This is a genomic window from Pseudomonas cichorii, assembly GCF_019719005.1.
Lineage (GTDB): Bacteria > Pseudomonadota > Gammaproteobacteria > Pseudomonadales > Pseudomonadaceae > Aquipseudomonas > Aquipseudomonas cichorii_E.
Genome location: NZ_JAIGPJ010000001.1, coordinates 1 through 55,759 on the forward strand (window position 1 = coordinate 1; position 55,759 = coordinate 55,759).

General features: G+C 58.2%; 58 protein-coding genes and 1 other RNA gene (1 of these 59 cut by a window edge). 16 read left to right on the forward strand and 43 right to left on the reverse strand.

The features are described 5' to 3' along the window. A partial coding sequence (locus K5D32_RS00005) for a contractile injection system protein, VgrG/Pvc8 family (protein ID WP_260407058.1) occupies positions 1 to 323 on the reverse strand: 323 nt, incomplete at its 3' end. A gap of 234 nt (positions 324 to 557) precedes the next feature. On the opposite strand from K5D32_RS00005, the gene K5D32_RS00010 reads away from it, so the two are divergent. Continuing rightward, entirely contained in the window at positions 558 to 2,657 is a 2,100-nt protein-coding gene (locus K5D32_RS00010) for a multicopper oxidase family protein (protein WP_260407060.1), read from the forward strand. A gap of 121 nt (positions 2,658 to 2,778) precedes the next feature. Here the strand turns inward: K5D32_RS00010 and lpxC are convergent, their stop codons facing one another. The 18 genes from lpxC to rsmI all read right to left on the reverse strand — a co-directional run bounded on the left by lpxC (position 2,779) and on the right by rsmI (position 22,190). Continuing rightward, positions 2,779 to 3,690 carry a UDP-3-O-acyl-N-acetylglucosamine deacetylase gene (lpxC, locus tag K5D32_RS00015; protein WP_025261727.1) on the reverse strand — a complete coding sequence of 304 codons (912 nt, stop codon included), beginning with the start codon at positions 3,688 to 3,690 and terminating at the stop codon, positions 2,779 to 2,781. Positions 3,691 to 3,801: 111 nt separating this feature from the next. Then, complete coding sequence (gene ftsZ, locus K5D32_RS00020; RefSeq protein WP_025261728.1) at positions 3,802 to 4,992, reverse strand: cell division protein FtsZ; 1,191 nt, start codon at positions 4,990 to 4,992, stop codon at positions 3,802 to 3,804. A gap of 73 nt (positions 4,993 to 5,065) precedes the next feature. Beyond that, a complete protein-coding gene (ftsA, locus tag K5D32_RS00025) occupies positions 5,066 to 6,322 on the reverse strand; it encodes a cell division protein FtsA (RefSeq protein ID WP_117165832.1) in 1,257 nt (418 codons plus the stop codon). Between the two features lie 14 nt (positions 6,323 to 6,336). Next, entirely contained in the window at positions 6,337 to 7,203 is an 867-nt protein-coding gene (locus K5D32_RS00030; protein ID WP_025261730.1) for a cell division protein FtsQ/DivIB, read from the reverse strand. Between the two features lie 2 nt (positions 7,204 to 7,205). Then, positions 7,206 to 8,165 carry a D-alanine--D-alanine ligase gene (locus K5D32_RS00035; protein ID WP_221578648.1) on the reverse strand — a complete coding sequence of 320 codons (960 nt, stop codon included), beginning with the start codon at positions 8,163 to 8,165 and terminating at the stop codon, positions 7,206 to 7,208. Beyond that, entirely contained in the window at positions 8,162 to 9,622 is a 1,461-nt protein-coding gene (murC, locus tag K5D32_RS00040) for a UDP-N-acetylmuramate--L-alanine ligase (RefSeq protein ID WP_221593988.1), read from the reverse strand. The genes K5D32_RS00035 and murC overlap by 4 nt, the downstream gene beginning before the upstream one ends. Beyond that, positions 9,615 to 10,685: an undecaprenyldiphospho-muramoylpentapeptide beta-N-acetylglucosaminyltransferase gene (gene murG / locus K5D32_RS00045; protein WP_221593989.1), complete on the reverse strand. Its 1,071-nt coding sequence runs from the start codon at positions 10,683 to 10,685 to the stop codon at positions 9,615 to 9,617. Before murG ends, murC begins: the two co-directional genes overlap by 8 nt. After that, positions 10,675 to 11,889, reverse strand: coding sequence for a putative lipid II flippase FtsW (ftsW, locus tag K5D32_RS00050; RefSeq protein WP_025261734.1), 1,215 nt, complete (start codon positions 11,887 to 11,889; stop codon positions 10,675 to 10,677). Before ftsW ends, murG begins: the two co-directional genes overlap by 11 nt. Beyond that, entirely contained in the window at positions 11,886 to 13,232 is a 1,347-nt protein-coding gene (gene murD, locus K5D32_RS00055; RefSeq protein ID WP_221598967.1) for a UDP-N-acetylmuramoyl-L-alanine--D-glutamate ligase, read from the reverse strand. Before murD ends, ftsW begins: the two co-directional genes overlap by 4 nt. A 5-nt stretch (positions 13,233 to 13,237) precedes the next feature. After that, on the reverse strand, positions 13,238 to 14,323 hold the full coding sequence (gene mraY, locus K5D32_RS00060; protein WP_025261736.1) for a phospho-N-acetylmuramoyl-pentapeptide-transferase: 1,086 nt from the start codon (positions 14,321 to 14,323) through the stop codon (positions 13,238 to 13,240). After that, on the reverse strand, positions 14,323 to 15,690 hold the full coding sequence (gene murF, locus K5D32_RS00065; RefSeq protein ID WP_221598968.1) for a UDP-N-acetylmuramoyl-tripeptide--D-alanyl-D-alanine ligase: 1,368 nt from the start codon (positions 15,688 to 15,690) through the stop codon (positions 14,323 to 14,325). The genes mraY and murF overlap by 1 nt, the downstream gene beginning before the upstream one ends. Next, the gene (locus K5D32_RS00070; protein WP_221578651.1) at positions 15,683 to 17,146 is read right to left on the reverse strand and encodes a UDP-N-acetylmuramoyl-L-alanyl-D-glutamate--2,6-diaminopimelate ligase; all 1,464 of its coding nucleotides are present in this window, start codon (positions 17,144 to 17,146) and stop codon (positions 15,683 to 15,685) included. The genes murF and K5D32_RS00070 overlap by 8 nt, the downstream gene beginning before the upstream one ends. Continuing rightward, entirely contained in the window at positions 17,146 to 18,876 is a 1,731-nt protein-coding gene (locus tag K5D32_RS00075) for a penicillin-binding protein 2 (protein ID WP_177434645.1), read from the reverse strand. The genes K5D32_RS00070 and K5D32_RS00075 overlap by 1 nt, the downstream gene beginning before the upstream one ends. Then, positions 18,876 to 19,169: a cell division protein FtsL gene (gene ftsL / locus K5D32_RS00080; RefSeq protein WP_025261740.1), complete on the reverse strand. Its 294-nt coding sequence runs from the start codon at positions 19,167 to 19,169 to the stop codon at positions 18,876 to 18,878. Before ftsL ends, K5D32_RS00075 begins: the two co-directional genes overlap by 1 nt. Continuing rightward, on the reverse strand, positions 19,166 to 20,107 hold the full coding sequence (gene rsmH / locus K5D32_RS00085) for a 16S rRNA (cytosine(1402)-N(4))-methyltransferase RsmH (protein ID WP_221598969.1): 942 nt from the start codon (positions 20,105 to 20,107) through the stop codon (positions 19,166 to 19,168). Before rsmH ends, ftsL begins: the two co-directional genes overlap by 4 nt. A 2-nt stretch (positions 20,108 to 20,109) precedes the next feature. Continuing rightward, positions 20,110 to 20,565, reverse strand: a complete 456-nt coding sequence (gene mraZ, locus K5D32_RS00090) for a division/cell wall cluster transcriptional repressor MraZ (protein WP_221578653.1) — start codon at positions 20,563 to 20,565, stop codon at positions 20,110 to 20,112. 310 nt (positions 20,566 to 20,875) lie between these two features. Next, an RNA gene (gene rnpB, locus K5D32_RS00095) (RNase P RNA component class A) lies at positions 20,876 to 21,234 on the reverse strand. An 83-nt stretch (positions 21,235 to 21,317) separates the two neighbouring features. Then, complete coding sequence (rsmI, locus tag K5D32_RS00100; RefSeq protein ID WP_221578654.1) at positions 21,318 to 22,190, reverse strand: 16S rRNA (cytidine(1402)-2'-O)-methyltransferase; 873 nt, start codon at positions 22,188 to 22,190, stop codon at positions 21,318 to 21,320. A 277-nt stretch (positions 22,191 to 22,467) separates the two neighbouring features. Here rsmI and K5D32_RS00105 point away from each other — a divergent pair, with 277 nt between their 5' ends. The 4 genes from K5D32_RS00105 to K5D32_RS00120 all read left to right on the forward strand — a co-directional run bounded on the left by K5D32_RS00105 (position 22,468) and on the right by K5D32_RS00120 (position 25,982). Beyond that, a complete protein-coding gene (locus tag K5D32_RS00105) occupies positions 22,468 to 24,282 on the forward strand; it encodes a penicillin-binding protein activator (protein ID WP_221593993.1) in 1,815 nt (604 codons plus the stop codon). Further along, positions 24,282 to 24,653, forward strand: coding sequence for a YraN family protein (locus tag K5D32_RS00110; RefSeq protein WP_221578656.1), 372 nt, complete (start codon positions 24,282 to 24,284; stop codon positions 24,651 to 24,653). The genes K5D32_RS00105 and K5D32_RS00110 overlap by 1 nt, the downstream gene beginning before the upstream one ends. Before the next feature lie 160 nt (positions 24,654 to 24,813). Further along, a complete protein-coding gene (locus K5D32_RS00115; RefSeq protein ID WP_025261746.1) occupies positions 24,814 to 25,407 on the forward strand; it encodes a phosphoheptose isomerase in 594 nt (197 codons plus the stop codon). Continuing rightward, positions 25,404 to 25,982, forward strand: coding sequence for a BON domain-containing protein (locus K5D32_RS00120; protein WP_198724664.1), 579 nt, complete (start codon positions 25,404 to 25,406; stop codon positions 25,980 to 25,982). The genes K5D32_RS00115 and K5D32_RS00120 overlap by 4 nt, the downstream gene beginning before the upstream one ends. A gap of 46 nt (positions 25,983 to 26,028) precedes the next feature. Here the strand turns inward: K5D32_RS00120 and K5D32_RS00125 are convergent, their stop codons facing one another. From K5D32_RS00125 to rplM, 7 genes are all read right to left on the reverse strand, one after another. Beyond that, entirely contained in the window at positions 26,029 to 26,445 is a 417-nt protein-coding gene (locus K5D32_RS00125) for a ClpXP protease specificity-enhancing factor (protein WP_221598970.1), read from the reverse strand. Between the two features lie 17 nt (positions 26,446 to 26,462). Then, complete coding sequence (locus K5D32_RS00130; RefSeq protein WP_025261749.1) at positions 26,463 to 27,080, reverse strand: glutathione S-transferase N-terminal domain-containing protein; 618 nt, start codon at positions 27,078 to 27,080, stop codon at positions 26,463 to 26,465. 230 nt (positions 27,081 to 27,310) lie between these two features. Then, the gene (locus tag K5D32_RS00135; protein ID WP_221598971.1) at positions 27,311 to 28,093 is read right to left on the reverse strand and encodes a cytochrome c1; all 783 of its coding nucleotides are present in this window, start codon (positions 28,091 to 28,093) and stop codon (positions 27,311 to 27,313) included. Then, entirely contained in the window at positions 28,093 to 29,304 is a 1,212-nt protein-coding gene (locus K5D32_RS00140; protein ID WP_221598972.1) for a cytochrome bc complex cytochrome b subunit, read from the reverse strand. Before K5D32_RS00140 ends, K5D32_RS00135 begins: the two co-directional genes overlap by 1 nt. Continuing rightward, on the reverse strand, positions 29,304 to 29,897 hold the full coding sequence (petA, locus tag K5D32_RS00145; RefSeq protein ID WP_025261752.1) for a ubiquinol-cytochrome c reductase iron-sulfur subunit: 594 nt from the start codon (positions 29,895 to 29,897) through the stop codon (positions 29,304 to 29,306). Before petA ends, K5D32_RS00140 begins: the two co-directional genes overlap by 1 nt. Before the next feature lie 252 nt (positions 29,898 to 30,149). Beyond that, positions 30,150 to 30,542 (reverse strand): 30S ribosomal protein S9, encoded by a 393-nt coding sequence (gene rpsI / locus K5D32_RS00150; protein ID WP_025261753.1) that lies wholly within the window; start codon positions 30,540 to 30,542, stop codon positions 30,150 to 30,152. 14 nt (positions 30,543 to 30,556) lie between these two features. Beyond that, positions 30,557 to 30,985: a 50S ribosomal protein L13 gene (gene rplM, locus K5D32_RS00155; protein ID WP_025261754.1), complete on the reverse strand. Its 429-nt coding sequence runs from the start codon at positions 30,983 to 30,985 to the stop codon at positions 30,557 to 30,559. Positions 30,986 to 31,447: 462 nt separating this feature from the next. On the opposite strand from rplM, the gene K5D32_RS00160 reads away from it, so the two are divergent. Beyond that, positions 31,448 to 32,344, forward strand: a complete 897-nt coding sequence (locus K5D32_RS00160) for a GlxA family transcriptional regulator (RefSeq protein ID WP_221578660.1) — start codon at positions 31,448 to 31,450, stop codon at positions 32,342 to 32,344. A gap of 100 nt (positions 32,345 to 32,444) precedes the next feature. Here K5D32_RS00160 and zapE read toward each other — a convergent pair whose 3' ends face one another. From zapE to K5D32_RS00175, 3 genes are all read right to left on the reverse strand, one after another. Then, positions 32,445 to 33,539 (reverse strand): cell division protein ZapE, encoded by a 1,095-nt coding sequence (gene zapE / locus K5D32_RS00165; protein ID WP_221598973.1) that lies wholly within the window; start codon positions 33,537 to 33,539, stop codon positions 32,445 to 32,447. 63 nt (positions 33,540 to 33,602) lie between these two features. Continuing rightward, a complete protein-coding gene (locus tag K5D32_RS00170) occupies positions 33,603 to 34,949 on the reverse strand; it encodes a tryptophan--tRNA ligase (protein ID WP_221598974.1) in 1,347 nt (448 codons plus the stop codon). A gap of 27 nt (positions 34,950 to 34,976) precedes the next feature. Beyond that, positions 34,977 to 35,606, reverse strand: a complete 630-nt coding sequence (locus K5D32_RS00175) for an alpha/beta hydrolase (protein ID WP_200995447.1) — start codon at positions 35,604 to 35,606, stop codon at positions 34,977 to 34,979. Between the two features lie 144 nt (positions 35,607 to 35,750). On the opposite strand from K5D32_RS00175, the gene K5D32_RS00180 reads away from it, so the two are divergent. Continuing rightward, positions 35,751 to 36,188: a YhcB family protein gene (locus tag K5D32_RS00180; RefSeq protein ID WP_117165805.1), complete on the forward strand. Its 438-nt coding sequence runs from the start codon at positions 35,751 to 35,753 to the stop codon at positions 36,186 to 36,188. 107 nt (positions 36,189 to 36,295) lie between these two features. Here K5D32_RS00180 and cysN read toward each other — a convergent pair whose 3' ends face one another. From cysN to K5D32_RS00200, 4 genes are all read right to left on the reverse strand, one after another. Next, on the reverse strand, positions 36,296 to 38,194 hold the full coding sequence (gene cysN, locus K5D32_RS00185) for a sulfate adenylyltransferase subunit CysN (protein ID WP_221593995.1): 1,899 nt from the start codon (positions 38,192 to 38,194) through the stop codon (positions 36,296 to 36,298). A gap of 53 nt (positions 38,195 to 38,247) precedes the next feature. Next, the gene (locus tag K5D32_RS00190; RefSeq protein WP_221578368.1) at positions 38,248 to 38,589 is read right to left on the reverse strand and encodes a four helix bundle protein; all 342 of its coding nucleotides are present in this window, start codon (positions 38,587 to 38,589) and stop codon (positions 38,248 to 38,250) included. A 100-nt stretch (positions 38,590 to 38,689) separates the two neighbouring features. Then, positions 38,690 to 39,607 carry a sulfate adenylyltransferase subunit CysD gene (cysD, locus tag K5D32_RS00195; protein WP_025261761.1) on the reverse strand — a complete coding sequence of 306 codons (918 nt, stop codon included), beginning with the start codon at positions 39,605 to 39,607 and terminating at the stop codon, positions 38,690 to 38,692. A gap of 159 nt (positions 39,608 to 39,766) precedes the next feature. Beyond that, positions 39,767 to 40,525 carry a Nif3-like dinuclear metal center hexameric protein gene (locus K5D32_RS00200; RefSeq protein ID WP_025261762.1) on the reverse strand — a complete coding sequence of 253 codons (759 nt, stop codon included), beginning with the start codon at positions 40,523 to 40,525 and terminating at the stop codon, positions 39,767 to 39,769. Positions 40,526 to 40,635: 110 nt separating this feature from the next. Here K5D32_RS00200 and algW point away from each other — a divergent pair, with 110 nt between their 5' ends. Next, the gene (algW, locus tag K5D32_RS00205; RefSeq protein ID WP_221578367.1) at positions 40,636 to 41,799 is read left to right on the forward strand and encodes a Do family serine endopeptidase AlgW; all 1,164 of its coding nucleotides are present in this window, start codon (positions 40,636 to 40,638) and stop codon (positions 41,797 to 41,799) included. Between the two features lie 70 nt (positions 41,800 to 41,869). On the opposite strand, the gene hisC is transcribed toward algW, so the two are convergent. The 10 genes from hisC to K5D32_RS00255 all read right to left on the reverse strand — a co-directional run bounded on the left by hisC (position 41,870) and on the right by K5D32_RS00255 (position 49,858). After that, positions 41,870 to 42,922: a histidinol-phosphate transaminase gene (gene hisC / locus K5D32_RS00210; RefSeq protein ID WP_221598975.1), complete on the reverse strand. Its 1,053-nt coding sequence runs from the start codon at positions 42,920 to 42,922 to the stop codon at positions 41,870 to 41,872. After that, the gene (gene hisD, locus K5D32_RS00215; RefSeq protein ID WP_221598976.1) at positions 42,922 to 44,268 is read right to left on the reverse strand and encodes a histidinol dehydrogenase; all 1,347 of its coding nucleotides are present in this window, start codon (positions 44,266 to 44,268) and stop codon (positions 42,922 to 42,924) included. The genes hisC and hisD overlap by 1 nt, the downstream gene beginning before the upstream one ends. A 123-nt stretch (positions 44,269 to 44,391) precedes the next feature. Next, a complete protein-coding gene (gene hisG / locus K5D32_RS00220; RefSeq protein WP_025261766.1) occupies positions 44,392 to 45,027 on the reverse strand; it encodes an ATP phosphoribosyltransferase in 636 nt (211 codons plus the stop codon). Between the two features lie 149 nt (positions 45,028 to 45,176). Next, positions 45,177 to 46,442 carry a UDP-N-acetylglucosamine 1-carboxyvinyltransferase gene (gene murA, locus K5D32_RS00225; protein ID WP_198723694.1) on the reverse strand — a complete coding sequence of 422 codons (1,266 nt, stop codon included), beginning with the start codon at positions 46,440 to 46,442 and terminating at the stop codon, positions 45,177 to 45,179. Positions 46,443 to 46,464: 22 nt separating this feature from the next. After that, positions 46,465 to 46,704 carry a BolA family protein gene (locus K5D32_RS00230; RefSeq protein WP_025261768.1) on the reverse strand — a complete coding sequence of 80 codons (240 nt, stop codon included), beginning with the start codon at positions 46,702 to 46,704 and terminating at the stop codon, positions 46,465 to 46,467. A gap of 114 nt (positions 46,705 to 46,818) precedes the next feature. After that, the gene (locus tag K5D32_RS00235) at positions 46,819 to 47,124 is read right to left on the reverse strand and encodes a lipid asymmetry maintenance protein MlaB (protein WP_221598977.1); all 306 of its coding nucleotides are present in this window, start codon (positions 47,122 to 47,124) and stop codon (positions 46,819 to 46,821) included. Beyond that, positions 47,121 to 47,774, reverse strand: coding sequence for a phospholipid-binding protein MlaC (locus tag K5D32_RS00240; protein WP_221578363.1), 654 nt, complete (start codon positions 47,772 to 47,774; stop codon positions 47,121 to 47,123). Before K5D32_RS00240 ends, K5D32_RS00235 begins: the two co-directional genes overlap by 4 nt. A 10-nt stretch (positions 47,775 to 47,784) precedes the next feature. After that, the gene (mlaD, locus tag K5D32_RS00245; RefSeq protein WP_025261771.1) at positions 47,785 to 48,252 is read right to left on the reverse strand and encodes an outer membrane lipid asymmetry maintenance protein MlaD; all 468 of its coding nucleotides are present in this window, start codon (positions 48,250 to 48,252) and stop codon (positions 47,785 to 47,787) included. Continuing rightward, a complete protein-coding gene (gene mlaE / locus K5D32_RS00250; protein ID WP_025261772.1) occupies positions 48,252 to 49,049 on the reverse strand; it encodes a lipid asymmetry maintenance ABC transporter permease subunit MlaE in 798 nt (265 codons plus the stop codon). The genes mlaD and mlaE overlap by 1 nt, the downstream gene beginning before the upstream one ends. Beyond that, on the reverse strand, positions 49,049 to 49,858 hold the full coding sequence (locus tag K5D32_RS00255) for an ATP-binding cassette domain-containing protein (RefSeq protein ID WP_025261773.1): 810 nt from the start codon (positions 49,856 to 49,858) through the stop codon (positions 49,049 to 49,051). The genes mlaE and K5D32_RS00255 overlap by 1 nt, the downstream gene beginning before the upstream one ends. A 317-nt stretch (positions 49,859 to 50,175) precedes the next feature. Here K5D32_RS00255 and K5D32_RS00260 point away from each other — a divergent pair, with 317 nt between their 5' ends. From K5D32_RS00260 to rapZ, 8 genes are all read left to right on the forward strand, one after another. Continuing rightward, entirely contained in the window at positions 50,176 to 51,150 is a 975-nt protein-coding gene (locus K5D32_RS00260; RefSeq protein ID WP_221578362.1) for a KpsF/GutQ family sugar-phosphate isomerase, read from the forward strand. A 129-nt stretch (positions 51,151 to 51,279) separates the two neighbouring features. Then, positions 51,280 to 51,852 carry an LPS export ABC transporter periplasmic protein LptC gene (gene lptC / locus K5D32_RS00265; protein ID WP_025261775.1) on the forward strand — a complete coding sequence of 191 codons (573 nt, stop codon included), beginning with the start codon at positions 51,280 to 51,282 and terminating at the stop codon, positions 51,850 to 51,852. Further along, the gene (lptA, locus tag K5D32_RS00270) at positions 51,839 to 52,384 is read left to right on the forward strand and encodes a lipopolysaccharide transport periplasmic protein LptA (protein WP_025261776.1); all 546 of its coding nucleotides are present in this window, start codon (positions 51,839 to 51,841) and stop codon (positions 52,382 to 52,384) included. The genes lptC and lptA overlap by 14 nt, the downstream gene beginning before the upstream one ends. Next, positions 52,385 to 53,110 carry an LPS export ABC transporter ATP-binding protein gene (gene lptB / locus K5D32_RS00275; protein WP_025261777.1) on the forward strand — a complete coding sequence of 242 codons (726 nt, stop codon included), beginning with the start codon at positions 52,385 to 52,387 and terminating at the stop codon, positions 53,108 to 53,110. Positions 53,111 to 53,294: 184 nt separating this feature from the next. Continuing rightward, positions 53,295 to 54,788: an RNA polymerase factor sigma-54 gene (locus K5D32_RS00280; protein ID WP_025261778.1), complete on the forward strand. Its 1,494-nt coding sequence runs from the start codon at positions 53,295 to 53,297 to the stop codon at positions 54,786 to 54,788. 76 nt (positions 54,789 to 54,864) lie between these two features. Then, positions 54,865 to 55,173, forward strand: a complete 309-nt coding sequence (gene hpf, locus K5D32_RS00285; protein ID WP_025261779.1) for a ribosome hibernation-promoting factor, HPF/YfiA family — start codon at positions 54,865 to 54,867, stop codon at positions 55,171 to 55,173. A gap of 11 nt (positions 55,174 to 55,184) precedes the next feature. Beyond that, complete coding sequence (gene ptsN / locus K5D32_RS00290; protein WP_025261780.1) at positions 55,185 to 55,649, forward strand: PTS IIA-like nitrogen regulatory protein PtsN; 465 nt, start codon at positions 55,185 to 55,187, stop codon at positions 55,647 to 55,649. A gap of 2 nt (positions 55,650 to 55,651) precedes the next feature. Further along, on the forward strand, positions 55,652 to 55,759 hold the 5' end (the start) of the coding sequence (rapZ, locus tag K5D32_RS00295) for an RNase adapter RapZ (RefSeq protein WP_221578360.1). The gene runs 750 nt beyond the window's last position; the window shows 108 of its 858 coding nt (coding positions 1-108); the start codon lies at positions 55,652 to 55,654; its stop codon lies off the right edge, out of view.

A 55,759-nucleotide genomic window follows, 5' to 3' on the forward strand; every position in this document is an offset into this window, starting at 1 on the left:
ATCTGCTGGTCATGGTTATGCCGAAGGTAGGCGAGTTGCGGCACCAGTTTGATGCTGTAGCGGGTCAGCTTCTTGCCGGAGTCGCCTTGTTCGATGCGGTAGACCAGACCATGGACAATGCCTTTCCCCGTGGCACCGAAGGTCAGGTGGGCGCGCTTGTGCAGTAGCTCTTCGAGTTTCAGGTCGGGGCGGGAGCTGACCAGTTCGATGTCGAAGGAATACGGCTGGTTAAGGGCTTCGCGACCGATGAAGCTGAGGACTTGCAGGTCCGTGGAAACGCCTTCGAGCGTGAGGGTTATATGGGTAGCATTTGCGTCCAGCATGCCTTGAATTCCATCCATAGAAACGGTCGAAGGGAGGGATGTTGATCGAATAGATGCATTATCTCAATGCGGAAATTGCCATCACAAAAAATCAAAAATCCTTAGAGCGCTTCCAGGCTCGAAAAATTCCCTTTCAACCACTCAAATGCCATTAATTGGCTACCATTACCCCGCCATCACGGCACACCGACTTTTGTTGTCCCTTTGGGATCATTTGTAATCAGGGAGATTTATATGGCCAGACTGGAAGAGTCTTGTATCAAAGGCACGGCCCCGGCAATGAAACGTTGCCATCTGCACGCCGCGATTGCCGCATGGGTAGTGGGATGCACAGCATTGCCCGCAATGGCCGAAGAGTCATCACGGCAGTTCATTAATCCGCCCGATCTGCAACAGCAAGCTCCGAGTCAGGCGGTTAGTGGCCAGACTACTTTGCTAATGCGTTCGGGGGTCGAGAAAGCTGCGACCAAGCCGCTTCCCGCGCCGACACCTCGCGCAGGCAAGGAACGGCAATTGGTGCTGAATATCGGCTATACCGTCAGTAGCATCTATAACCCGACCACCAAGAACGACGATGTGGTCAGACTGCGCAGCTACAGCGGCAGGGACGTCGATCCGCGCAGGCCTTTTGTTGCCCCTACGATCAATGCCACGCCGGGCGATACCATTCGGGTCACGCTGAACAACAATCTGCCGAAAGACCCAAGCTGCACCGATCCCCATGCGACAACAGACAAACCTCACTGCTTCAATGGCACCAACCTGCACTCCCACGGCTTGTGGGTCAGCCCGACGGGTAACAGCGATAACGTGTTGTTGTCGATCAACCCCGGTGTCAGCTTCCAGTACGAATACAACATCCCCGAAGACCATCCGGCCGGGACGTTCTGGTATCACCCGCATCGTCACGGCTCTACTGCCCTGCAAGTGGGTAGCGGCATGGCGGGCGCTCTGGTGATCCATGGCGATCGCAAACCGACGCATGAAAGCAATGGCGATATCGATACCTTGCTCAAAGGCGCCGATGGCAAGCCGTTCACCGAACGCTTGCTGGTCCTGCAACAGATTCCCTATGCCTGCACGGACGACGGCGGCAAAACCTACAACTGGAATTGCGCGAAAGGCCAGATAGGGGTCGTGGAAAGTTATGAGGGTCAGTTTGGCCCAACCGACTGGCAGAACTCGGGGCGTTACACCACGATCAACGGCCAGGTCCAACCGATTTTTTTCGCAAACAGCGGCACTGTCGAGCGCTGGAGGCTGGTACATGCGGGCATTCGCGACACCATCGTGCCGCAATTTCGCAAAATGGCCGAAACAGGACGCCAGCGTAGCCAGGACGGGATCAGCGCCGCCGACTCTGAAAGCTTCATCGCCAACCAGTGCGTAGGAGAGCCGGTGCCGTTCCAGGTCATCGCTTCAGACGGCCTGACCATGGACAAGGCTCAGCAACTCAGACAGGTCACCTTGCAGCCAGGTTATCGCAATGACCTGCTGGTGATGTTCCCGGAACCTGGTCGCTATTGCGTAGTAGACAAGCCTGAAACCGAATCGGGGAGCGTCAACCAGACCACTGGCAGCACGCAACTGCTCGGTTTCGTTGAAGTCGGCGCTGGCCCTAAAATCAAAGACATCAAGGCCGCAGTCACCACCGAACTGGTCGCAGCTGCCAAGCGCAACATGCCAGCAGAGGTTCAGAGACTGGTGGTCAGCGACCTTCAGAAGGACCTGAAACTGACCAAGTTCATTCCTCATGCAAGCATCTCCGACGAGGAACTGAAGAAGAGCGGCAATCTTGAGCAGAACCTGGTGTTCATGCTCAACGCTACCGACCACAACAACGTCAAGTTTGCTGTCGGCACCACCGCAGCGAACGCTGAGCCCTACAAGCCCGATGTCATCAATCGTCAGCTGACACTGGGGACGGCGGAAACCTGGACTCTGCAATCGGCTTACGTCAGCCATCCGTTCCATATCCACGTCAACCCGTTCCAGATCGAGAAGATCATTGGCCCGGACGGTACGGACCTCAGTGAGCCGGGAGCTGTGGATAAAACCGACAACAACGATGCTCAGTATGCAGGTCTGAAAGGCGTCTGGAAGGACACGCTGTTTGTCAAAGGCCCTACCGGAAAGACTCCGGGTTTTGATCCGGTGACGAACACCAAAGGCCTCTACAAGATCTACGTCCGCACCCGCTACCAACGCTACATCGGTGAGTTCGTGTTGCACTGCCACATCCTCGATCATGAAGATCAGGGCATGATGCAGAACGTCAACATCAGCATTCCAGATGGCAATGGCGGCAACGTTGGCAGCAGCAGTCATCATTGATCGCTGCTGACGGAAAAAAGCGGCTCACACTGAGCCGCTTTTTTTTGCCTGCGAAAAGCCATAAAAAAAGGCCGCCCGAAGGCAGCCTTTAAAGAACAAAAGGAAAGAGAGTAAAGCTTGCTTACACGGCCGCGACAGGACGCATGTAAGAAATAGGTGCCGTACTGGCATCCTCGAAGGTCACGACTTCCCAGGCGTCCGGCTGCTCGATCAACGTGCGCAGCAGACGATTGTTCAGTGCATGCCCCGACTTGAAGCCGCGGAACTCACCGATCAGGCTATTGCCCAGCAGGTAGAGGTCGCCGATGGCATCCAGGATTTTATGTTTGACGAATTCGTCCTCGTAACGCAGGCCGTCTTCGTTCAATACGCCTTCCTTGTCGACCACGATGGCGTTTTCCACGCTGCCGCCGAGTGCGAGGTTGTGCTTGCGCAGGTACTCGATATCACTCATGAACCCGAAGGTCCGTGCACGGCTGACTTCCTTCACGAAGGAAGTACTGGAAAAGTCCACGCTTGCACTCTGGGTGCGGTCACGGAAGACAGGGTGATCGAAATCGATCTCGAAACTGACCTTGAACCCTTCGAAAGGCACGAAAGTAGCGCGTTTACCGCCCTCTTCCACTGTCACCTCACGCAGGATACGGATGAACTGCTTCGGCTCGTCCTGTTCCTCTAGACCAGCCGATTGAATCAGGAATACGAAAGGGCCTGCGCTGCCGTCCATGATTGGAACTTCGGAGGCAGAGAGCTCGACGTAGGCGTTATCGATGCCAAGGCCAGCCATGGCCGAAAGCAAATGTTCTACCGTGTCGACCTTTACGTCACCGCTGACCAGAGTGGTCGACAGTGTGGTGTCTCCGACATTTTCCGCTCGTGCAGGGATATGCACGACAGGGTCCAGGTCGGCTCGGCAAAACACGATGCCGGTATTCACAGGCGCAGGCTTGAGGGTCAGGTAAACCTTTTCCCCGGAATGCAAGCCAACACCTGTGGCACGGATAATATTTTTCAGGGTGCGTTGTTTAATCATGGCATGGCCGCTTCAGCGCAAGTTGCGAACTGGTATCAACAAAGGCTGGCGATGATAGCAGACCATGCCTTTGCTGAACACCAATCACCCTAATACCCCTGATACATTTCATCAATCGGCCTGACGACGCAGGAAAGCCGGGATGTCCAGGTAGTCAAGGTCATCGTTAGGGTTCATCTTGGCCGCTGCAGTGGCGCTTGCATGAGCCTGGTTACGCATTACCGTCGGACGGTCCAGATCACGGTAGTTCACCGATGGAGCTTCCTGACGAGCTGCTGCCGGTTGAGCAGCGGCCTGCTGGACGGTTTGCAGGGTGTTGTCGATAACCTTCACAGGCTTCTCGATTTTCGCGCCCAGACCCGTGGCAACCACAGTCACGTGCAACTCGTCACGCATGTCCGGATCGATAACAGTACCGACCTTGACCATCGCGTGCTCGGAAGCGAACGCTTCAATGATGCTACCCACGTCGGAGTACTCACCCAGGGACAGGTCAGGACCGGCGGTGATGTTGACCAGGATGCCACGTGCGCCCTGCAGGTTGACGTCTTCGAGCAACGGGTTGCGAATGGCCGCTTCGGTCGCTTCACGCGCACGATTCGGACCGCTGGCGCAGCCGGTACCCATCATCGCCATGCCCATTTCGCTCATCACGGTACGGACGTCGGCGAAGTCGACGTTGATCATGCCCGGACGTTTGATGATGTCGGAGATACCGCGAACGGCACCGGCCAGAACATCGTCAGCCTTGGCGAAAGCCGACAGCAGGCTGGCGTCTTTACCCAGGATGGTCAGCAGCTTCTCGTTGGGGATGGTGATCAACGAGTCGACGCTTTCAGAGAGCATACGGATGCCTTCATCGGCGATCTGCATGCGCTTTCGGCCTTCGAACGGGAACGGACGAGTCACGACCGCAACCGTGAGGATGCCCAGCTCCTTGGCCACTTCGGCAATGATCGGAGCTGCACCGGTACCGGTACCGCCGCCCATGCCTGTGGTGATGAATACCATGTTGGTGCCTTGCAGGACTTCTGCAATGCGCTCACGGTCTTCCAGTGCCGCCTGACGACCGACTTCAGGATTGGCGCCAGCGCCAAGACCTTTGGTTACGCCAGTACCCAATTGCAGGATGGTGCGTGCGCCGATGTTTTTCAGTGCCTGAGCATCAGTGTTGGCGCAGATGAATTCCACGCCTTCGATGTTGCTCTTGACCATGTGATTGACAGCGTTGCCACCACCACCACCCACACCGATAACCTTGATTACCGGGCTCTGCGGGACGTTGTCTACGAGTTCGAACATTTTCCCTCTCCTTCAGTTCTCTAGTTTTGTTTCTGCCTACTACCTGCCGCTACCACTTTTGAAGCCTTGAAACTCAGAAATTGCCCTGGAACCAGCGCTTGACGCGCTCAAGCACTGGGGCCTTGGGTTCGTCGCCGTAGCTACTGCTGTTGCCCAGACCGGACAGCGAGATGCCGTCCGACTGTTTTTGCAGCCCGTACTGCAACAGGCCTACGCCCGTTGAGTAGATCGGGTTGCGCACAACATCAGCGAGCCCTTTGACGCTATGCGGCACGCCAAGGCGTACCGGCATGTGGAAGATTTCCTCGGCCAGTTCGACCGCACCTTCCATTTTCGACGTACCACCGGTCAGCACGATGCCGGCCGGGATAAGATCTTCGTAACCGCTGCGGCGCAGTTCGGCCTGGATCAGGGTGAACAGCTCGTCGTAACGAGGTTCGACCACTTCGGCCAGGGCCTGACGCGACAGCTCGCGAGGTGGACGGTCGCCCACGCTCGGGACCTTGATGGTTTCTCCGGCACCGGCCAGTTTGGCCAGGGCGCAGGCGTAGCGAATCTTGATTTCTTCGGCGTACTGGGTCGGTGTACGCAGCGCCATGGCGATGTCGTTGGTGACCTGATCACCGGCAATCGGGATCACGGCGGTGTGACGAATGGCGCCTTCGGTAAAGATCGCGATATCCGTGGTGCCACCACCGATGTCCACCAGGCACACGCCCAGCTCTTTCTCGTCATCGGTCAGTACCGAATAGGCCGAAGCGAGTTGTTCGAGAATGATGTCGTCGACTTCAAGGCCGCAGCGACGCACGCACTTTTCAATGTTCTGTGCAGCGTTCACGGCGCAGGTCACTACATGCACCTTGGCTTCCAGACGCACACCCGACATGCCCAGAGGCTCACGCACGCCTTCCTGGTTATCGATCACGTAATCCTGAGGCAAGGTGTGCAGAACGCGCTGGTCGGCAGGAATGGCAACAGCCTGCGCCGCATCGAGCACACGCTCCAGATCCGCCGAGCTGACTTCGCGATCACGAATCGCCACGATGCCGTGGGAGTTCAGGCTGCGAATATGGTTGCCCGCCACGCCGACGAACGCCGAGTGAATACGGCAGCCCGCCATCAGTTGCGCTTCTTCGACGGCGCGCTGGATCGATTGCACGGTCGATTCGATATTCACCACCACGCCCTTTTTCAGGCCACGGGATGGATGGGTACCGATACCCACGATTTCCAGCGAGCCATCGGCCGCGACTTCGCCTACCAGTGCCACCACCTTGGAGGTACCGATATCCAGCCCGACGATCATTTTGCCGCTTTGCACATTTGCCATGGTCCAGCCTCTTATCAATTCTTCGCGACAGCGGGCTTGTCCGCTGTGGGCGCTACCTGTTCACGCCAACCAACCGCAAGGCCGTTGGAGTAACGCAGGTCGATGCGCGCAATATTCGTGATTTGTTCTTTAAGCGTTTTTTCGTAAATCGCGATGAAGCGGCGCATTTTTTCCACAAGATGATCGCGTCCCAGCAACAACTCGATACCCGGGCCGGCATTGCCGGCACCGGTGGTCAGGAACCAACTGCCACGCTCACGTAACTCCAGGCGTGCGATGGAGAACCCCATGGGGCGCAACATCTGACTCAACACCTGGTACTGCTGCATCACCTGTTGCTGAGCCCGCTGTGGGCCGAACAACTGGGGAAGGTGTTCATAGTTGGACAGTTCACGCGGCGTGAAAGCCTGTCCCTGGTTGTTCAACAGCGCTTCGTCTCCCCAACGGGCGACGGGCAGTTGCTCTTCCAGTCGAACCACAACCTGATCCGGCCATACGCGCCGTACTTCGGCATGGGCGATCCAGGGCATCTGCTCCAGTTCGGTACGCATACCGGCCAGATCGATGGTGAAGAAGCTCGCCGCCACATAAGGCGCGATGCGCTGCTGCACCGCCTGCTGACTGATGTAGCTCAGGTCGCCCTGCACGTTGATGCGGGTGATCGGACGGTCTACATAGGGCAACAGACGCTGCGCACCTTCGTACGTGCCGAAACCCAGCACCACCAGCAGCACCGGCCAGAACAGCCCTTTCAGGAAACCGAAGCCCGGCTTGGGCAGTCGCGCCGACAATGGCTCCTTGGCCACCATCCGACTGGCGCCACGCGGCACTGGCTTGCGACCAGGAGCAGGTGGCTGATGACGTGCCGACGCGCCGTACATGCTTAACCTCTCACCTGAACGCTGTCGGCCAGAATCGCCAACACCAGTTGCTGGAAGTCCAGCCCGGCAGCACGGGCCGCCATAGGGACCAGACTGTGATCGGTCATGCCTGGCACGGTGTTGACTTCCAGCAGCCAGAACTTGCCTTGCGCATCCTGCATGACATCCGTGCGCGCCCAGCCTGCAATGCCGATGGCTTCGCAAGCACGTGCTGTCAGTTGTTTGAGTTCCTGTTCCTTCGCGTCACTGAGCCCGCACGGAATCCGGTACTGGGTATCGGAAGCCAGGTACTTGGCGTCGTAATCGTAGAAACTGTGAGGAGTGCCCAGGCCGATGGGCGGCAATATTTCGCCACGCAGGCAGGCGATCGTGAACTCAGGACCCTGAATCCATTGTTCGACCAAAACCTGTGAATCGTAGGTACTGGCGGCTTTCCATGCGGCGATCAATTCATCGACGCCGGTCACCTTCGCCATACCGATACTTGAACCTTCATGGGCCGGTTTGACGATCAAAGGGAAGCCCAGTTCCGTCGCCGCAGAAATACAATCGGCCTCGCTGCCCAGAACCGCATGCAGCGGAGTGGCAAGCCCGAGACTTTGCCAGACCTGCTTGGTGCGCAACTTGTCCATGGCCAGTGCAGAAGCCAGTACACCGCTGCCGGTATAAGGGATTTGCAGGCACTCCAGCAGGCCCTGCATCGTGCCGTCTTCACCGCCACGGCCATGCAGGACGATAAAGGCCCGGTCGATCCTTTCGCTGACCAACCGCTGCAGGAAGTCATCGCCCACATCGATGCCGAACGCATCCACGCCAGCGCTGAGCAATGCATCCAGCACCGCTCGCCCCGACTTCAACGAAACCTCCCGCTCAGCACTCTTGCCACCGAAAAGCACGGCAACGCGGCCGAAGCTTTTCGGTTCAAGGGTCGAGCGCAGGGAAGATTGCGAAGTCACTGTCATTTGAGCTTCCCTTCGGTTGAAGCAATGACGGCACCGGCGAACAGCGGGCTCTTGAGCAATTGCGGAGCCAGGCCACCGATATCACCAGCGCCCTGGCACAGCAGGATGTCACCGGCGCGCAGCAGCGGCTTGACCAGCGGAGCCAGTTCGACGCCACGCTCGATGTAGATCGGGTCCAGTTGCCCGCGCTGACGGATGCTGTGACACAGGTTGCGGCTGTCGGCACCGGGAATCGGCTCTTCGCCTGCCGGGTAGACTTCCATCAGCAACAGCACGTTGGCATCGGCCAGCACCTGTACGAAATCGTCGTACAGGTCACGGGTACGGCTGAAACGGTGCGGCTGATAGACCATGACCAAACGACGATCCGGCCAGCCGCCACGCACGGCATTGATGACCGCCGCCACTTCACGCGGGTGGTGACCGTAGTCGTCCACCAGCATCACGTTGCCGCCTTCGACGGGCAGTTCGCCATAGACCTGGAAGCGGCGACCAACGCCCTGGAAGCCCGACAGGCCCTGGACGATGGCTTCGTCGCTGACGCCTTCGTCAGTGGCGATGGCGATGGTTGCCAGGGAGTTGAGCACGTTATGGTTGCCCGGCATGTTCACCGATACGTCCAGCGGCTCGCGGTCGCGACGCAACACGGTGAAGAACGTCAGCATGCCGTCCTGGCGCACGTTGATCGCACGCACATCGGCGGTTTCGCTGAAGCCATAGGTCAGGGTCGGACGCTTGACCAGCGGCAGGATTTCACGCACCACCGGATCATCGATGCACATTACCGCCAGACCGTAGAACGGCAGGTTGTGCAGGAACTCGACGAAGGTCTTCTTCAGTTTGTTGAAGTCGCCTTCGTAAGTGGCCATGTGATCGGCGTCGATGTTGGTGACGACTGCGACCAGCGGCTGCAAGTGCAGGAAGCTGGCATCGCTTTCATCGGCCTCGGCGATCAGGTAACGGCTGGTGCCCAACTGTGCGTTGGTGCCGGCAGCGTTCAGACGACCACCGATCACGAAAGTCGGGTCCAGGCCACCGGCGGCGAACACCGAAGCGATCAGGCTGGTGGTGGTGGTCTTGCCGTGAGTACCGGCGACGGCGATGCCGTGGCGATAGCGCATCAGCTCGGCCAGCATCTCGGCACGGGGCACTACGGGAATACGACGCTCAAGGGCTGTCGCGACTTCCGGGTTAGAGGTGTTCACGGCGCTGGAAACCACCAGCACGTCGGCACCGACGGCGTTCTCGGCAAGATGACCGATGAAGATGTGCGCGCCGAAGGATTTCAGGCGTTCGGTAACAGCCGAATTCTTCAGGTCCGAACCCGAGACTTCATAGCCCAGGTTCAGCAGCACTTCGGCGATACCGCACATGCCGACACCGCCGATACCGACGAAGTGGATGCGGCGGATACGGCGCATTTCCGGCTGAGGCATGGCGCGTTGATTCTCAACCATTGGCCACCTCCACACAGACATCGACAACGGTGTTGGTTGCGTCAGGCCGGGCCAGCCTGCGGGCGGTACGGGCCATGTTGTTCAATTGTTCGGGTTGCATCAAAACCTCTTTCAGGCGCGTGGCCATCTCGGCAGCACCAGTTGTCGCTTGCGGCATGACAAAGGCTGCGCCTTCGCGAGCCAGATAGTCAGCGTTACGAGACTGATGGTCATCGATCGCGTGAGGCAGCGGGATCAGGAACGAAGGCAAGCCTGCGGCTGCCAGTTCACTGATGGTCAACGCACCTGCGCGACAGACGACCAGATCGGCCCAGGCATAGGCCTGAGCCATGTTCTGGATAAAGGGCGCGACCTGCGCCTCGACGCCAGCGCTTCGATAGCGCTCGGCGGTGACTTCATCGTGTTTCTTGCCGGCCTGATGGAAAATCTCGGGCCGTATGTCTTCAGGCACCTGAGCCAGGGCTTCGGGCAGTAACTTGTTCAAGGGCTCTGCACCCAGGCTGCCGCCCAGGACCAACAGGCGCGCCTTACGACCGGCCAATGCCTGCCGTGGTGTTTCAAGAAACAGCTCGACACGCACCGGATTGCCGGTGGTACGACGCTTGGCCGTTGCACTGAAGGTGTCCGGGAACGCCTCGCAGATACGGCTGGCAAAGGACGACAGGCTGCGGTTGGCCGTACCGGCAACGGCGTTCTGCTCATGAATGATCAACGGCACGCCCGCCAGCTTCGCAGCCAGACCGCCAGGGCCTGTGACATAGCCACCGAAACCCACGACGCAAACCGGCTTGAGCTCGCGCACAACCTTGCGGGCCTGGCCCAATGCCTTGAGCAGCATGAAAGGTGCCTTGAGCAGCGAAAGCTTGCCCTTGCCGCGCAACCCGGTGGCATCGATCAGATGCAAGGTCAGCCCGGCCTGTGGCACCAGTTCGTTTTCGATACCCCGTGGCGTACCCAGCCAATGCACCTTGTAGCCACGCGACTGGAACTCGCGGGCACAGGCCAGTGCAGGGAATACATGCCCGCCGGTGCCACCGGCCATGATCAGCACGTTAGCGTCCATGGGGCGGCTCCTCGGCGAAGTCGCTCTCTTTGAATTCGGTTTCTTCGCTGCCCATGTTGTTGCGCGATTCCCACTCGATGCGCAGCAGCAAACCGAGACTCGCACAGCAGATCACAAGCGAACTGCCACCGTAGCTGAGGAACGGCAAGGTCAGGCCCTTGGTCGGCAGCAGGCCGACGTTTACGCCGATGTTGATCAGGAACTGGCCGATCCACAGGAAAGAAAGACCATAAGCAACGTAGGCACCGAAGAACTGTTTGGCCCTTTCTGCCCACATACCTATGTACATGCCACGAATACTGACGAACAGGAACAACGCGACCGTGAGCAAAGACCCGATGACACCCAGCTCTTCAGCAAGCACCGAGAACACGAAGTCGGTATGAGCTTCCGGCAGATAGAACTGTTTCTGGACACTGTTGCCCAGACCGACGCCGAACCATTCGCCACGACCGAATGCGATCAGTGCCTGGGTCAACTGGTAGCCGGAACCGAACTGGTCGGCCCACGGGTCGGTGAAGTTGGTCAGACGCGCCATCCGGTAAGGCTGCGCCTGAACCAGCACCACCACGGAAACCACTGCCAGCACCACCATCAGGGAGAAACGGAACAGCCCGACGCCGCCGAGGAAGAGCATGGCAGCCGCCGAGCCCATCATCACGACCGTGGCTCCGAAGTCAGGCTCCATCAGCAGCAGGCCCGCCATGGGCAGCAGCACGATGAACGGCTTGAAGAAGCCCATCCAGCTTTCACGGACTTCCTGCTGGCGACGAATCAGGTAACCGGCCAGAAATATCACCACAAAGACCTTGGCGATTTCGGAAGGCTGCACGTTGAACGCGCCGAAACCGATCCAGCGCATCGAGCCGTTTACCTCGCGGCCGATCCCCGGCACCAACACCAGCAACAGCAGACCGAAGGCACCGATCAGCATCAGCCAGCCCATACGCTGCCACGTGGCAACCGGCACCATCATGGTGGCGCAGCAGGCACCCAGGCCGATCAACAGATAGATCAGGTGGCGGGTCATCATGTACAGCGTGTTGCCCGACTGCACGGCGGCCACTTCCGACGACGCGGAAGTAATCATCACCAGACCAAGACCCAGCAGCGCCAGGCAACCAGCCAGCATCGGGAAATCGAGGTCTATGCCACGGCCGCTGATCAGCGGCGACGGATAAGGCTTGATCACGCCAAAGATCATGACAAGCCCTCCACTGCCTGGGCGAACAGACGCCCGCGCTCTTCGTAATTCTTGAACATGTCGAGGCTCGCGCAGGCAGGCGACAGCAATACCGCATCGCCCTCTTGGGCCAGTTCGGCACTGCGCTGCACGGATTCTTCCAGGGTGATGACGCGCACCAGCGGTGCTGCATCGCCCAGAGCCTGAGCAATCAGTTCGGCATCGCGACCCAGCAGGACCACGGCACGGCAGTGCGCCGCTACGGCAGCACGCAGGCCACTGAAGTCAGCACCCTTGCCATCGCCACCGGCGATCAGCACCAGCTTGCCGGTGATGTCAGCACCCAGGCCTTCGATAGCAGCCAGTGCGGCGCCAACGTTGGTGGCCTTGGAGTCGTTGTAATAGTGAACACCCGCCAGCTCGCGCACCCACTGGCAGCGATGCTCAAGACCGGTGAAGGTCCGCAGGCTGCTCAGCATGGCATCGAACGGCAGGCCCACGGCATGCCCCAGCGCCAGTGCAGCCAGGGCATTGGCCTGATTGTGCGCGCCACGAACTTTCAGTTCGCGAACCGGCATCAGGTTGTCGAACTGGAAGGCCAGGTATTTTTCGCCGTTCTCTTCACGCAAGCCGAAACCGTTGAAATCCGGCTTGGTCAGGCCGAAGGTCCAGCACGGCAGGCCTTCACCGATCAGTGGCCGGGACAGTGCGTCCTGGCGATTGACGACCACTTGCCGTGCGCCACGGAAAATCCGGTGCTTGGCCAGGTGATAAGCCGGCAGGCCGCTGTAGCGGTCCATGTGGTCTTCGCTGACGTTCAGCACGGTCGCGACTTCGGCATTGAGCTCATGGGTGGTTTCGAGCTGAAAGCTGGACAGCTCTAGCACGTACAGCTCGACATCGTCACTGAGTAGATCCAGCGCCGGCATGCCGAGGTTACCGCCGACTGCAACACGCTTGCCTGCGGCCTGGGCCATCTCGCCCACCAGGGTGGTCACGGTGCTTTTCGCATTGGATCCGGTGATTGCAATGACCGGCGCTTTCGCGTAACGCGCGAACAGGTCGATGTCACCGGACATCTTGACGCCACGGGCATGAGCCTCTTGTAAGGCTGGAGTCGCAAGGGCCAGACCGGGGCTGACATACAGCTCGTCGGCACGGCAGAGAAACTCTACGTCCAGCTCGCCACAACGCACTTCCACCTGCGGGTAATCGCGACGCAAGGTCGCAAGCTCCGGAGGATTCTCCCGAGTATCGGCCACGGCAAAGGCGACGCCCCGGTTCGCCAGGAAGCGAACCAGGGACATGCCACTCTTGCCTAGACCGACAACGATACGGAAGCGGTCGGAAACGATCAAAGACACTCGTTCTACCTCAGTTTCAGCGTTGCAAGGCCAACCAGCACGAGAATCACGGTGATGATCCAGAAACGGACGATCACACGCGGCTCAGGCCAGCCCTTGAGTTCAAAGTGGTGGTGGATGGGCGCCATGCGGAATACGCGGCGACCGGTCAGTTTGAATGACGCAACCTGAATGACCACTGAAAGGGTTTCCATCACGAACACACCGCCCATGATGAACAGGACGAACTCCTGACGGACGATCACCGCCATGGTGCCCAGTGCAGCGCCCAGCGCCAGAGCACCGACGTCGCCCATGAACACCTGGGCCGGATAAGTGTTGAACCAGAGGAATCCGAGCCCCGCGCCAATCAGTGCGCCGGAGAACACAATCAGCTCACCCGCGCCCGGTACATAGGGAATCAGCAGGTATTCGGCGAACTTCACGTTACCCGACAGGTAGCAGAAGATACCCAGCGCACCACCGACCATCACGGTCGGCATGATGGCCAGGCCATCCAGGCCGTCAGTCAGGTTCACTGCGTTGCTTGAGCCGACGATGACGAAGTAGGTCAATACGATGAAACCGACCATGCCCAACTGGATGCGCACATCCTTGAGCATCGGCACGATCAGGGTTGTCTCGGTTGCCGACGGCGCAGTCGTATAAAGGAAGATCGCTGCGCACAGGCCGAATACCGATTGCCAGAAATACTTCCAGCGGCTTGGCAAGCCACGGGAGTTCTTCTCGATCACCTTGCGATAGTCATCGACCCAGCCGATGCCACCGAACAGCAGCGTGACGAGCAGGACCACCCATACATAGCGGTTGCTCAAGTCAGCCCACAGCAAAGTACTGATAGCGATGGACGACAGGATCAATGCACCGCCCATGGTCGGGGTGCCGGACTTGGAAAGATGCGATTGCGGACCATCGTTACGCACGGCCTGGCCGATCTGGCGCATTTGCAGGGTACGAATCATCCACGGCCCGAGCCACAGCGACAGGGTCAAGGCTGTGAGCACGCCGAGAATCCCACGCAAGGTCAGGTATTGGAAGACCGCAAAGCCTTTATGGAACTGTTGTAAAAACTCGGCCAACAGCAGCAGCATCAATGTTTCTCCAGGCTAGAACCGCATAAGGCAGCCACGATGTTTTCCATCGCGGCACTACGCGAACCCTTGATCAGTAAAGTGGTATCGGGGTCTTGCTCGGCGCCCAGCGCCGCAATCAGGTCGGCCTGACTGGCAAAATGTCGCCCATGCTCGCCAAAGGCGTTCACGGCATGAGCCATCAACGGACCCACGGCATAAAGTGCCGAGACCTTGCCGGCGGCATAGGCCCCCACATCGCGGTGACCCTGCTCTGCCCAGTCACCCAGCTCACCGATATCGCCCAGTACCAGGACAGTTCGGCCAGGGAAGTCGGAAAGCAGGTCGACGGCGGCGTTTATGGAAGAAGGATTGGCGTTGTAAGAGTCATCGATCACCCGCACGCCATTGCTGGCGATTTGTGCGACGGTGCGACCCTTGACCGGTTGAACGTTGTTCAGGCCAGTGACGATGCCGTCCAGGGTAACGCCCAACGCAAAGGCGCCAGCCGCTGCCGCCAGGGCATTGGCCACGTTATGTTTGCCCAGCAGGTTCAATTGCACCTGCGCAGTTCCAAGCGGGCTGTGCAGCAGAAAGCTTGGGCAGCCACGCGCATCGCGCCCCAGATCGCTGGCGTACAGATCGGCCTGGCTGTTGCTCAGGGCAAAGCTGACGATCTTTCGTTCGCCGACGCGCAGACGCCAGGTCGGGAAAGCCTTGTCATCCAGGTTCAGGACCGCAATGCCGCTGGCATCGAGCCCTTCGAGGATTTCGCCTTTGGCTTCCACGATACGGTCAGGCCCGCCGAACTCACCGACATGGGCAGTCCCGGCATTGGTAATCAAAGCGACATGAGGTTTTGTCAGGCTGACGGTGAAAGCAATTTCGCCGACACGCGAGGCACCCAGCTCGATGACCGCCGAAGAATATTCCGGGGCCAGTTCAAGCAGAGTCAGAGGCACGCCCAGTTCGTTATTCAGGTTGCCACGGGTAGCCAGGACCGGACCGCGAGTGCGCATGATACTGGCCAGCATTTCCTTGACCGTGGTCTTGCCACTGGAACCGGTAATGGCAGCAACAGGCCTGTCCACAAAGGCATTGCGATTAATCGCGCCCAGTTGCGCCAGTGCCTTGCGGGTATCGAGCACGACCAGTTGCGGCAAGGTCGAGCCTTCCACTTCCCGCTCGACCAGGGCACCTACGGCGCCTTTGGCAGCCACCTGATCCAGGTATTCATGGCCATCGAAACGCGGGCCGGTCAGCGCCACGAACAACTGGCCCGGCTGAATGGCGCGACTGTCGGTGCTGACACCGGTAAAACTGCAGTCGCCAATACGACGAGCGTCGAGTGGCGCGACCAGTTCGCTGAAGGTCAATGCTTTAAGCATGCGCAAGCTCCCATGCGGCCAGAGCCTTGGCGGCCTCTTCCAAGTCAGAGAACGCGTGGCGTTGACCGTCTATTTCCTGATAGTCCTCATGCCCCTTGCCGGCCAGGACCACGACATCTGCCGCATCGGCACTGGCAATCAGCTCGGCAATCGCCTGGCCACGGCCTTCAATGAAATGCACGGCATCAGGAGTCATGAAACCCGGACGGATATCGTCGAAGATGCGAGCCGGTGCTTCTGTGCGCGGGTTGTCATCGGTGACCCACACGCCATCGGCAAGACGCTCGACCACTTCGGCCATCAGCGGACGCTTGCCACTGTCACGATCGCCACCGCAACCGAACAGGCACAACAGGCGACCTTTGGCATGCGGGCGCAAGGCGTTGAGCACCTGCTCCAGAGCATCGGGGGTATGGGCGTAATCGACCACCACCAAAGGCTTGTTGCCACCGCCAAGACGCTGCATGCGCCCGACCGGGCCTTCGAGCTTTGGCAGGACCTTGAGAATTTCGTCCAGCGCATATTCCAGCCCCAGCAAGGCGCCGATAGCCGCCAGCACATTGCTCAGGTTGAAACGGCCCAGCAGACGGCTGCGCAGAAAGTGTTCGCCGTGCGCAGTGACGAGTGTGGCGCGTACGCCATCGTCATCGAACTTCGCATCGCGGCAATAAAGGGATGCGCTTTTGTCCTGGAGGCTGTAGGTGATGAGTCGGGACTCATGCTCTACCTCGGCCAGTTCACGCCCGAACCCGTCATCCAGATTGATCACCCGGCAACGCAGATCCGTCCATGCAAACAGCTTGGCCTTGGCAGCACCGTAGGCCTCCATCGTGCCGTGATAATCCAGATGATCACGGGACAGATTGGTCAGCACGGCAACGTCGAAATCCAGGGCCGTTGCACGTCCCTGATCGAGGCCATGGGACGACACTTCCATCGCAACGGCGCGAGCGCCGGCTTTTTTCAGGTCAGCGATGGTGGCCTGCACGGAAATCGGATCGGGGGTCGTGTGGCGACCGCTTTGCAGCGCGCCATAGAAACCGGTCCCCAGCGTGCCAACGATGCCGCAGTGCTGGCCGAGCAGATCAAGGGCCTGGGCAACCAGTTGCGTGACGCTGGTCTTGCCATTGGTGCCGGTCACGCCCACCAGATTCAGTCCGCGACTCGGCTCGCCATAGAAGCGACCGGCAATGGCCGACAACTGCGCAGCCAGGCCCTTGACCGGAATCAACGGCACATCGGTGATCGGCAATACGGTCGAACCTTCGACCTCATAAGCCACCGCCGCCGCACCGCGCTGCAAGGCATCGGCAATGTGGGCGCGGCCATCGCGCTTGATGCCGGGAACTGCCAGGAACAGATCGCCCGGCCGGACATTACGGCTGTCGAGGGTCAACTCACGAATCAGGGGATCGCGGTCGGTTTGAGCGAAAATCTTGCTCAGATTGAAAGCCATCAGCCACGCCCTCCTTTCACTACAGGGGCAACATTGACCTGCTCTTGGGGTGCGGCGAGGTTGTCGGGGGTCACGTTCATCAGACGCAACGTGCCAGACATGACCTTGCTGAATACCGGGGCAGAAACCAGACCACCGAAATAGCCACCCTTGCTCGGTTCATCGATCACAACGACGATCGCGTAGCGCGGGTTGCTCATCGGGCCAAAACCGGCGAACAGGGAACGGTAGGAGTTTTCCGCGTAACCCTTGGTGCCGATGGAAGTCTTGCGCGCTGTACCGCTCTTGCCGCCCACGTGATAGGACGGCACGCGGGCGCGATAGACGCCACGCGGGTCTTCGATCACTTGCTGCAACATGCCTTGCAGGGTCTTGGCGGTGTTTTCGGGGATGGCCTGCACGGCCGTCGGCGGCGTATCGCTTTTCAGAATGGTCAGCGGCACGATCCGGCCATTGTTGGCCAGTGCGCCATAGGCATGCACCAGTTGCAAGGCAGTGACCGACAGACCGTAGCCGTAGGACAGGGTCGCGGTTTCAGCCTTGCGCCACTCGCGGTAGTTCGGCAGGTTACCCACGCGCTCTCCCGGGAAGCCGAGGCCGGTGTACTGGCCGAAACCGACGCGCTGCATGGTACGGAAAATGGCTTCACCGCCCACGTCGAAGGCGATCTTGCTCATGCCCACGTTACTGGAGTTGATGAGGATGCCGGTCAGGTCGAGGATCGGGCCTTCGGTCTTGGTCACGTCACGAATGGTGTACTTGCCGATCTGCAAGGTGCCCGGATAAACCTCGACCTTGTCGGTCGGCTTCCAGCGCCCGCTGTCCAGGGCGGTGGTCATGGAAATCGGCTTCATGGTCGAGCCCGGCTCGAACACGTCGATGATTGCCCGGTTGCGCATTGCAGCAGGCACCATGGTGCGCCGGTTGTTCGGGTTGTAGGTCGGCTGGTTGACCATGGCCAGGACTTCGCCGGTCTTGACGTCCATGATTACCAGGCTACCGGCCTTGGCTTCGTTCTCTACTATGGCGTTACGCAGTTCGCGGGTGGCCAGATATTGCAGACGCAGATCAATAGACAAAGCCAAGGTCTTGCCGGCCTTGGCGTTCTTGGTTACCTGGACGTCCTTGATAAGTCGTCCCCTGCGGTCCTTGATGACCTGTCGCTTGCCAGGCACCCCGGCGAGCCAGTCGTCATAGGCCAGTTCGACCCCCTCTCGACCATGATCGTCGAGGTCGGTGAAGCCGACCATGTGTGCGGTCACGTCACCGGCCGGATAGAAACGCCGGAATTCCTCGATGCCATAGACACCGGGGACTTTGAGGTCCAGCACAGACTGCCCTTGCTCAGGCGTCAGGCCGCGAACCAGATAGATGAATTCCTTGGTGGCCTGAGAATCCAGGCGCTCGGTCATGGCCTTGAGGTCCTGACCCAGAGCAGTCGCCAGAACCGGCCACTTGGATTTGTCCTGCTGCATTTCACGCGGGTTTGCCCAGAGCGTGGTCACAGGCGTACTGACAGCCAGAGGCTCGCCGTTACGGTCGGTGATCAGACCACGGTGAGCCGGGATTGGAATATGACGAACGCTGCGAGCATCACCCTGTTCCTTGAGGAAGGTGTGATCGATGACCTGCAGATCGACAATGCGCCAGCAGATGGCGAGCACCAGGATGACGAGCAGACCCACCACCACACGGAACCGCCACGGATACAGGGCACCCTCAAGTTTCATCATGGCGCCACCATCCGCACTTCGGCAGCGTTGGGAATGCGCATCTTCAACTGATCGGTGGCCAGGTTCTCGATACGGCTATGGGCCGTCCAGGTGCTCTGCTCGAGAATCAGGCGTCCCCACTCGGCCTGCGCCTTGTCGCGCACGCTCATTTCCGAGTACAGGGAGTTAAGCAACTGCCGGTTCCAGTGGGCGCTGTAGGACACGCCGATGGCCGAAACGAGGACGGCAAGAAACAGCAGCAGCATGATGAAGCTGCCGCCGGGCAATGGCTTGAGGAACAGACGGCTCACCTGAGCTTCTCCGCCACACGCATGACAGCGCTGCGCGAGCGTGGATTGGCTCTGGTTTCTTCGTCCGAAGCGAACTGCGCCTTGCCGATGAGTTTGATCTTCGGCTCGAAGGCCTTGAACTGGATCGGCAGGTTGCGAGGCATGTTGTCAGCTTCGCCCTTGACGAGCTTGCGCATGAACAGCTTGACGATGCGGTCTTCAAGAGAGTGGAAGCTGATGACCACCAGACGACCGCCGACTTCAAGGGCGTCCAGCGCCGCTTCAAGACCGGCTTCCAGATCGCCCAGCTCGTTGTTGACGTGAATACGCAGGCCCTGAAAGGCACGCGTGGCCGGATTCTTGCCCTTTTCCCAGGCCGGGTTGGCGACCTTGAGGACTTCTGCCAGATCGGCAGTGCGCTCGAAAGGCTGGATTTCGCGACGCTGAACCACGGCATTGGCCATGCGCCTAGCGAAACGCTCTTCACCGTATTCCTTGAAAACCCGGGCGATCTCTTCTGCAGGTGCAGTGGCGATGAACTCGGCAGCGCTGACGCCGCGAGTCGGGTCCATGCGCATGTCCAGCGGGCCGTCGTTCATGAAACTGAAGCCGCGCTCGGGATCGTCCAGTTGCGGCGAGGAGACGCCAAGGTCCAGCAGAATGCCGCTGACCTTGCCTGCCAACCCGCGGCCCTGAGCCTCGGAGCCCAGTTCGGCAAAGCTTCTCTGCACAATGACAAAGCGGCCGTCTTCGGCCGCCAGCGCTTGCCCTGTGGCAATCGCTTGAGGATCCTTGTCGAACCCCAGCAGCCGGCCATCAGGCCCCAGATGCTGAAGTATCAGGCGACTATGTCCGCCACGACCGAATGTGCCGTCCAGATAGCAGCCATCGGCGCGCACAGCGAGAGCCTCGACGGCTTCTTCGAGCAGTACGGTGATGTGGGTAAAACTGCTGTTCATAGTCACAGGATCAGGTCACGTAATTCATCAGGCATCGCGCCAGGTTTTTGAATGGCTGCAAGGTCTGCATCGGCAACAGCATTCCAGGCATCCTCGTCCCACAGTTGAAACTTATTAAGCTGTCCAACCAACATCACACGCTTATCCAACTTTGCGTATTCACGAAGACGCGGAGGGACCAGGAAACGCCCACTGCCGTCGAGCTCCAGATCCACTGCGTTACCAATCAAAAGCCTCTGCAACCGGCGGTTTTCTTCGCGAAAGGTAGCCAGCTCACGAAGTTTCGCCTCAATCAGTTCCCACTCGGACAGCGGATAAAGACACAAGCAGGGGTCAACGGCATCAATGGTCACGATAAGTTGCCCGGAGCTACGCGAATCCAACTCGTCACGGTACCGGCTCGGCATGGCGAGACGACCCTTGGCATCGAGATTGATTGCGTTGGCACCACGAAACACAGGCGCACTCTCCGATTTTTAACTTTTCGCGCTAAAAAAACCCACTTCGTGCCACTTTCTGCCACTTGCGCACACTATAGGAATGCGCCCACCACACCGTCAAGGCACGGTCTTAAGGAAACCCCTTACATTTCGGAGATTTAGGAGCGGTATTGGAGGGGGAGAGGTAAATTTTCGCGGGTTTTGACAGGTAAACACGAAGCCGCCCAAATGATTGCGGCTCAAAGTTAAAGTAATTTATTAAGTGTAAGAATTTTTTGGCATTACGGAGAAGAAAAACCGCTGCTTTAACAGCAGTCGAGAGAAGAAGGTGGAGAGTCGATCTGTAAGCCGGGTTCTGTCGAGGACAGTCATTCCTCTACGACGGCCATCACTGGACGTCTTTAGCAACCTACCCGGTTCCAGCGCGGGCCACGCCTAGGAACCCTATTTGGTCTTGCTCCGAGTGGGGTTTACCTTGCCACGAACTGTTGCCAGACGTGCGGTGCGCTCTTACCGCACCTTTTCACCCTTACCGGCACCGAAGTGCTTAGGCGGTTATTTTCTGTGGCACTTTCCGTAGGCTCGCGCCTCCCAGGCGTTACCTGGCACTCCGCCCTATGGAGCCCGGACTTTCCTCCCCCCCTTGACTGCAAAGCAGCAAGAGGCAGCGACTGTCCAATCGACTCTCCGCCGCCAAGGGTATCGGGACGAGGCGTCAAGAACAAGCATTAAAAGCCAGAATGACGCGCATTTGTCGCACGAGACGGAACTTATTGATCCTTCTGTTTGTCCAGTGCGACCTGGTAAAGCAGATTCTTGCGTACCCCGGTGATTTCTGCTGCCAGTGCGGCCGCGCGCTTGAGCGGCATCTCTTCGAGCAACAGATCCAGAACCCGGCGCGCCTCGGCACCTACCACATCTTCATCCTCGGGCGGCGTCCAGCCCGCCACCAGCACCACGCATTCACCACGCTGCTGATTGCTGTCGCCCTCGACAAAGGCACGCAGTTGCGCCAGCGGCAATCCCTTGAGGGTTTCAAACGTCTTGGTCAGTTCCCGCGCCAGCAATGCAGGACGGTCAGGGCCGAACACCTGCTCCATATCCTGAAGGCATTCGAGAATCCGGTGCGGGGCCTCATAGAAGATCAAGGTGCGAGGTTCTTCGCGAAGCACTTCAAGCCGACTCTTGCGACCCACGGCCCTGGCTGGCAGAAAACCTTCAAAGATAAAACGGTCCGAAGGCAAACCGGCTGCCGACAAGGCCGCAATCAGGGCGCAGGCACCCGGCACCGGAACCACCTGAACACCCGCCGCCCGCGCCTGCCGGACAAGGTGATAACCAGGATCGGAAATCAGCGGCGTCCCGGCATCGGAGATCAATGCAACATCGTCACCGGCCAGCAGACGGGTAATGAAACGACTACCCTCGTCACGTTCGTTATGCTCATGGCAGGCAGCAAGAGGCGTGGATATTCCAAAATGCTGCATCAGCCTTGAGGAGTGGCGAGTATCCTCTGCTGCTATCAATGCCACTTCACGCAGCACTTTCAAGGCCCGCACGCTCATGTCGTCCAGATTGCCGATAGGGGTCGCCACTACATAAAGCGAACCCAGGGTGGAATTTGAAACAACCGGAGCAGTCAAAGCGCAGACCTCATTTTTGATGGTTGAAAAAACCGCATTGTACAGGCTACGACCCTGACCCATGGTGCAACACATTCAGGGATGGGCATAAAAAAGGAAGGAAAACCATGATTCTGCCCCGTCGCAAGATGCTGAAACACTCTCGAATCAAGTGTATTGGCCGATAGAGCAGCACGACACGACCAATATCACCGCTTTCGACACCTTCGAAGTCGCACCCCGGCCAGTGCTTGGGTACAATTCCCCGCTAACTTGCTTGAGTATCAGGAACACATCAATGATCGCCTGCCTGCGGCTGTTCTCTGCCCTCTGCCTCGCTGCCCTTCTTGCAGCCTGCGCCAGCTCGCCCTCATCCAGTCTTGGTGAGTTGCCTCGCACACCCGACGCCAGCATCGAGCAATTGCTTGAACAGGCTGCGGCTGCCAAGACGCCGGACCAGGCCGCCCCGTTGCGCCTGAGCGCCGCAGATCTGGCGAATCGCCAGAACAATCCTGGCCGCGCCGCCCAGATTCTGGCCCAGGTCCCTCTGGATCAGTTGAAACCCGGCCTGCAGGTATTCGCCAGCACCCTGGCTGCAGAACTGGCCATGGGCCGCAACCAGCCGAAGGCTGCACTGACCGCACTGGAGCACCCGAGCCTGCAACGTCTGGGCGAACTGTCGGTTGAACAGCAAATCCGCACTCACGCTGTCCGGGCCCGCGCACTCGAAGCCGATGGCCAGACCCTGGCCGCCGCTCGCGAGCGTGTGTTCGCAGGCCCGCTGCTGCAAGGCAACGACGCCAGCGCCAACAACGATGCCATCTGGGCACTGGTTGCCGCACTGCCTGCCGACCAACTGCAAAGCACTGCCACCGACGACATGGGCGGCTGGCTGAGCCTGGCCCGCTCGGTCAAGGGCGCCGGCACGCTGGAGCAGCAACAGGCCGCCATCGACAGCTGGAAAGCACAGAATCCGCAACATCCGGCCGCCTTGAAACTGCCGACCACCCTCGCCCAGCTCCGCGCCCTGACCAGCGAGCCGCTGACCAAGATCGCCCTGCTGCTGCCACAGGATGGTCAACTGGCCTCTGTTGCCAAGGCGCTGCGTGAAGGCTTCATGGCTGCGCACTATCAGGCCCAGCAAGCTGGCCAGAACCCGCCAGCCATCCAGGTTTTCGACAGCTCGCGCGTCACGTCGATGGATGACTTCTATCGTCAGGCCAAGGCTGCCGGTGCGCAACTGGTCGTCGGCCCGCTGGAAAAGAATCTGGTCAAACAGCTGAACAGCCGCCAGCAACTGCCTATCACCACATTAGCCCTGAACTACAGCGACTCCAACACCGAAGGCCCGGCACAACTGTTCCAGTTCGGCCTTGCCGCCGAAGACGAAGCACGGGAAGTGGCACGCCGCGCCTGGGCAGACGGCAAACGCAGCGCCGTCGCCATGGTGCCCAAAGGCGAATGGGGTGATCGCGTACTGGATGCCTTCCGTAAAAGCTGGCAAGCCAAGGGCGGCACTCTGATCGCAGCCGAACATGTCGACCAGCCTGTCGCTCTTGCCCAGCAAGTCGCCGACCTGTTCCAGTTGCGCAACAGCGAAGGCCGCGCCCAGCGCCTGCAAAGCACCGTAGGCACCCAGGTTGCCGCCCAGCCGACACGCCGTCAGGACATCGACTTCATGTTCCTGGCTGCAACTCCACAGCAGGCTCAGCAGATCAAGCCGACCATGGTGTTCCAGTACGCTGGCGACGTTCCGGTCTATGCCACCTCTCACCTGTTCACCAACAGCAACGATCAGGCCCAGTATCTGGACCTGAACGGCGTACGCTTCTGCGAAACCCCATGGCTGCTCAATGCCAACGACCCTCTGCGCCAGCAAGTGACCGCTCAATGGCCACAAGCATCAGGCAGCCTGGGCCGCCTCTATGCCATGGGCATCGACGCCTATCGCCTGGCTCCGCGTCTTGGCCAGCTCAAGACACTGCCTGAAAGCCGCATCGACGGCCTGTCGGGCAGCCTGAGCCTGAGCCCGAGCCGCCGCGTCGAGCGTCAACTGCCTTGGGCAGAGTTCGTCGATGGGAAGGTCCAGCGCCTGCCGGACACCGCTCCTTGATGCCAGGCAACACCCGGCAACAGGCAGGGCGCGAGGCAGAAGCCTGCGCCCTGCTGTATCTACAACAACAAGGCCTGCGCCCGATTACCCAAAACTGGTCATGCAAACGCGGCGAGCTTGATCTAGTCATGCTCGACGGCGATACAGTAGTATTCGTCGAAGTTCGCTACCGACGCCACTCAGGCTGGGGTGGAGCCATGGAAAGCGTCGATTTTCGCAAACAGGAAAAACTGATTACCGCTGCACAACTGTTCCTGCAAAAAGAGTCACAGTGGGCCGATTATCCATGCCGTTTCGACGTGATCGCTATCGATGGAGATCCAGGCAAGGCCGCTCCCCTGACGTGGCTCAAGAGCGCATTCGACAGTTGATGTAGCAAGCGGACAATCGCAAACCTGACGCGCAGCAACACCCTTTACCACCCATTTTGCTATTTGATTTGCGGGCTGCACATTCAGTGTGTGGTGAGCCGCCGGGGATCCCCGCAGCGCACCCGACCAGCCGCCGTACGCTCTCATTAAGGTCACATTGATGGACATGCAATCCCGAATTCGCCGGCTGTTCCAGGCCAGCATTGACACCAAGCAACAGGCGATGGACGTCCTTGCACCCTTTATCGAGCAAGCCAGCCAGGTAATGGTCAACGCCCTGCTCAACGAAGGCAAAATGCTTGCCTGCGGTAACGGCGGCTCTGCCGGCGATGCCCAGCACTTTTCCTCCGAACTGCTCAACCGTTTCGAGCGTGAAAGGCCGAGCCTGCCTGCGATAGCGCTGACCACAGACAGCTCGACGATCACCTCGATCGCCAACGATTACAGCTACAACGAAATCTTTTCCAAACAGATTCGCGCCCTGGGTCAACCGGGCGATGTGCTGCTGGCCATTTCCACCAGCGGCAACTCGGCGAACATTATTCAAGCCATCCAGGCCGCACATGATCGCGAAATGATTGTCGTAGCATTGACGGGACGCGACGGTGGCGGCATGGCATCGCTATTATTGCCGGAAGACGTGGAAATCCGCGTCCCCGCCAATGTCACGGCACGCATACAAGAAGTCCATCTGCTGGCGATCCATTGCCTTTGCGATCTGATCGACAGCCAACTGTTCGGGAGTGAAGAATGACCCCTAATCGCCTCAGCCTACTGGTCCTGACCCTGTGCCTCGGCATCAGCGGATGCAGTTCGGTTCTGACAGCAGCACGCGACAAACCGATCGAGGACGACCGGGGAACCAGGACTTTCGGCAGCAAGATCGATGACTCCCTCATCGAAACCAAAGCCGCAGTGAACATCTCCAAGGCCAGCCCTGATCTGGCCGAAGGCTCGCACATTGTCGTCACCAGCTTCAACGGCATTGTCCTGCTGGCTGGCCAGACGCCTCGCGCAGACCTCAAGGCCCTGGCCGAACAGGCTGCCAGCTCTGTGCAGCGAGTCAAGAAGGTCAACAACGAACTTCAGGTCATGGAGCCATCGTCCCTGCTGGCACGCAATAACGATGCGTGGCTGACGACCAAGATCAAGACCCAGATGCTGGCGGACAACTCGATCCCCGGCTCGCGGATCAAGGTCGTGACCGAAAACGGGATCGTTTTCATGCTCGGCCTGCTCACTCAGGATGAAGCCAATCGCGCTACCAATCTGGTGCAGGGCGTATCCGGCGTGCAGAAAATCGTCAGACTGTTCGAATACATCGACTGATAACCTGGCGGCATTAAAAAAGGCGATCCGAGTGGATCGCCTTTTTTTATTTCACAACTTTCAGACTCGGCCTGCCGCTAGGACGCGGAGGCTCGCTGTCCGGTGGTGGTGGCGCATCCTCTTCCAGCTCGATCTCGTCTTCTTCCTCCATCGGAGGCTCCAGATCGAAGACCATGCCCTGGCCGTTTTCCCGGGCATAAATACCCAGAATTGCGCCAATGGGAACATACAAGGCGTGCGGCACACCGCCGAAGCGGCCTTCAAAACTGACCGCTTCGTTGTCCATGTGCAAATGACGCACAGCACTGGGTGAAACGTTCAGGACAATCTGTCCATCTTTGGCAAAACCCTGAGGGATCTGCACCGACGGGTACTCCGCATTGACCAATATATGTGGTGTGCAATCGTTATCGACGATCCACTCATAGAGAGCACGAATCAGATAAGGGCGACTGGAGTTCATTAACGGCTCCTTAAGCCTTAGCGCATCTCACGTTCGGCTACAGACAGGCTCGCCTGAAATGCCTCGCGCGCAAATTGGCGCTCCATGTAATCAAGCAACGGCTTGGCAGGCCGTGGCAATTCGATACCCAAGACTGGCAAACGCCAGAGTATGGGCAGTAGACAGCAATCGACAAGGCTTTGCTCGTCACTGAGGAAAAAAGGTTTTTCCGCAAACAACGGCGAAACACCGGTCAGACTTTCGCGCAATTCCTTGCGCGCTTGTACGCGGGCAGACTCTTTGCTGCGCGAATCCAGAATAAGATCCACCAGTCCACACCAGTCGCGCTGAATCCGATGAATCAGCAGGCGACTATTTGCACGCGCCACAGGGTAAACCGGCAGCAAGGGCGGATGCGGGTAACGCTCATCAAGATATTCCATCACCACCGTAGACTCGTACAACGCCAGGTCACGATCAACCAGGGTTGGCACGCTGCCATACGGATTCACTTCGATGAGCTGGGGCGGATGACGACCCGCAACCACATCAATGATCTCGGCGCTGACACCCTTCTCAGCGAGCACGATGCGCACGCGATGGGAATAGTGGTCGGCGGGGTCGGAGTAACAGGCCAACCGATTGGTCACGCCCATGGCGATCCTCCTCGCTTGTTAAATTTATAAGGCAGACAAACGAACGCGCCCCAGTGGGGCCCCCGATTATGACCGCGCAAAGACAGGTCGTCGTCGCGGGCGACAAGATAGCTCATTTACGCGAAGTAAATTCTGCAATCTTTCGCCGCTACTATACCCGCCTCGCAATCACTATCCGAATGGAGACTCCACTGGAGCGCTTGTGTCAGTGCGAAGCTACAACTGCTCGATCAATGAACATCTTTCCAGTATTCGCGCTTGAGCAGATACGCGAAGACAAAGAAGAAGGCCAGATAAAGCAGCACATAAGTGCCTATACGCTGATGCTGCAGTTTAACCGGATTGGCTGAATAGGCCAGAAAGGTCACCAGATTCTTGATCTTCTCGTCGAACTGCTCTGCAGTCAGGCTGCCGGTTTTCGGCACGATGGTCAGTTGATCGCAAGCCTCGTGAGTCAGCGGCGTACCGGTAAGAGGGTCATATTGCTTCTTGCCCTCTTCGACCACCTGGATCTGCTTGCAACCCACCACCTGCCGCCCCTGAAGGCTGGCCAGCACGTTGGGCATGCCGACGTTGGGGAACACTCGGTTATTCACACCCAATGGACGAGCCGGGTCCTCGTAGAACGAGCGCAGATAGCCATAGAGCCAGTCCGTGCCACGCACACGCGCCACCAGCGTCAGGTCAGGCGGCGCAGCACCGAACCAGGTCTTGGCATCGTTCGACTGCATGCCGGTGTTCATGTGGTCACCGATCTTGGCACCGGTAAACACCAGCTTTTCCAGCATCAGTTCATGGGGAATTCCCAGATCATCGGCCACACGCTCGTAGCGCTGGTATTTGGCGCTGTGACAGCCCATGCAGTAGTTGACGAACGTCCGTGCGCCATCCTGCATCGCAGCCTTGTCGGAGACATCGATATCGATCTTTTCCAGTTCCGGACCGCCATGTTCAGCGGCGAATGAAAAGACAGGCAGAATCGCGAGAATCAATACAGCCAATAGCTTTTTCATCAGCCAGTCACCCTTTCTGGAACCGGTTTGGTCTTCTCTAGCCGGGTATAGAACGGCATCAGAATGAAGTAGGCGAAGTACAGAAAGGTGCAGATCTGCGACAGCAGCGTGCGCTCGGGAGTCGGCGACAGAACGCCCAGCACACCGAGGATCACGAAAGAGACACAGAACAACAGCAGCCAGACCTTGCTCATCCACCCCTTGTATCGCATGGACTTGACCGGGCTTCGGTCCAGCCAAGGCAGCACGAACAGCACCGCAATGGCCGCCCCCATGGCGATAACCCCCATGAGCTTGTCCGGAATCGCCCGCAAGATCGCGTAGAACGGCGTGAAGTACCAGACAGGCGCAATGTGCTCCGGCGTCTTGAAAGCATTGGCCGCTTCGAAGTTGGGTTTTTCGAGGAAGTAGCCACCCATTTCAGGGAAGAAGAACACGATGGAGCAAAAGACGAAGAGGAATACCACTACGCCGACAATGTCTTTCACGGTGTAGTAAGGATGGAAAGGAATGCCGTCCAGAGGGATACCGTTCTCGTCCTTGAGCTTTTTGATATCCACACCATCCGGGTTGTTGGAGCCCACTTCATGCAACGCCAGAATGTGTAACACCACGAGGCCCAGCACCACGATCGGCAGAGCCACCACGTGTAAAGCAAAGAAACGGTTCAAGGTGATACCGGAAATCAGGTAATCGCCACGAATCCACTGGGTCAGGTCGTCACCAATGATCGGAATGGCACCGAACAGCGAAATGATCACCTGGGCACCCCAGTACGACATTTGCCCCCAGGGCAGCAGGTAGCCCATGAAAGCCTCAGCCATCAGCGCCAGGTAAATCAGCATGCCGAACACCCAGACCAGTTCACGCGGCTTTTGATACGAGCCGTAGAGCAAGCCACGGAACATATGCAGGTAGACCACGATGAAAAAGGCGGAGGCGCCAGTGGAGTGCAGCAGACGCAGAATCGCGCCGTACTCGACGTCACGCATGATGTATTCGACGGAAGCGAACGCCTCTTCAGCCGAAGGCGTATAGCTCATGGTCAGCCAGACTCCGGTGAGGATCTGATTGACCAGAACCAGCAGCGCCAGGGAACCGAAAAAGTAGAAGAAGTTGAAGTTCTTTGGAGCGTAATACTTGCTGAGATGGTCTTCCCACATCTTGGTCGCGGGGAAGCGGGCATCGACCCAATCCATGAACTTGCTCATCACGCACCCTCCTTATCGACGCCAATGACAATGACACTGTCCGACTCATAGGAATGTGGGGGTACTGGCAGATTCAATGGCGCGGGTTGAGACTTGTAGACCCGACCGGCCAGATCGTAATGAGAGCCGTGACAAGGACAGAAATAGCCCCCCACCCAATCCTTGCCAAGATCGACAGGAGCCACTTCAGGACGGAAGGTCGGCGAACACCCCAGGTGCGTACAAAGGCCGACCAGAAGCAGGATTTCCGGCTTGATAGAACGAACCACGGGGTCAACATAGGAAGGCTGAACAGAAGCCTTGGACTCGGGATCGGATAACTGGCCGGTGATCTTGCCGAGGTTATCCAGGATCTCTTTGGTGCGACGAACAATGAATACCGGTTGACCGCGCCACTCAGCAATCATCTGCTGTCCTGCTTCAATCTTGCTGATATTCACCTTGACCGGTGCCCCTGCGGCTTTCGCCTTGGCACTGGGGAACCATGACCCCACGAACGGGACCGCAGCCCCCACCGCTCCTGCTGCACCAACCACGGATGTGGCTGCCACGAGGAAGCGACGCCGGCCTGCATTCACGCCGTCATTGCTCATTCCGTCCTCTCCCATCAGCTATGTGGCCTGTTTGATCAGGCGTCTACTTAAACTCAATCTAGCTGCTTATAGATTTGGCCGGATGGTAAATAAAAACCCTTCATTTAACAAGGTAATAAGACCGTACAAAAAGTAGGAAAGCTTGTAAATCAAGGCTTACAGCCGTGTGTCACGTTGTCACACATAAACAACAGGCATAAAAAAACGCCCAGCTCCGAAGAGGCTGGGCGTTCTTTTTGAACGAAGTGCGAATTAACGCTTCGAGTACTGCGGACGCTTACGCGCTTTACGCAGACCGACTTTCTTACGTTCAACTTCACGAGCGTCACGAGTAACGTAACCGGCTTTACGCAGGGCGCTACGCAGAGTTTCGTCGTATTGCATCAGAGCGCGAGTGATACCGTGGCGGATTGCGCCAGCTTGACCACTTACACCACCACCGATAACGGTGACGTAGATGTCGAACTTCTCAACAGTTTCGGTCAGTTCCAGCGGCTGACGAACTACCATGCGGGCAGTTTCGCGGCCGAAGAACACGTCCAGAGAACGGTTGTTGATCGAGATGTTACCAGTGCCCGGACGCAGGAAAACGCGTGCGGTTGCGGTCTTGCGACGGCCAGTGCCGTAATTTTGAGTCGCCGACATAATGAACTATTCCGTTAAAACTTCAGTTCTTGGGGCTGCTGAGCAGTATGAGGGTGTACAGCGCCCGCATAGACTTTCAGCTTACGATACATGTCGCGACCCAGCGGGTTCTTAGGCAGCATGCCTTTGACCGCGGTCTCGATCACGCGCTCAGGAGCTTTATCGATCAGCTTTTCGAAGTTGATCGATTTGATCCCGCCCGGAAAACCGGAGTGAGAGTAGTAAATCTTGTCGGAAGCTTTAGCACCGGTAACGCGGATTTGCTCAGCGTTGATAACGACGATGTAATCACCGGTATCGACGTGCGGAGTGTATTCCGGTTTGTGCTTGCCACGCAGACGGCTCGCGATTTCGGTGGCCAGACGACCCAGGGTCTGACCAGCAGCGTCGACGACGAACCAGTCGCGCTTAACTGTTTCCGGTTTAGCAGTAAAAGTTTTCATTCTTTATAGCCTCAGGGGCCGCCTGAAAATGAGACGGCGGATCTTACTGAATAGTGCGTACTTTGACAAGTCAAAGGCAGCCGGAAACAGACGCTATCGGGGGCTCGGGTCAGCGCGTCCGTTATACGGCAAGATTCTTCGGCAGACGGCGCATCACTTCCACTGCAAAGAGCTGGCGGATTATACAGGCTGAAAAAATAACCTCAACCCTGATTTTCAGCTCACGGCCTGTTTATTGCCCTGACAGACAAATCATCAGGCTCTCGACCGGTAAGGCACGGTTATGGAGGCTAGACACACTCGCGAAAAAATAAGACGATTCAGCCGTTGTTTGACCACTATTCCATATAAGAACAAAAGATCATGCCGATTCAACACACCGCCCCGCTACGGCGCGTAAGCATTCTTGCCACTGACAAGGTGTTCGCTTCAACCCTGATGCAAGCCAAGGATTTTTTCCATCTGGCCAGCCTGCGGTACAGCAAGCAACTGGGCCACGGCCTCATACCCGCGTTTGAAATCCGCCTGGTAAGCCCGGACGGACTGCCCGTCGACAGCTTCAGCGACGTCACCCTGCCGGTAGACGGCCCTCTGTGCGAAAGCGACATCATCGTCATCCCGGCCTTCTGGGACGACTTCGACAGCCAGTTGCAGCAATATCCGCAAATCCTGCCATGGCTGCGCGAACAGCACGCCAGCGGCGCCGTCCTGTGCGGCGAAGCCACCGGTGTTTTCTGGCTGGCCGAAGCCGGCCTGCTGGACGGCAAGGAAGCCACGACCTACTGGCGCTTCTTCAATACGTTCAGCGAAAGGTTTCCCAAGGTCCTGCTCAATCAGGAAAAGCACCTGACAGACGCCGACAACCTGTATTGCGCAGGCGGCACCACGTCAGCATGTGATCTCTACATTTATCTGATCGAACGCTTCTGCGGCTCGAACGTCGCCCAGGCAGTAGCCCGCGACATCCTCTATGAGGTGCGGCGCAGTTACTCACCAGGAAGGATAGGTTTTGGCGGTCAGAAGCTGCATCAGGACGTGATCATCCTGCAGATCCAGCACTGGCTTGAAGAGCACTTTGCGGACAAATTCCGCTTCGAAGACGTCGCCCGCAACCACGGCATGAGCATCCGCAACTTCATGCGCCGCTTCCAGGCAGCTACCGGCGACAAGCCACTGCATTACCTGCAACGCCTGCGCATCGAAACCGCCAAGGGCCTGTTATCGGGAACGCGCAAAAGCATCAAGACCATCAGCTACGAAATTGGCTACGACGATGCGAGCTTCTTCGCCCGCCTCTTCCGCCAACACACCGAACTATCGCCTAATCAATACAGGCAGCAGTTTCAGCAGGCCGCCTGAGGGCGGCATGCTGAAAAGCTGCAAGTTATAAGCTGCAAGCAAAAGCAGAACGCAATCCGCCTTTACTTGCAGCTTACCGCTTGAAGCTTACAGCTCTCTTCTAAGGCTTATGCGCCCGCGACAGAAACTCGTGGGATTGCATTTCCAGCAAGCGGCTCAGGGTACGCGCGAATTCGAACGTCAGACGACCGCCCGTGTACAGGTCCTTCAGCTCAACCTCGGCCGAGATGATCAGCTTGACGTTGCGGTCGTAGAATTCGTCGACCATGTTGATGAAGCGGCGAGCGATATCGTCGGTGGTGACGCTCATCTGCTCGACGCCGCTCAGCAACACAGCGTGGAAGATCTTGCCCAACTCGATGTAGTCGTTCTGGCTGCGAGGCCCGTCGCACAGTTCGCGGAAATCGAACCACGCTACGTCATCACAAGTGCGCAAGGCGCGAATCTCGCGATTCTCGATGATCAGCACATCATTCTCGATGGTCTGCGCACACTCGGGCGTCAGCGCCTTGAAGCTTTTGCGCAGGCTTTCCTCGGCGACGTCATTGAGCGGGAAGTGGAACAGTTCGGCCTGCTCCAGATGGCGCAGGCGATAGTCGACGCCGCTGTCGACGTTGACGATATCGGTGTTCTGCTTGATCAAGGCAATGGCTGGCAGGAAGCGGGCGCGCTGCAGGCCGTCCTTGTACAGGCCATCTGGCACGATGTTGGACGTCGCGACCAGGGTCACGCCATTCTTGAACAGCTCTTCCATCAAGGTGCCAAGGATCATGGCATCAGTAATGTCGGAGACGAAGAATTCGTCGAAGCAAATCACCCGCGCCTCATCGGAAAAGCGCTTGGCGATGAGAACAAGCGGGTTTTTCTCGCCCTTGAGGGTTCTCATTTCTTCGTGCACACGCTTCATGAAGCGGTGGAAGTGAGTCCGCACCTTCTGCTCGAACGGCAGGGCGTCGAAGAACGTATCGACCAGATAGGTCTTGCCCCGGCCTACGCCGCCCCAGAAGTACAACCCCTTGACCAGGGTCGGTTCTTTCTTGCCGAACAGCTTGCCGAACATGCCCGGTTTGCTGTTGTTCGCAGCAACCAGATCCTCGTACAGACGCTGCAAGTGACGCACAGCGTTTTCCTGCGCGGCATCGTGGAAGAAGTCAGGGCGTTTCAGATCTGCTTGATATCGTTCTAGAGGCGTCATATTCGCTAACAAGGCAACAAAAAAGCGGGCCGACACTGTAGCGACGGCCCGGGGGAATGGCAATCAATCCTGCAAGGCTTTGAGCTCAGCCAGCAAGCGCTCTATACCGGCCTGTACCGCCTGGGCACTTTCAAACTGAGGGCTTTCAGCCTTGGCATTGCCAAAAGCCACCTCAAAGTGGAGATCGCCGGCAATGATGATTGGCTCGCTTGGCCCAAGCAGACTTTTACTGGCAGCACCTGCCGTCTTGCCATCAGCGAACTTGTCCGACAGCAGCAACTGCTCACCATCGGCAGCCAGCAGGCGGAAACGGAAACTGCCGTCGTCCTCACGGAAACTCACAACCCGTGCGCCCTTGGCGGCTTTTTTCTTGCCGGTTTCGACATTCTGCGCAACCGTGCGGAAAGAGCGCAGGCCAACCGCTTCACGCAGCTCTTCGAGGAACGGCGTCGCGGCACGACGGGCTTTCTGGGCACCGGCGAGCAGGATGTCTTCCAGGTCGGCAGGCCGCTCGATCAGGCTCAGGTACTTCTCGCGGGCTTCGCTCAGTTCGCCATCCAGCAGCTTGAACAGACGACTCTTGGCCTCTCCCCAACCCAGACCCTGCAGCAACTCGGAACGGAACTCGGCCGATTGCTCGGCACTGGAGAACGCCTGATAGAGCGTGAACAGGTGAGAGTTGTCCGGGTCCTTGGCTTCGCCGGGAGCACGGGAGTCGGTGACGATGCGCGAGATAGCGTCCTTCATGTCCTTGGCGCTGCTGAACAACGGAATGGTGTTGTCGTAGCTCTTGGACATCTTGCGCCCGTCCAGACCGGGCAGCGTCGCAACGCTTTCCTCGATCAGGGCTTCAGGCATGACGAAGAATTCCTTACCCTTGCCAAACAGGTGGTTGAAGCGCTGACCGATATCGCGAGCCATCTCGACGTGCTGGATCTGGTCACGGCCGACCGGCACTTTATGGGCGTTGAACATCAGAATGTCGGCCGCCATCAGCACCGGATAACTGAACAGGCCCATGGTGATGCCGGCATCCGGGTCTTCACCCGCCTCGACGTTCTTGTCCACGGAAGCCTTGTAGGCATGAGCCCGGTTGAGCAGGCCCTTGCCCGCCACACAGGTCAGCAACCAGGTCAGCTCCGGGATCTCGGGGATATCGGACTGGCGGTAGAAGGTCACACGATCGACATCCAGACCGGCAGCCAGCCAGGTCGCGGCGATTTCCAGACGCGAGCGCTGAATGCGCTGCGGGTCGTCGCACTTGATCAAGGCGTGGTAATCCGCCAGGAAGTAGAACGAATCGGCATCCTTCTGGCGACTGGCGACGATGGCCGGGCGAATCGCGCCCGCATAATTGCCCAGATGGGGAGTGCCGGTGGTGGTGATACCGGTCAGGATACGAGTAGTCATGGCAGGTCGCTTATTCTATGGCTGCAATCAATTCGAGAGACGCGGCAGGACCAGATCTTTCAGATCGGTCAGCTTGCCGTGAAAAAAGTGTCCGCATTCTGCCACTTTCAGCAGCTCATGGGGGCGTTGCAGAAGCGCAGACCATGCATAGACCATTTCAGGGTCCACGACTTCGTCGGTTTCCGGCTGAATGACGGTCAGCGGGCAGTTCTGCGGCAAGACGCTTTGATCTTTCAGACGCGATGCGGCAGCGGCCACCAGAAACAGATGCTTCAGTTGCTCTCCCTGCGCTTCAAGACGCCCGCCGAGTGTCGCCGCCACGTAACCGCCAAAGGAAAAGCCCAGCAGCGTGATGGGCAGATCCGGCTGTTGTTCACGCAGCCACTGCGCTACGGCAACCGCATCCTCCACTTCTTCAGGCCCGGCAACCGAAGTGCCAGCGCTGGCACCGACGCCACGATAATTGAAACGTAACGTAACCAGACCGGCATCGCGCGCAGTACGCTGCAGCGTCGAAACCACTTTATTAAGCATCGTCCCGCCCTGGATCGGGTTAGGATGACAAATCAGCGCCAAGCCCACGGCACCGGGCAGATCCTGATAAAGCGCCTCAAGCTGACCTTCGGGGCCATCAATGAATACGGGGGTTTCACGCATGGACAAAATAAACTCCGTGACCTCGAAATGGATCGACTCGTCTAGCTGATTGTCTGTGGCTGACATATAAGCGACGCGTCGCGGGTATACAGCGCAGGTTAGAGCCGTTAACGTAAAGCAAAGCCGTTTATAGAGGAAGGACTCGTGGAACACTCGCTCTTAGTTTGGTTGTTGCCGACTCTTGCCCTGGTTGCCGGTGTCGTCATTGGTTTCCTGGTCGCACGTCTGCTGCCCAATACCGTTCCGAATAACACCCAGCGCCAGCTGGACAGCATTCAGGAGCGCTTCGATACCTATCAGAACGAGGTGGTCACTCACTTCAACAGCACGGCTACCCTGGTACAGAAACTCTCGCAAAGCTATCAGGAAGTTCAGGAGCATCTCGCCGAGGGCGCCAACCGTCTGGCCCTTGACGAACTGACCCGCCAACGCTTGCTGGCGGCCTTGCACCCGGAGGCCAACCAGGCACCTCGCGACCGTCTTACACCGCCACGTGACAGCGAAGCACCAAAGGACTACGCGCCCAAGGCACCCAACACGCCGGGCATGCTGGATGAGCATTACGGCCTGAAAAAGCCGTAAGCGACCGATAAACAAAAAGCCCGCCATTCAGATCGAATGGCGGGCTTTTTTGTTGAGGCCCTTTTCGTGAATGAATTCGCTCACAAGCGAATTCATTCACGAAGAACTTAGATCGCGCCGCGGGTGCGCAACAAGTCCAGTACCAGCTTGACGCCCTCTTCCACGCTCAACGACTGGGTATCGATCACCAGATCGGCATCCAGCGGTACGTCGTACGGGAAGGACTCACCTGGAATGTTGTCGCCTTCGGCGGCATACAGGCCTTGCGGATCACGTTCACGGCAAACGGTTGGCGAAGCCTGGACGTAGACGGTCAGCAGACGCTCCTTGCCAACCAGCGCCTTGGCGCGCTCGCGGCCTTCGGCATCCGGCGCAACGAAGGCGGCCAGGGTCAGCAAGCCGGCTTCGTTGAACTGACGAGCCACGTGAGCAGCACGACTCCAGTTCTCGGTACGACCGGCACGGTCCTGTGGCAGGCCTTTGTTCAGGTCGTGACGCAGGTTCTGGCCATCGAGGACATAAACCGCACGCCCCATGTCGAACAGCTTGCGCTCGACCGCATAGGCCAGTGTGCTTTTGCCTGCGCCCGACAAGCCGCTGAACAGCACGGTAGCCGGTTGCTGGCCGAAACGCTGGGCACGCTCCTGAGTCGATACGTGAGCCAGTTCGCCATGATGATTCGCGCCGCCAGCACTGACCGGCTTGGCGATAATCATGCCCGCCGCAACGGTGCCGTTGGTCAGGCGATCAATAACGATGAATGCACCGGTGGTGCGGTTGCTTTCGTAACCGTCCAGCGCGATAGGCGCATCGAGGCTGATCTTGACCCGACCAATCTCGTTCAATTGCAAGGCACTGGCAGGATCTTCGACCAGCGTATTCACATCGACGCGATGCGTGATGCTGGCAATCGAACCCGGCACGTAGCTGGTAGCGCGCTTGATGTCGTATTTCTTGCCCGGCAGCATCGGCTCTTCAGCCATCCACACCAGCATGGCATCGAACGCATCGCTGACTTGCGGAACGTTGTCGGCATGCACCAGCAGGTCGCCACGGGAGATATCGATTTCGTCTTCCATGGTCAGAGTGATGGCCTGGCCCGGACCGGCCTGTTCCAGCTCACCTTCGAAGGTGACGATGGACTTGACGCGGCTGCTCTTGCCCGATGGCAGCACGACGATCTCGTCGCCCTTGTGCACGATGCCACTGGCCAGAGTACCGGCGAACCCACGGAAGTTCAGGTTCGGACGGTTGACGTACTGCACCGGGAAACGCAGGTCCGAGTAGTTGCGGTCGTTGGAAATTTCGACGGTTTCGAGAATTTCCATCAGCGACTGACCGGTGTACCAAGGCGAACGCTCGCTCTTGTTCACTACGTTATCGCCCTTGAGCGCCGACATCGGCACGAACGCCATGGTGGTCGGCTTGAAGGCCAGACCTTCCGCAAACTTCAGGTAATCGGCCTTGATCGACTCGAAAACGCCCTCATCAAAGCCCTTGAGGTCCATCTTGTTGATGGCCACGACAATGTGCTTGATACCCAGCAGCGAGGCGATGTAGCTGTGACGACGGGTCTGGGTCTGCACCCCATAACGGGCGTCGACCAGAATGATCGCCAGATCGCAGGTCGATGCACCGGTCGCCATGTTGCGGGTGTACTGCTCGTGGCCCGGCGTATCGGCAATGATGAACTTGCGCTTGGCGGTCGAGAAATAGCGATAAGCGACATCAATGGTGATGCCCTGCTCCCGCTCGGCCTGCAGGCCATCCACCAACAGCGCCAGATCCACGTCATCGCCAGTGGTGCCGGACTTCTTCGAGTCGCGGGTAATGGCTTCCAGGTGATCTTCATAGATCATCTTGGAGTCATGCAGCAGACGCCCGATCAGCGTGCTCTTGCCGTCATCGACGTTGCCACAGGTAAGAAAGCGCAGCATTTCCTTGCGTTCGTGCTGGCCCAGATAGGCGAGGATGTCCTCGCTGATCAATTCGGATTGATGGCTCATAGGGTTTAAGCTCCAAGCTGTAAGCTTCAAGCGGCAAGCTTGTCGGCGTACAACTAGTCAGAAATTTTGTTGATCAACCCGCTTAGCATTCTTGAAAGCTCACGAGTCTCAGTAATCCAGTCATTCGACAAAGACCTGGGCAGGTACCCTATCTCTTCTCCAATGATGATTTGCGTACGCAACTCAGCACAGGAGGCCTTGGCAATCCATAGAAACCGTGCCTTTTCCTTGGCCGTTCCACGCTCCATACCTTCAGCGATATTCGATGGTACAGAGAGCGCCGATCGTGTGATCTGGTCCTTGAAACCAAAATCCCTGCACGTATGAAACCCTCTGTACACCGCAACTGCCAGATTCTTGCTTCTTTGCCAAACAACCAGCTTCTCAAAATCCATTGCGAGCACTCAAATACGCCCACAAAGGGCGGCAACCTGCAAAACCCTGAAGCTACGCAATGTGCTTCCAACTTGCAGCTTGCCGCTTGTAACTTGAAGCTTAGAAATACCCCTGCCGTTTCTTTTCTTCCATCGAGCCTGCGCCGTCGTGGTCGATGACCCGGCCCTGGCGTTCGGAAGTTCGTGTCAGGAGCATTTCCTGGATGATGTCGGTCAGGCTCGTGGCTTCGGATTCGACGGCACCGGTCAGCGGGTAGCAGCCGAGGGTACGGAAGCGCACTTTCTTTTTGACGATGCGGGCCTTTTCCTCGTCGGTGAGGTGCTCGAGGATACGATCGTCGTCGATCATGATAAGGGTGCCGTTCTTCTCGATGACGTCGCGCTCGGCAGCGAAATACAGCGGCACGATCGGGATGCCTTCGAGGTAGATGTACTGCCAGATGTCCAGCTCGGTCCAGTTCGACAGCGGGAAGACGCGGATCGACTCGCCTTTGTTGACGTTGCCGTTATAGACGTTCCACAGCTCGGGACGCTGGTTCTTCGGGTCCCAGCGATGCTTGCTGTCGCGGAACGAGTAGACACGTTCCTTGGCACGGGATTTTTCCTCGTCACGCCGGGCGCCGCCGAAAGCTGCGTCGAAACCATGCTTGTCCAGTGCCTGCTTCAGGCCCTCGGTCTTCATGATATCGGTGTGCTTGGCGCTGCCGTGGGTGAACGGGTTGATGCCCTGCGCAACACCATCCGGGTTGACGTGGGTGATCAGGTCCAGGCCCATTTCCTCGACCATCTTGTCGCGGAAGCGATACATTTCCTGGAATTTCCAGCGGGTATCGACGTGCATGACCGGGAACGGCAGCTTGCCCGGGAAGAAGGCCTTGCGCGCCAGGTGCAGCATCACGGCAGAGTCCTTGCCGATCGAGTACAACATGACCGGGTTGTCGAACTCGGCGGCGACCTCGCGGATGATGTGGATGCTTTCCGCCTCCAGCTGTTTCAGATGCGTCAGTTTGTCAACCATGGTTACTCACGGAGTGCAATCGTTGTGGGCCGGGAAAAATCCCCCCGGGCGGCCAGCGGGCCGTATTCGAGCCGCGCACTTTATCATGAGGCATACCGCAGGATCAGCGCGCCTGATAGATCGAAACGATCTATCCATATAGCCTCATGTTTGGATCTATCAGATCGGATTCGGGCAATCGATGAAAATATGCTCCAGGGCAAAACGTCTCGCCAGATAGTCACCCAGTGCCTGAACACCGTAGCGCTCGGTTGCATGGTGCCCGGCCGCAATAAAGCTGATGTCGTTCTCCCGGGCGCTGTGAAAGGTCTGCTCCGAGGCCTCACCACTGAGGAACAGATCCACGCCTTCAAGCACAGCCTGATCGATGTAGCCCTGGCCACCACCGCTGCACCAGCCGACACGGCGGATCATCTGGCTGCCTTCGATCAGCAGGGGTTCACGCCCCAGTGCGTCCTGCACGCGACGGGCAAAATCACGAGGCGTCATCGGCTCGGAAAGAGAGCCGACCAGACCGACCACCTTGGGATTCTCCGGGTCCAGCGGCCCTTCGACCGTGATATCCAGCTGACGAGCCAGTTGCACGTTATTGCCCACATCCGGGTGTACATCCAGCGGCAAGTGATAGGCCAGCAGGCTGATGTCGTGCTTGAGCAAGGTCTTCAGGCGGCGCTGCTTCATGCCCACGACACAAGGGTTTTCGCCCTTCCAGAAATAGCCATGGTGAACCAGGATCAGGTCGGCCTGGGCTTCGACAGCAGCATCCAGCAAAGCCTGGCTGGCCGTCACGCCGCTGACGATGCGCATGATTTGCGGCCGGCCTTCGACCTGCAAACCATTGGGGCAGTAATCCTGAATGCGGGCACTGTTGAGATAGCGGTCGGCCTCTTCGACCAGGGTACTCAGGGCAACAGCCATAAAAGACTCCTAAATATGCAGTTCAGAGCTGCTTTGTGCTCGTATAATGCCCGCCATTATGGCGCACTCGTGGAAAATTCTTTGCGCCTGTAACCATCAGGACTTGCTCAATGTTAAAGGCACTGCGCTTTTTCGGCTGGCCATTGCTGGCTGGCGTGCTCATCGCCATGTTGATTATCCAGCGTTACCCGGAATGGGTCGGGCTGCCCAGCCGTGATGTAAACCTGCAACAGGCTCCCAAGACCACCGTGGTGATGCAGGGGCCGTCGTCGTATGCCGATGCAGTGAGTGCCGCTGCGCCAGCAGTGGTCAATCTCTACACCACCAAGATGGTGAACAAGGGCAACAACCCCACCATGTTCGAGGACCCTCAGTTCAGAAGGTTCTTCGGCGATAACGCTCCCAAGCAGAAACGCATGGAATCGAGCCTCGGTTCAGGCGTGATCATGAGCCCCGAAGGCTACCTGCTGACCAACAACCACGTCACCACCGGTGCCGACCAGATCGTGGTCGCCCTCAAGGACGGCCGCGAAACCATCGCCCGGGTCATCGGCAACGACCCTGAAACCGATCTGGCGGTGCTGAAGATCGACCTGAAAAACCTGCCATCCATCACCATTGCGCGCTCCGACGGCATCCGTATAGGCGATGTGGCGCTGGCCATCGGCAACCCGTTCGGTGTCGGCCAGACCGTCACCATGGGCATCATCAGTGCGACCGGCCGCAACCAGTTGGGCCTCAACACCTACGAAGACTTCATCCAGACCGACGCGGCCATCAACCCCGGCAACTCGGGTGGCGCGCTGGTGGATGCATCCGGCAACCTGACCGGCATCAATACCGCGATCTTCTCCAAGTCAGGGGGCTCCCAGGGCATCGGCTTTGCGATCCCGACCAAACTGGCGATGGATGTCATGAAGTCGATCATCGAACACGGTCAGGTGATTCGTGGCTGGCTGGGCATCGAAGTTCAACCGCTGACACAAGAGCTGGCTGATTCCTTCGGTTTGAAAGATCGTCCGGGGATTGTGGTTGCAGGAATCTTCCGCGATGGCCCGGCACAGAAAGCCGGCCTGCAACTGGGGGATGTGATCCTGAGCATCAATGGCGAACCGGCAGGTGATGGTCGACGTTCGATGAATCAGGTGGCGCGCACCAAGCCCAAGGACAAGGTTGCGATTGATGTCATGCGCAATGGCAAGGAGTTGCGCCTGAGCGCCGAAGTTGGCCTGCGCCCACCACCGGCACCGACGCCGGCAGTGAAGGAACAGTAAAACCAGTCTTCACGAATGAATTCGCTCCCACAGAGACTGCACAGTAGGAGCGAATTCATTCGCGAAAGGATCAGATCCCGCTCAACCCATCCAGCAACGCCTGATTCTGCTCAGCCGTACCGATGCTGATGCGCAGGAACTGGGCAATCCGCTCCTGCTTGAAGTGACGCACGATAACGCCCTGCTCGCGCAGCTTCGCCGCCAGGCCAGCCGCATCGTGTTTCGGGTGGCGGGCAAAGATGAAGTTGGCCGCCGAAGGCAGCACTTCAAAGCCAATAGCTTCCAGCTTCTCGACCAATGCCTCACGGCTGGCGATCACCGCATTGCGGGTGAAGTCGAAGTGCTCCCGATCTTCAAAGGCTGCGGTCGCACCGACAATCGCCAGACGGTCCAGCGGATAGGAGTTGAAGCTGTTCTTGACCCGCTCCAGTGCCTCGATCAGATCCGGATGCCCGACCGCAAACCCAACCCGCAGCCCGGCCAGTGAGCGTGATTTCGAGAGGGTCTGGGTCACCAGCAGGTTCGGATAACGATCAACCAGTGCTATCGCTGTCTCGCCGCCAAAGTCGACATACGCCTCATCGACCACCACCACCGAATCCGGGCTGGCCTTGACGATCTGCTCGACCGCGTCCAGCGGCAGCAGGCAGCCGGTGGGTGCGTTAGGGTTAGGGAAGATGATCCCCGCATTCGGCCTGGCATAATCAGCCACGCGAATCTGGAACTGTTCGTCCAGTGCGACAGCATCATAGTCAATGCCGTACAGGCCGCAGTAGACCGGATAGAAGCTGTAGCTGATATCCGGGAACAACAGAGGCTTGTCGTGCTGGAACAGCGCATGAAAGATGTGCGCCAGCACTTCGTCAGAACCATTGCCCAGGAAAACCTGATTGGCCTGCACGCCGTAATAACCAGCAACAGCCTGCTTGAGCAGGTCGCTGTTGGGGTCCGGATACAGACGCAGGTCATCGGTCAATGCTGCACGCATTGCCTCAAGCGCCTTGGGCGAAGGCCCGTAAGGGTTTTCGTTGGTGTTGAGCTTGACCAGCCTGGTCAGCTTCGGCTGCTCACCCGGCACATAAGGCACCAGACTGCTGACGAAAGGACTCCAGAATTTACTCATTACTTGCCCTCCTCTGTGCTGCCCGCACTCCAGTTGGTATCCGTGATCCGGTACTCGGCACTGCGAGCGTGGCCGGTCAACGATTCGCCACGAGCCAGGACCGAAGCGGTCTTGCCCAGCTCGGAGGCACCTTGCGGCGAGCAGTAGATGATCGATGAGCGCTTCTGGAAGTCATAGACGCCCAGCGGCGAAGAGAAACGCGCAGTGCCGGAAGTCGGCAGCACATGGTTCGGACCGGCGCAGTAGTCGCCCAGCGCCTCGGACGTGTGACGCCCCATGAAAATCGCACCGGCATGGCGAATCTGCGGCAACCAGGCTTCAGGGTCGGCGACCGACAGCTCGAGGTGTTCCGGCGCGATGCGGTTGGCGACATCGATGGCTTGCTGCATGTCGGCCACCTTGATCAGGGCACCACGGCCATTGATCGAGGTTTCAACGATGGCGGCACGCTCCATGGTCGGCAGCAATCGGGTGATACTGGCGGCCACCTTGTCGAGGAACCCGGCATCGGGGCTGACCAGAATCGCCTGGGCATCTTCGTCGTGCTCAGCCTGGGAGAACAGATCCATGGCAATCCAGTCCGGATCGGTCTGACCGTCGCACACCACGAGGATTTCCGAAGGCCCGGCGATCATGTCGATCCCGACCTGACCGAATACATGGCGCTTGGCAGTGGCGACATAAATGTTGCCAGGACCGACGACTTTATCCACCTGAGGCACGCTTTCAGTGCCGTATGCCAGCGCGGCAACGGCCTGTGCGCCACCAATGGTGAAAACGCGATCGACACCCGCGATGCAGGCAGCAGCCAGCACCAGTTCGTTGATCTCGCCGCGCGGGGTCGGCACGACCATGACCACTTCAGTCACGCCAGCCACTTTCGCCGGAATGGCATTCATCAATACCGATGAAGGATAAGAGGCCTTGCCACCCGGCACGTACAGACCGGCACGGTCCAGCGGCGTGACTTTCTGGCCAAGCACCGTGCCATCGGCTTCGGTGTAGCTCCAGGAGTCCTGCTTCTGCTTTTCGTGGTAGCTGCGCACCCGAGCGGCAGCCGTTTCCAGCGCCTGACGCTGGGCCGGGGAAATGCGTGTCAGCGCCAGTTCCAGGCGCTCGCGAGGCAGGATCAGGTCAGCCATCGACGCCACTTGCAGGCCATCGAAACGCTGGGTGAACTCGACCAGGGCCGCGTCACCACGCTCACGCACCGCCTTGATGATGTCGAGCACACGCTGGTTGACCGAATCGTCAGACACACTTTCCCAGCTCAGCAGATGATCCAGATGTCGTGCGAAATCCGGGTCGGCAGCATCGAGTCGGCGTATTGCAGTGGGAGTGGTCATAGCGATATCTCAATAAGTGGCGGATGCTCAGGTGCCATAAGCTACCAAGCTATCCGCGCAGGCACCTGAGAAATTTGGCTATGACACGGATAGCTGGGCGCGACTCGAAGGCCGCGCAATCGATCAGCCGCGGTGTCGCGACTCTACTGCCTTGCGCAGAGTGTCGATGAGCGCCTGGATGCGCGCATGCTGCATTTTCATGGAAGCCTTGTTCACCACCAGACGCGAACTGATGGTAGCGATCAGTTCCTGAGGCTCAAGACCGTTGGCACGCAAGGTATTGCCCGTGTCGACCACGTCGATGATCTTGTCGGCCAGGCCGATCAGCGGTGCCAGTTCCATCGAGCCATACAGCTTGATGATATCGACCTGACGGCCCTGCTCGGCGTAATAACGCTTGGCAACATTCACGAACTTGGTCGCCACACGCAGGCGGCCTTTGGGCTCGGCAGCACCAATGGCTCCAGCGGTCATGAGCTTGCACTGGGCAATCTGCAGATCCAGCGGCTCATACAGCCCCTGGCCGCTGTACTCCATCAACACATCCTTGCCCGCGACACCCAGGTCGGCAGCGCCATGCTCGACATAGGTCGGCACATCGGTAGCGCGCACGATCAGCAGACGTACGTCGTCCTGAGTCGTGGGGATGATCAGCTTGCGGCTCTTGTCCGGATTCTCGGTTGGCACAATGCCCGCTTCGGCAAGAAGCGGCAGTGTATCGTCGAGGATACGGCCCTTGGACAGTGCGATGGTCAACATGGAAAACGTAAGTCCTTATCAGGAAACTTTTGCTCCGGGCAGACGGCCCGAAACAACACTTGAGCCCGACATGACGGGCTCAAGGTGAAACGAATCAGAAAATCACACTGCGGATTCCACTGCCCGAAAGGCAGTGGAATCCCATGCTGCTAGCCCGGAACGCGACGGATCTTGGCACCCAGCATTTGCAGCTTCTCTTCGATGCACTCGTAACCACGGTCGATGTGGTAGATGCGATCGATCAGGGTATCGCCCTGGGCAACCAGCGCCGAGATCACCAGACTGGCCGATGCACGCAGGTCGGTCGCCATCACTGGCGCGCCCTTGAGCACTTCGGTACCGGTCACGATTGCGGTGTTGCCTTCCACCTGGATGTGCGCGCCCATGCGATGCATTTCATAGACATGCATGAAGCGGTTTTCAAAGATGGTTTCGATCACTGCGCCAGTGCCTTCCGCGATCGCGTTGAGCGAGATGAACTGCGCCTGCATGTCGGTCGGGAACGCCGGGTAAGGCGCGGTACGCACGTTGACCGCCTTGGGGCGCTTGCCGTGCATGTTCAGCTCGATCCAGTCTTCGCCGCTGGTGATTTCAGCGCCCGCTTCCTGAAGCTTGAGCAATACCGCTTCGAGGATGGTCGGATCGGTGTCCTTGACCTTGACGCGGCCACCGGTGGCAGCAGCGGCAACCAGATAAGTACCGGTCTCGATGCGGTCAGGCATGACCTTGTAGGTCGCAGGCCCCAGACGCTTCACACCGTCGATGGTGATGGTGTCGGTACCGGCGCCCTGGATTTTCGCACCCATGGCAATCAGGAAGTTCGCCAGATCGACGACTTCAGGCTCGCGGGCGGCATTCTGCAGAACGCTGCGGCCGTTTGCCAGGCTGGCAGCCATCATGATGTTCTCGGTACCGGTCACGCTCACGGTATCGAAGAAGAAGTTGGCACCACGCAGGCCGCCTTCAGGGGCCTTGGCCTTGATGTAGCCGCCTTCGACATCGATGATTGCGCCCATGGCTTCAAGGCCACGGATGTGCAGGTCGACCGGACGCGAACCGATGGCGCAACCGCCAGGCAATGCGACTTCGGCCTCACCGAAACGGGCAACCATCGGGCCCAGAACCAGAATCGACGCACGCATGGTTTTAACCAGTTCATACGGCGCGACCAGGGTCTTGATGGTACGCGGGTCGATCTCGACGCTGAGTTTCTCGTCGATCACAGGCTCGATGCCCATACGACCGAACAGCTCGATCATGGTGGTGATGTCGTGCAGGTGCGGCAGGTTCTGAACGACTACCGGGCCATCGGCCAGCAGCGTAGCCGAGAGAATCGGCAGGGCAGAGTTCTTTGCCCCGGAAATGCGAATTTCGCCATCAAGACGAACGCCGCCGGTAATAATCAATTTATCCATTAGAATCTCGACACCAATTGGCTCAGGTGCGCTCGGCCCAGGCAGCGCGGCTGAAAAATTTCATAGTGACCGCGTGGATGCTGCCATCGGCAATCCAAGGGTTCAAATGGGCATAGATGTTTTGCTGACGCTTGACGGGGCTCAGGCTGGCCATCTCGTCACTGATGATATTCAGCTGGAAATTGCAGCCTTGGCCTTCAACTTCCACCTGGATTTCGGGCAGCTTTCCTTCAAGGAAGCTCTTAACTTCTACAGCCTGCATGCTTAACCTCGATCGGCGCCCTGTGCGCGCGGGTCGGCCATCATACAAAAAAGCCCATGCTATGCGAACCCCAACGAAGGGGTGCCAGACAAAGGGCTTTCCCGATAACCGCTATTAATGAATATCCAAAAGCTCGCTCAAGCCGGATACACGGGCAATTTCCTGCATATCCTCGGGCAATGACTGCACGCTGACCGACTTGCCCGCATCACTGGCGTCACGCATGAACGCCAGCAACAGGGCAAGCCCTACGCTGCTGGACTTCACCACGCCGGAGCAGTCCAGAATCAGGCTCGGCGCATCGCTGGACTTGATGAGGGCCGCGCCCTGCTTGCGCAGTTGCGGCCCGCTACGGTAATCCAGCACGCCCGTCAGCTGCAATTGCCCCGGCGAACCAAAGCGTACGGCAGACTCGCTCATTGCGCAGACTTCTGCGCAGCTTCAGTCGTCACTTCCTTGGCCTTGGCGACTTCACCTGCCCAGCCATCGATGGTCTTGTCCAGGTCGTTGCCATTACGCTGCATGGCATCGGCGAACTGGTCACGGAACAGCTTGCCGATGTTGATGCCATTGATGATCACGTTACGTACTTTCCACTCACCGTTGATTTTCTCAAGGGTGTAGGAAACCGGATAAACTGCGCCGTTGTTGCCTTTTACCTGCATATCGACGCTGGTGCGATCAGCGCCCTCATCCTTGGCAGGAGAAACGATAATGCCCTGATTGTTGTATTCCAGCAGCGCATTGCCATAGAACTGCATCAGGCTGCGCTTGAAGTTTTCCTGGAAACGCTGCATCTGCTCAGGCGTAGCCTTGCGCGAATACTTGACGGTCATGATGCTTCTGGAAATGCCGTCAGCATCCACGACCGGGCCAACGATGCGGTTCAAGGCATCGTAAAACGCGCCTGGATTGGATTTGTACTGCTCTTTGTTGCTGGCCAGATCGCTCAGCAACTCCTTGGTGGTGCGATCTACCAGGTCATGAGCGGACGGAGTTGCCGCCGCATTTGCCATCATCGGCAGCACGGCCAGCAACACCAGCAGACCACGGCGCAGGATAGAGATCATTTAAAGCTCCTCATTTGGCTTCTTTACTCACGGTATTGAGCAGGAATTTCCCGATCAGGTCTTCCAGCACAAGCGATGACTGCGTGTCATGGATCGTGCTGCCGTCCTTGAGCAGGGACTGGTCACCGCCCACGCTGATACCAATGTATTTTTCACCGAGCAAGCCGGAAGTCAGGATCGAAGCGGTGGAGTCAGAAGGCAGGTTATCCACCTTTTTCTGGATCTCCAGCGTTACACGACCGGTAAAGGTGTCACGATCCAGATCGATTGCCGTTACCCGGCCGATCGGCACACCCGCCATGCTCACCTTGGCTCTGACAGTCAAACCGGCGATATTGTCGAAGTATGCGTAAAGTTTATAGCTGTCATTGGTCGCACTGGCGCTCAAGCCGCTGACACGCAGGGCGAGCAATAGCAAAGCCAGTATCCCGGCCAGCAGGAACAGGCCGACACCGGTTTCGATTGCACGGTTTTGCATCAGAAATCTCCAAACATCAAGGCGGTCAGAATAAAGTCGAGGCCCAACACTGCCAGTGAGGCATATACAACCGTTTTGGTCGTGGCGCGGCTGATCCCCTCGGAAGTGGGTTCACAGTCATAGCCCTGGAAAACAGCGATCCAGGTCACCACGAAGGCAAAGACGACACTTTTGATAACACCATTGAGCACATCACTGGTGAAGGAAACGCTGCTCTGCATGTTCGACCAGAAGGAGCCTTCATAGACACCCAGCCAGTCGATTGCGACCCACGAGCCCCCCCAGATTCCGACCACACTGAAGATGATCGCCAGCAGCGGCAGGGAAATGAACCCGGCCCACAGACGTGGTGCAATGATGTACTTGAGAGGGTCGACACCGATCATTTCAAGGCTGGACAACTGCTCGGTGGACTTCATGTTGCCGATTTCCGCCGTCAGTGCGGAACCGGCACGCCCGGCAAACAGAAGCGCTGTCACCACGGGGCCCAACTCGCGCAGCAGGGTCAGGGCGACCATCTGGCCTACCGCCTGCTCCGAACCGTATCGGGCCAGGATACTGAAACCCTGAAGGGCCAGTACCATGCCGATGAAAATGCCCGACACGACGATGATGACCAAAGACATCACGCCCACCGAGTACAACTGTTTGATCAGCAGCGAAAAACCGCCGCCGATCCCGCCACGCCCCAGTAAGGCATGGCCCAGAAAGATGCCGGATCGCCCCAGCACTGCAACGGTATCAATGGCCGAACGCCCGAACAGGCGAATACGGTCCAGCAATGACTTATTGCGCATCAGCGCTTCCCCAAAAGATCTTCACGAAAATCCGGTGCCGGATAGTGAAACGGAACGGGGCCATCCGGCTCGCCGGTCATGAACTGACGAATGCGCGGATTATCCGAGGACATCAGTTCCTGCGGCGTACCCTGCCCCAACACCTGTCCGTCTCCGACGACGTAAAGGTAGTCCGCGATACTTGCTGTCTCGGAAAGATCATGAGACACCACGATACTGGTGATCCCCAGCGCATCGTTGAGCAAGCGGATCAGACGCACCAGAACGCCCATGGCTATCGGGTCCTGCCCGACAAAAGGTTCGTCGTACATCAGAATCTGCGGATCGAGGGCGATAGCACGGGCAAGCGCCACACGACGCTTCATGCCACCGGACAACTCGTCGGGCATCAGCTCGAGCGCACCGCGCAAGCCCACTGCCTGCAACTTGAGCAGGACAATGTCGCGGATCATCTCTTCCGGCAACTGGGTGTGAACGCGCAAGGGAAAGGCGACGTTCTCGAAAACATCGAGATCGGTGAACAAGGCGCCGCTCTGGAACAGGACACCCATGTTCTTGCGCGCATCGAACAGGTCGCTGCGTGACAGCTCGGGCAGGTTCTGGCCATTGACCCAGACCTCGCCCGAACTTGGCCGCAATTGCGCTCCCATGAGCCGAAGCAAGGTCGTCTTGCCACAGCCGGACGGCCCCATGATCCCGGTGACCTTCCCCTTGGGAATACGAATATCGACATCAGTGAATATGCTGCGCGTGCCGCGTTTGAAGGACACTCCTTTCAAATCGACCGCGTAGGCGTCATCGGCGCTCATCTAAACTCCTTGCGATACAGCTTCTCCCTTCTCCTGCCTGGCTCTCGCGAGACACAGACAGCACGGGCCAGCCGAACAAGCCGCGCACTATATCACCGCAGCAGCACGCCACCCAAGAAGAGAACCTGTTTGTTAGATACCCCACAGCACCTTGCAGACACCCTGTGCATGCTGAAATAAACCTGAGAACAGCCCTTGCAATAACCACGAAAGGCTGAACAAGCCACTCCAGATACAACTCCATGACGATCAGACGTGAGGGAATCGTACATTACCGCTATAATCGCCGCCTTTCAGCAAGCCGACTAATTCAAGATATGACCCGATCCAGCGACCTGACTCAATCCGCGCAACGAACCATCCGCCTCGAAATGGAAGCCATACAAGGCTTGCTCGGCCATCTCGATGCCGATTTCGTGCGCGCGTGCGAAATGATTCTGGCCAGCAAGGGACGCGTCGTAGTGGTCGGCATGGGCAAGTCCGGACACATCGGCAGAAAGATCGCCGCGACCCTGGCCAGCACCGGCACGACCTCTTATTTCGTGCATCCCGCCGAGGCCAGCCATGGCGACATGGGCATGATTACCCGCGACGACATCATTCTGGCCCTGTCCAACTCCGGCACGACCAATGAAATCGTTACCCTGCTGCCACTGATCAAACGCCTGGGTATCCAGATGATCAGCCTGACGGGCAACCCGAACTCGGTCATGGCCAAGGCGGCCGACGTCAACCTCAACGTCCAGGTGGAACACGAAGCCTGCCCGCTGAACCTGGCACCCACGTCTTCGACTACCGCCGCCCTGGTCATGGGCGACGCCCTGGCCGTTGCCCTGCTCGAAGCTCGCGGCTTCACCGCAGAAGATTTCGCGTTCTCGCACCCCGGCGGCGCACTGGGCCGACGCCTGCTGCTCAAAGTCGAGAACGTCATGCACACTGGCGACGCCCTGCCCAAGGTTCAGCGCGGCACCCCGCTACGCGATGCACTGCTGGAAATGACCCGCAAGGGCCTGGGCATGACCGCAATCGTCGACGCCGACGGCAAGCTGGCCGGAATTTTCACCGACGGCGACCTGCGCCGCACCCTGGATCGCCCGATCGACATTCGCGAAACCACTATAGATGAAGTCATGACCCTTCATGGAAAGACGGCCCGCGCAGACATGCTCGCCGCCGAAGCCCTGAAAATCATGGAAGATCACAAGATCGGCGCGCTGATCGTCGTCGACGCCGATGACCGCCCGACCGGCGCCTTCAACCTGCAGGACCTGCTGCGAGCGGGTGTCATGTAATGGCTACTCTTCTGCTCTTTATGAATCAGGAACAAATCACCTGCCGGGGCAACGATCTGCCAGACTTGTCGCCTGTGCGCCGGGCAACATTGAAGCAGCCCGCCATGCATCCTTATGGAAGCCTTTTCTATGTTCAGTAAGAAAATACGCACGATTCTGACCTTCGGGGTGCTGGCACTGCTGCTTGCTGCAGTCGGCTACTGGAACATCAGCCCGGAAAGCTTCATGGATCAGCCTGTCGCCGCCACCGACGACACCGCCATCGACTATTACGCCATCAATGCCCATAGCGTGCAGTATCTGCCCGACGGCAAGATGCAATACGACATGACTGCCGACAAGGTCGAGCACGTCAAGGCCACGGACATCACCCTGCTGACCAAGCCCGACCTGCACATGTACCGCGGCACCCTGTTCCCGTGGCATGTACAGAGCGAGCGTGGCGAGGTTTCGCCGGGCGGCACCGAAGTCGAACTGATCGACTCCGTACGTGTTGCACGTACCGATGAAAAGCAGCGTACGACTATCATTACCAGCAGTCGTATGACCGTATTCCCACAGAAGCAATATGCGCAGACCGAGCAAGTGGTTAGAATCGACGCCGCTGGCGGTGTAACGACAGCCAAGGGAATGAAAGCGTATTTGAACGACGGCAGGATGGACCTGCTGTCCAACGTAAGAGGACAGTATGAGTCTCGTTAAAACTCTTCCTTTTTTGCTCGGCCTGGGCGCAGCACTGGGAAGCGCGAGCGCCTGGTCCCTGCCAACCGACCGCGATCAGCCGATTCACATCCAGTCTGACGATGCGCAGCTCGATGACAAGAAAGGCGTTGCCACCTACAAGGGCAACGTGATCATCACTCAGGGTTCGATGAAGATCACCGGTAATACCGTGACCATCACTCGTAACGCACAGGGCGAAGTCGACGTATTCACCTCCGTCGGCAACCTGGCCTATTACGAGCAGAAACCCTCGGTAGACAAGCCGATCGTGCAGGCCTATGGCGTCACCATCCAGTATTACGCGGCACAGGATCGCATCGTACTGATCGACAAGGCCAAGGTCATCAACGACGGCAATACCTCCGAAGGCGAGAAGATCGTCTATGACACCGTGAAGCAGGTCGTCACCGCAGGCCGCGCCAATGGCGGCGCCAAAGTGACTGCACCGCGCCCACGGATCGACATGGTCATCCAGCCTAAAAAGAAAACCGAACAGCAGAAGGCCCAGTAAATGGCGACGCTTAAAGCCCAGCATCTGGCTAAAAGCTACAAGAGTCGTCAGGTCGTACGCGACGTAAGCCTGTCCATCGACAGCGGTCAGATCGTAGGCTTGCTCGGCCCCAACGGCGCCGGCAAGACGACCTGCTTCTACATGATCGTCGGTCTGGTACAGGCCGATCAGGGCCGTGTCCTGATCGATGACCTCGATGTCAGCCACCAGCCGATGCACGGTCGCGCCCGCGCAGGTATTGGCTATCTGCCTCAGGAAGCCTCGATCTTCCGCAAGCTGTCCGTAGCCGATAACATCATGGCCATACTCGAGACCCGCAAGGAACTCGACTCAGCCGCACGTCGCAAGGAGCTGGAAAGCCTGCTTCAGGAATTCCACATCACCCACATCCGCGACAACTTGGGCATGAGCCTTTCGGGTGGTGAGCGCCGCCGCGTGGAAATTGCCCGGGCACTGGCCACCGCACCCAAGTTCATCCTGCTCGACGAGCCTTTCGCAGGCGTAGACCCCATCTCGGTGGGCGATATCAAACAGATCATTCATCACCTCAAAGCCAAGGGCATCGGCGTGCTGATCACCGATCACAACGTGCGCGAAACCCTGGATATCTGCGAAACCGCCTACATCGTGAACGACGGGCAATTGATTGCCGAAGGCGACTCGGAAACCATTCTGGCCAACCAACTGGTGAAAGAGGTCTACCTCGGCCACGAGTTCCGCCTGTAGTCGATCCTGTGTGAGCTCTCTTGATGCGAGCTTTGCCTAAGCATCCTGTTGACAATGCATTTTTTGTCATGATGCTCTAGGCAAACACTTCAGATTCAGGCATATAACTTGCTTAAGTTGGCGCTTCGGCGCCCTGTAGTGGATGGCGCATGTGCGCCGGCGAATAAGGTGTTTAGCCCCTGCCATGAAACCATCGCTAGTCTTGAGAATGGGCCAGCAGCTGACGATGACACCGCAGCTGCAACAGGCTATCCGCTTGCTCCAGTTATCGACCCTGGACCTCCAGCAAGAGATTCAGGAAGCACTGGAATCCAATCCTATGCTGGAACGCCAGGAGGAAGGCGAGGACTTCGACAACTCCGACCCTCTGGCCGACAACATTGAGCAAAAGCCCAATACCGAGATCCAGGAGCCCAGCTATCAGGAATCCGCACCCACTGTGGACAACCTGGAAGAGGGTGAATGGAACGAGCGCATTCCAAACGAATTGCCCGTCGATACCGCCTGGGAAGATGTTTATCAGACCAGCGCCAGCAGCCTGCCCAGTAACGATGACGACGAATGGGATTTCACCACCCGCACGTCCGCGGGCGAAAGCCTGCAGAGCCATCTGCTGTGGCAATTGAACGTGGCGCCGATGTCCGACAAGGACCGGCTGATTGCCGTCACCCTGATCGACTGCATCAATAACCAGGGCTATCTCGACGAAACCCTCGAAGAAATCGTCGAAGCCTTCGATCCCGAACTGGATATCGAACTCGACGAGATCGAAGCCGTTCTGCACCGTATCCAGCAATTCGAGCCTGCCGGTATCGGCGCCCGCAACCTGAGCGAATGCCTGCTGCTGCAATTGCGCCAGCTACCGGCCAAGACCCGCTGGCTGAGCGAAGCCCAGCGCCTGGTCACCGACTACATCGACCTGCTGGGCAGTCGCGACTACACCCAGCTCATGCGTCGCATGAAGCTCAAGGAAGACGAACTGCGCCAGGTCATCGAACTGGTCCAGAGCCTCAACCCGCGCCCCGGCTCACAGATCGAATCCACCGAAGCCGAATATGTCGTGCCCGATGTGATCGTGCGCAAGGACAACGAACGCTGGCTGGTGGAGCTGAATCAGGAATCCGTGCCGCGCCTGCGGGTCAACCCGCAATACGCCGGTTTTGTGCGCCGGGCCGACACCAGCGCCGACAACACCTTCATGCGCAATCAGTTGCAGGAAGCCCGCTGGTTCATCAAGAGCCTGCAGAGCCGCAACGAAACCCTGATGAAAGTTGCCACCCAGATCGTCGAACATCAGCGCGGTTTTCTCGAGTATGGCGACGAGGCCATGAAGCCGCTCGTCCTGCACGACATCGCCGAAGCGGTGGGCATGCACGAGTCTACGATTTCCCGCGTGACCACCCAGAAGTTCATGCATACCCCAAGGGGTATTTACGAGCTGAAATACTTCTTTTCCAGCCACGTCAGCACCTCCGAAGGCGGGGAATGCTCTTCGACGGCCATCCGCGCAATCATCAAGAAACTGGTTGCAGCGGAAAATCAGAAAAAGCCGTTGAGTGATAGCAAGATCGCTGGTTTACTGGAGGCACAAGGCATTCAAGTAGCCCGTCGCACAGTTGCCAAGTACCGCGAGTCTCTCGGAATTGCACCTTCGAGTGAACGCAAGCGACTGATGTGATGCAGGCAGAGCCACAGCGTTCCAGCGGCAGGAATGAACTCCTGCTTCTTTATGCACTGGCAAAGGAGAAAGCTGTATGCAAGTCAATATCAGTGGACACCAACTGGAAGTGACCAAGCCCCTTCGCGAATACGTTGAGCTCAAGCTCAAGAAGCTCGAAGGGCATTTTGACAAGATTACTAACGTGCAGGTCACCCTGGCGGTCGAGAAGCTCAAGCAGAAGATCGAAGCCACACTGCACATCCATGGTGGAGAGGTCGTAGCCAACGCCGAACATGACGACATGTACGCGGCCATCGACCTTCTCACTGATAAGCTCGACAGACAATTGCTCAAGCATAAGGAGAAGCAGCAGAACATCCTTAAAGGTGCGACAGCTCGCTGACACTCATCCCAATGATCCGACTTGAAAACATCCTGACCCCCGGCCGTTCATGCGTGAACGTGTCGGGCGGCAGTAAAAAACGTGTACTCGAACAAATTGCCAACCTGATCGGTCGAGAAGTACCGAGCATGGACCAGCAAAGTGTGTTTGAAAGCCTTGTTGCCCGCGAAAAACTGGGATCTACCGGTTTTGGCAACGGCATTGCCATCCCCCATTGCCGCCTTGCAGGCTGTGAAACACCTGTGAGCGCAGTCATGCGCCTGGAATCGCCTATCGATTTCGACGCCATCGATGGTGCCCCGGTCGACCTGCTGTTTGTCCTGCTCGTCCCGGAAGCGGCCACCGATGAACACCTGGAGCTGCTGCGCCAGATAGCCAGCATGCTTGACCGCACTGAAGTGCGTGACCGCCTACGCAGTGCCGAAAGCGGTGAAACGCTTTATCAAGTGGTACTGGACGTACAGAACGGACATTGAGCATGCGCCTGATCGTCGTGAGTGGTCGTTCGGGTTCTGGCAAGAGCACAGCGCTGAATGTGCTGGAAGACAACGGTTTCTATTGCGTGGACAACGTTCCCGCCGGCCTC

What these genes read in the sequence shown, in the direction of transcription:
- K5D32_RS00240 (WP_221578363.1), bottom strand. Translation starts at nt 47,774, where the DNA reads ATGATCTCTATCCTGCGCCGTGGTCTGCTGGTGTTGCTGGCCGTGCTG.
- mlaD (WP_025261771.1), bottom strand. Translation starts at nt 48,252, where the DNA reads ATGCAAAACCGTGCAATCGAAACCGGTGTCGGCCTGTTCCTGCTGGCC.
- K5D32_RS00070 (WP_221578651.1), bottom strand. Translation starts at nt 17,146, where the DNA reads ATGGCTTTCAATCTGAGCAAGATTTTCGCTCAAACCGACCGCGATCCC.
- hpf (WP_025261779.1), top strand. Translation starts at nt 54,865, where the DNA reads ATGCAAGTCAATATCAGTGGACACCAACTGGAAGTGACCAAGCCCCTT.
- lptB (WP_025261777.1), top strand. Translation starts at nt 52,385, where the DNA reads ATGGCGACGCTTAAAGCCCAGCATCTGGCTAAAAGCTACAAGAGTCGT.
- K5D32_RS00190 (WP_221578368.1), bottom strand. Translation starts at nt 38,589, where the DNA reads ATGGATTTTGAGAAGCTGGTTGTTTGGCAAAGAAGCAAGAATCTGGCA.
- lptC (WP_025261775.1), top strand. Translation starts at nt 51,280, where the DNA reads ATGTTCAGTAAGAAAATACGCACGATTCTGACCTTCGGGGTGCTGGCA.
- cysN (WP_221593995.1), bottom strand. Translation starts at nt 38,194, where the DNA reads ATGAGCCATCAATCCGAATTGATCAGCGAGGACATCCTCGCCTATCTG.
- hisC (WP_221598975.1), bottom strand. Translation starts at nt 42,922, where the DNA reads ATGAGTAAATTCTGGAGTCCTTTCGTCAGCAGTCTGGTGCCTTATGTG.
- K5D32_RS00170 (WP_221598974.1), bottom strand. Translation starts at nt 34,949, where the DNA reads ATGACTACTCGTATCCTGACCGGTATCACCACCACCGGCACTCCCCAT.
- K5D32_RS00110 (WP_221578656.1), top strand. Translation starts at nt 24,282, where the DNA reads ATGCCAGGCAACACCCGGCAACAGGCAGGGCGCGAGGCAGAAGCCTGC.
- K5D32_RS00255 (WP_025261773.1), bottom strand. Translation starts at nt 49,858, where the DNA reads ATGAGCGCCGATGACGCCTACGCGGTCGATTTGAAAGGAGTGTCCTTC.
- K5D32_RS00140 (WP_221598972.1), bottom strand. Translation starts at nt 29,304, where the DNA reads ATGAGCAAGTTCATGGATTGGGTCGATGCCCGCTTCCCCGCGACCAAG.
- K5D32_RS00125 (WP_221598970.1), bottom strand. Translation starts at nt 26,445, where the DNA reads ATGAACTCCAGTCGCCCTTATCTGATTCGTGCTCTCTATGAGTGGATC.
- K5D32_RS00120 (WP_198724664.1), top strand. Translation starts at nt 25,404, where the DNA reads ATGACCCCTAATCGCCTCAGCCTACTGGTCCTGACCCTGTGCCTCGGC.
- hisD (WP_221598976.1), bottom strand. Translation starts at nt 44,268, where the DNA reads ATGACCACTCCCACTGCAATACGCCGACTCGATGCTGCCGACCCGGAT.
- rplM (WP_025261754.1), bottom strand. Translation starts at nt 30,985, where the DNA reads ATGAAAACTTTTACTGCTAAACCGGAAACAGTTAAGCGCGACTGGTTC.
- K5D32_RS00230 (WP_025261768.1), bottom strand. Translation starts at nt 46,704, where the DNA reads ATGCAGGCTGTAGAAGTTAAGAGCTTCCTTGAAGGAAAGCTGCCCGAA.
- hisG (WP_025261766.1), bottom strand. Translation starts at nt 45,027, where the DNA reads ATGTTGACCATCGCACTGTCCAAGGGCCGTATCCTCGACGATACACTG.
- rsmH (WP_221598969.1), bottom strand. Translation starts at nt 20,107, where the DNA reads ATGAACAGCAGTTTTACCCACATCACCGTACTGCTCGAAGAAGCCGTC.
- rpsI (WP_025261753.1), bottom strand. Translation starts at nt 30,542, where the DNA reads ATGTCGGCGACTCAAAATTACGGCACTGGCCGTCGCAAGACCGCAACC.
- ftsZ (WP_025261728.1), bottom strand. Translation starts at nt 4,992, where the DNA reads ATGTTCGAACTCGTAGACAACGTCCCGCAGAGCCCGGTAATCAAGGTT.
- K5D32_RS00260 (WP_221578362.1), top strand. Translation starts at nt 50,176, where the DNA reads ATGACCCGATCCAGCGACCTGACTCAATCCGCGCAACGAACCATCCGC.
- murC (WP_221593988.1), bottom strand. Translation starts at nt 9,622, where the DNA reads ATGGTTGAGAATCAACGCGCCATGCCTCAGCCGGAAATGCGCCGTATC.
- petA (WP_025261752.1), bottom strand. Translation starts at nt 29,897, where the DNA reads ATGAGCAATGACGGCGTGAATGCAGGCCGGCGTCGCTTCCTCGTGGCA.
- K5D32_RS00035 (WP_221578648.1), bottom strand. Translation starts at nt 8,165, where the DNA reads ATGACAGTGACTTCGCAATCTTCCCTGCGCTCGACCCTTGAACCGAAA.
- mlaE (WP_025261772.1), bottom strand. Translation starts at nt 49,049, where the DNA reads ATGCGCAATAAGTCATTGCTGGACCGTATTCGCCTGTTCGGGCGTTCG.
- K5D32_RS00235 (WP_221598977.1), bottom strand. Translation starts at nt 47,124, where the DNA reads ATGAGCGAGTCTGCCGTACGCTTTGGTTCGCCGGGGCAATTGCAGCTG.
- ptsN (WP_025261780.1), top strand. Translation starts at nt 55,185, where the DNA reads ATGATCCGACTTGAAAACATCCTGACCCCCGGCCGTTCATGCGTGAAC.
- lptA (WP_025261776.1), top strand. Translation starts at nt 51,839, where the DNA reads ATGAGTCTCGTTAAAACTCTTCCTTTTTTGCTCGGCCTGGGCGCAGCA.
- K5D32_RS00010 (WP_260407060.1), top strand. Translation starts at nt 558, where the DNA reads ATGGCCAGACTGGAAGAGTCTTGTATCAAAGGCACGGCCCCGGCAATG.
- K5D32_RS00075 (WP_177434645.1), bottom strand. Translation starts at nt 18,876, where the DNA reads ATGAAACTTGAGGGTGCCCTGTATCCGTGGCGGTTCCGTGTGGTGGTG.
- K5D32_RS00105 (WP_221593993.1), top strand. Translation starts at nt 22,468, where the DNA reads ATGATCGCCTGCCTGCGGCTGTTCTCTGCCCTCTGCCTCGCTGCCCTT.
- ftsW (WP_025261734.1), bottom strand. Translation starts at nt 11,889, where the DNA reads ATGATCTTTGGCGTGATCAAGCCTTATCCGTCGCCGCTGATCAGCGGC.
- K5D32_RS00280 (WP_025261778.1), top strand. Translation starts at nt 53,295, where the DNA reads ATGAAACCATCGCTAGTCTTGAGAATGGGCCAGCAGCTGACGATGACA.
- cysD (WP_025261761.1), bottom strand. Translation starts at nt 39,607, where the DNA reads ATGGTTGACAAACTGACGCATCTGAAACAGCTGGAGGCGGAAAGCATC.
- K5D32_RS00115 (WP_025261746.1), top strand. Translation starts at nt 24,814, where the DNA reads ATGGACATGCAATCCCGAATTCGCCGGCTGTTCCAGGCCAGCATTGAC.
- zapE (WP_221598973.1), bottom strand. Translation starts at nt 33,539, where the DNA reads ATGACGCCTCTAGAACGATATCAAGCAGATCTGAAACGCCCTGACTTC.
- mraY (WP_025261736.1), bottom strand. Translation starts at nt 14,323, where the DNA reads ATGCTGCTGCTGTTGGCCGAGTTTTTACAACAGTTCCATAAAGGCTTT.
- ftsA (WP_117165832.1), bottom strand. Translation starts at nt 6,322, where the DNA reads ATGGCAAATGTGCAAAGCGGCAAAATGATCGTCGGGCTGGATATCGGT.
- K5D32_RS00130 (WP_025261749.1), bottom strand. Translation starts at nt 27,080, where the DNA reads ATGGGCGTGACCAATCGGTTGGCCTGTTACTCCGACCCCGCCGACCAC.
- algW (WP_221578367.1), top strand. Translation starts at nt 40,636, where the DNA reads ATGTTAAAGGCACTGCGCTTTTTCGGCTGGCCATTGCTGGCTGGCGTG.
- K5D32_RS00030 (WP_025261730.1), bottom strand. Translation starts at nt 7,203, where the DNA reads ATGTACGGCGCGTCGGCACGTCATCAGCCACCTGCTCCTGGTCGCAAG.
- K5D32_RS00200 (WP_025261762.1), bottom strand. Translation starts at nt 40,525, where the DNA reads ATGGCTGTTGCCCTGAGTACCCTGGTCGAAGAGGCCGACCGCTATCTC.
- K5D32_RS00135 (WP_221598971.1), bottom strand. Translation starts at nt 28,093, where the DNA reads ATGAAAAAGCTATTGGCTGTATTGATTCTCGCGATTCTGCCTGTCTTT.
- murA (WP_198723694.1), bottom strand. Translation starts at nt 46,442, where the DNA reads ATGGATAAATTGATTATTACCGGCGGCGTTCGTCTTGATGGCGAAATT.
- murF (WP_221598968.1), bottom strand. Translation starts at nt 15,690, where the DNA reads ATGCTTAAAGCATTGACCTTCAGCGAACTGGTCGCGCCACTCGACGCT.
- murG (WP_221593989.1), bottom strand. Translation starts at nt 10,685, where the DNA reads ATGGACGCTAACGTGCTGATCATGGCCGGTGGCACCGGCGGGCATGTA.
- lpxC (WP_025261727.1), bottom strand. Translation starts at nt 3,690, where the DNA reads ATGATTAAACAACGCACCCTGAAAAATATTATCCGTGCCACAGGTGTT.
- K5D32_RS00175 (WP_200995447.1), bottom strand. Translation starts at nt 35,606, where the DNA reads ATGCGTGAAACCCCCGTATTCATTGATGGCCCCGAAGGTCAGCTTGAG.